The organism is Streptomyces sp. NPDC031100, from assembly GCF_055570785.1.
Genome location: NZ_JBVIGN010000002.1, coordinates 56,990 through 105,554, shown reverse-complemented (window position 1 = coordinate 105,554; position 48,565 = coordinate 56,990). Strand labels below are relative to the sequence as shown.

At 71.7% G+C, this 48,565-nt stretch carries 40 protein-coding genes and 3 pseudogenes (1 of these 43 only partly in view); 14 read left to right on the top strand and 29 right to left on the bottom strand.

The annotated features are described in order from the left end of the window. Positions 1–105: 105 nt before the first annotated feature. From ACZ5DS_RS04810 to ACZ5DS_RS04780, 7 genes are all read right to left on the bottom strand, one after another. Positions 106–2,082, bottom strand: a complete 1,977-nt coding sequence (locus ACZ5DS_RS04810) for an ATP-dependent DNA helicase (protein WP_468234130.1) — start codon at positions 2,080–2,082, stop codon at positions 106–108. Between the two features lie 741 nt (positions 2,083–2,823). Continuing rightward, positions 2,824–3,573 carry a GNAT family N-acetyltransferase gene (locus tag ACZ5DS_RS04805; protein ID WP_468234127.1) on the bottom strand — a complete coding sequence of 250 codons (750 nt, stop codon included), beginning with the start codon at positions 3,571–3,573 and terminating at the stop codon, positions 2,824–2,826. Between the two features lie 68 nt (positions 3,574–3,641). After that, complete coding sequence (locus ACZ5DS_RS04800; RefSeq protein ID WP_468234124.1) at positions 3,642–5,594, bottom strand: IucA/IucC family protein; 1,953 nt, start codon at positions 5,592–5,594, stop codon at positions 3,642–3,644. Between the two features lie 267 nt (positions 5,595–5,861). Next, entirely contained in the window at positions 5,862–7,355 is a 1,494-nt protein-coding gene (locus tag ACZ5DS_RS04795) for a diaminobutyrate--2-oxoglutarate transaminase family protein (protein ID WP_468234121.1), read from the bottom strand. 181 nt (positions 7,356–7,536) lie between these two features. After that, positions 7,537–10,200, bottom strand: a complete 2,664-nt coding sequence (gene lanKC / locus ACZ5DS_RS04790) for a class III lanthionine synthetase LanKC (RefSeq protein ID WP_468234119.1) — start codon at positions 10,198–10,200, stop codon at positions 7,537–7,539. A gap of 423 nt (positions 10,201–10,623) precedes the next feature. Further along, positions 10,624–13,254 (bottom strand): class III lanthionine synthetase LanKC, encoded by a 2,631-nt coding sequence (lanKC, locus tag ACZ5DS_RS04785; RefSeq protein ID WP_468234117.1) that lies wholly within the window; start codon positions 13,252–13,254, stop codon positions 10,624–10,626. Between the two features lie 19 nt (positions 13,255–13,273). After that, complete coding sequence (locus tag ACZ5DS_RS04780; RefSeq protein WP_468234115.1) at positions 13,274–14,398, bottom strand: radical SAM protein; 1,125 nt, start codon at positions 14,396–14,398, stop codon at positions 13,274–13,276. Between the two features lie 285 nt (positions 14,399–14,683). Here ACZ5DS_RS04780 and ACZ5DS_RS04775 point away from each other — a divergent pair, with 285 nt between their 5' ends. From ACZ5DS_RS04775 to ACZ5DS_RS04765, 3 genes are all read left to right on the top strand, one after another. Next, positions 14,684–15,484, top strand: coding sequence for a helix-turn-helix domain-containing protein (locus tag ACZ5DS_RS04775; protein ID WP_468234113.1), 801 nt, complete (start codon positions 14,684–14,686; stop codon positions 15,482–15,484). Positions 15,485–15,644: 160 nt separating this feature from the next. Then, positions 15,645–16,877 (top strand): trypsin-like serine peptidase, encoded by a 1,233-nt coding sequence (locus ACZ5DS_RS04770; protein ID WP_468234111.1) that lies wholly within the window; start codon positions 15,645–15,647, stop codon positions 16,875–16,877. Between the two features lie 134 nt (positions 16,878–17,011). Continuing rightward, complete coding sequence (locus tag ACZ5DS_RS04765) at positions 17,012–18,205, top strand: trypsin-like serine peptidase (RefSeq protein WP_468234108.1); 1,194 nt, start codon at positions 17,012–17,014, stop codon at positions 18,203–18,205. Between the two features lie 106 nt (positions 18,206–18,311). On the opposite strand, the gene hflX is transcribed toward ACZ5DS_RS04765, so the two are convergent. The 6 genes from hflX to miaA all read right to left on the bottom strand — a co-directional run bounded on the left by hflX (position 18,312) and on the right by miaA (position 26,717). Then, positions 18,312–19,802 carry a GTPase HflX gene (gene hflX, locus ACZ5DS_RS04760; RefSeq protein WP_468234106.1) on the bottom strand — a complete coding sequence of 497 codons (1,491 nt, stop codon included), beginning with the start codon at positions 19,800–19,802 and terminating at the stop codon, positions 18,312–18,314. Between the two features lie 145 nt (positions 19,803–19,947). Then, positions 19,948–21,489, bottom strand: a complete 1,542-nt coding sequence (locus tag ACZ5DS_RS04755) for a M1 family metallopeptidase (protein WP_468234104.1) — start codon at positions 21,487–21,489, stop codon at positions 19,948–19,950. Positions 21,490–21,585: 96 nt separating this feature from the next. Then, positions 21,586–23,805 (bottom strand): RelA/SpoT family protein, encoded by a 2,220-nt coding sequence (locus tag ACZ5DS_RS04750; protein ID WP_468234101.1) that lies wholly within the window; start codon positions 23,803–23,805, stop codon positions 21,586–21,588. A 282-nt stretch (positions 23,806–24,087) separates the two neighbouring features. Further along, positions 24,088–24,963, bottom strand: a complete 876-nt coding sequence (dapF, locus tag ACZ5DS_RS04745) for a diaminopimelate epimerase (protein ID WP_468234099.1) — start codon at positions 24,961–24,963, stop codon at positions 24,088–24,090. Positions 24,964–25,157: 194 nt separating this feature from the next. Continuing rightward, positions 25,158–25,670 carry a hypothetical protein gene (locus tag ACZ5DS_RS04740; protein ID WP_468235086.1) on the bottom strand — a complete coding sequence of 171 codons (513 nt, stop codon included), beginning with the start codon at positions 25,668–25,670 and terminating at the stop codon, positions 25,158–25,160. 108 nt (positions 25,671–25,778) lie between these two features. Next, entirely contained in the window at positions 25,779–26,717 is a 939-nt protein-coding gene (miaA, locus tag ACZ5DS_RS04735) for a tRNA (adenosine(37)-N6)-dimethylallyltransferase MiaA (RefSeq protein ID WP_468234097.1), read from the bottom strand. A gap of 178 nt (positions 26,718–26,895) precedes the next feature. Here miaA and ACZ5DS_RS04730 point away from each other — a divergent pair, with 178 nt between their 5' ends. Beyond that, entirely contained in the window at positions 26,896–27,171 is a 276-nt protein-coding gene (locus tag ACZ5DS_RS04730; protein ID WP_468234094.1) for a hypothetical protein, read from the top strand. A 25-nt stretch (positions 27,172–27,196) separates the two neighbouring features. After that, the gene (locus tag ACZ5DS_RS04725) at positions 27,197–27,469 is read left to right on the top strand and encodes an antitoxin (protein ID WP_468234090.1); all 273 of its coding nucleotides are present in this window, start codon (positions 27,197–27,199) and stop codon (positions 27,467–27,469) included. A gap of 111 nt (positions 27,470–27,580) precedes the next feature. On the opposite strand, the gene ACZ5DS_RS04720 is transcribed toward ACZ5DS_RS04725, so the two are convergent. From ACZ5DS_RS04720 to miaB, 3 genes are read right to left on the bottom strand one after another with little or no spacing between them, the layout of a single operon-like run. Continuing rightward, on the bottom strand, positions 27,581–28,294 hold the full coding sequence (locus ACZ5DS_RS04720; RefSeq protein ID WP_468234087.1) for a class III extradiol dioxygenase subunit B-like domain-containing protein: 714 nt from the start codon (positions 28,292–28,294) through the stop codon (positions 27,581–27,583). A gap of 32 nt (positions 28,295–28,326) precedes the next feature. After that, positions 28,327–28,596, bottom strand: coding sequence for a hypothetical protein (locus tag ACZ5DS_RS04715; RefSeq protein ID WP_468234085.1), 270 nt, complete (start codon positions 28,594–28,596; stop codon positions 28,327–28,329). A 35-nt stretch (positions 28,597–28,631) separates the two neighbouring features. Then, complete coding sequence (gene miaB, locus ACZ5DS_RS04710) at positions 28,632–30,158, bottom strand: tRNA (N6-isopentenyl adenosine(37)-C2)-methylthiotransferase MiaB (protein WP_468234082.1); 1,527 nt, start codon at positions 30,156–30,158, stop codon at positions 28,632–28,634. 631 nt (positions 30,159–30,789) lie between these two features. Here miaB and ACZ5DS_RS04705 point away from each other — a divergent pair. After that, positions 30,790–31,122: a hypothetical protein gene (locus ACZ5DS_RS04705; protein WP_468234080.1), complete on the top strand. Its 333-nt coding sequence runs from the start codon at positions 30,790–30,792 to the stop codon at positions 31,120–31,122. Positions 31,123–31,421: 299 nt separating this feature from the next. Next, positions 31,422–31,658, top strand: coding sequence for a hypothetical protein (locus ACZ5DS_RS04700; protein ID WP_468234078.1), 237 nt, complete (start codon positions 31,422–31,424; stop codon positions 31,656–31,658). Positions 31,659–31,712: 54 nt separating this feature from the next. Here the strand turns inward: ACZ5DS_RS04700 and ACZ5DS_RS04695 are convergent, their stop codons facing one another. The 6 genes from ACZ5DS_RS04695 to ACZ5DS_RS04670 all read right to left on the bottom strand — a co-directional run bounded on the left by ACZ5DS_RS04695 (position 31,713) and on the right by ACZ5DS_RS04670 (position 36,009). Further along, a complete protein-coding gene (locus ACZ5DS_RS04695; RefSeq protein ID WP_468234075.1) occupies positions 31,713–32,684 on the bottom strand; it encodes a glycosyltransferase in 972 nt (323 codons plus the stop codon). 250 nt (positions 32,685–32,934) lie between these two features. Beyond that, on the bottom strand, positions 32,935–33,117 hold the full coding sequence (locus ACZ5DS_RS04690; protein WP_468234072.1) for a hypothetical protein: 183 nt from the start codon (positions 33,115–33,117) through the stop codon (positions 32,935–32,937). A 5-nt stretch (positions 33,118–33,122) separates the two neighbouring features. Beyond that, entirely contained in the window at positions 33,123–33,767 is a 645-nt protein-coding gene (gene folE, locus ACZ5DS_RS04685) for a GTP cyclohydrolase I FolE (RefSeq protein WP_468234069.1), read from the bottom strand. Positions 33,768–33,887: 120 nt separating this feature from the next. Then, complete coding sequence (locus ACZ5DS_RS04680) at positions 33,888–34,763, bottom strand: phenylalanine 4-monooxygenase (RefSeq protein WP_468234067.1); 876 nt, start codon at positions 34,761–34,763, stop codon at positions 33,888–33,890. Between the two features lie 540 nt (positions 34,764–35,303). Beyond that, positions 35,304–35,621, bottom strand: a complete 318-nt coding sequence (locus ACZ5DS_RS04675; protein ID WP_468234064.1) for a hypothetical protein — start codon at positions 35,619–35,621, stop codon at positions 35,304–35,306. Between the two features lie 85 nt (positions 35,622–35,706). Further along, positions 35,707–36,009, bottom strand: coding sequence for a GNAT family N-acetyltransferase (locus ACZ5DS_RS04670; RefSeq protein WP_468234061.1), 303 nt, complete (start codon positions 36,007–36,009; stop codon positions 35,707–35,709). Between the two features lie 272 nt (positions 36,010–36,281). Here ACZ5DS_RS04670 and ACZ5DS_RS04665 point away from each other — a divergent pair, with 272 nt between their 5' ends. Beyond that, positions 36,282–36,908: a protein-L-isoaspartate O-methyltransferase family protein gene (locus tag ACZ5DS_RS04665; RefSeq protein ID WP_468234059.1), complete on the top strand. Its 627-nt coding sequence runs from the start codon at positions 36,282–36,284 to the stop codon at positions 36,906–36,908. 36 nt (positions 36,909–36,944) lie between these two features. On the opposite strand, the gene ACZ5DS_RS04660 is transcribed toward ACZ5DS_RS04665, so the two are convergent. The 4 genes and pseudogenes from ACZ5DS_RS04660 to ACZ5DS_RS04645 form a co-directional block, all read right to left on the bottom strand. Further along, complete coding sequence (locus ACZ5DS_RS04660) at positions 36,945–38,276, bottom strand: cytochrome P450 (protein WP_468234056.1); 1,332 nt, start codon at positions 38,274–38,276, stop codon at positions 36,945–36,947. Between the two features lie 336 nt (positions 38,277–38,612). Beyond that, a pseudogene (locus ACZ5DS_RS04655) lies at positions 38,613–38,717 on the bottom strand (3-oxoacyl-ACP reductase); the annotation flags it as partial. Beyond that, a pseudogene (locus ACZ5DS_RS04650) lies at positions 38,714–38,920 on the bottom strand (fumarylacetoacetate hydrolase family protein); the annotation flags it as partial. The pseudogenes ACZ5DS_RS04650 and ACZ5DS_RS04655, both read right to left, overlap by 4 nt. Before the next feature lie 410 nt (positions 38,921–39,330). Continuing rightward, positions 39,331–40,080 carry a PP2C family protein-serine/threonine phosphatase gene (locus ACZ5DS_RS04645; protein ID WP_468234054.1) on the bottom strand — a complete coding sequence of 250 codons (750 nt, stop codon included), beginning with the start codon at positions 40,078–40,080 and terminating at the stop codon, positions 39,331–39,333. Between the two features lie 726 nt (positions 40,081–40,806). Between ACZ5DS_RS04645 and ACZ5DS_RS04640 the strand changes: the two are divergent. From ACZ5DS_RS04640 to ACZ5DS_RS04625, 4 genes and pseudogenes are all read left to right on the top strand, one after another. Next, a pseudogene (locus ACZ5DS_RS04640) lies at positions 40,807–41,147 on the top strand (pyridine nucleotide-disulfide oxidoreductase); the annotation flags it as partial. A 137-nt stretch (positions 41,148–41,284) separates the two neighbouring features. Then, entirely contained in the window at positions 41,285–41,644 is a 360-nt protein-coding gene (locus tag ACZ5DS_RS04635; protein WP_468234051.1) for a DUF6204 family protein, read from the top strand. Between the two features lie 61 nt (positions 41,645–41,705). Beyond that, complete coding sequence (locus ACZ5DS_RS04630; protein ID WP_468234049.1) at positions 41,706–42,179, top strand: MarR family winged helix-turn-helix transcriptional regulator; 474 nt, start codon at positions 41,706–41,708, stop codon at positions 42,177–42,179. A gap of 238 nt (positions 42,180–42,417) precedes the next feature. Next, positions 42,418–43,848 (top strand): hypothetical protein, encoded by a 1,431-nt coding sequence (locus ACZ5DS_RS04625; protein WP_468234046.1) that lies wholly within the window; start codon positions 42,418–42,420, stop codon positions 43,846–43,848. Positions 43,849–43,895: 47 nt separating this feature from the next. On the opposite strand, the gene ACZ5DS_RS04620 is transcribed toward ACZ5DS_RS04625, so the two are convergent. Then, a complete protein-coding gene (locus ACZ5DS_RS04620; RefSeq protein ID WP_468234044.1) occupies positions 43,896–44,303 on the bottom strand; it encodes a pyrophosphohydrolase domain-containing protein in 408 nt (135 codons plus the stop codon). Between the two features lie 107 nt (positions 44,304–44,410). Between ACZ5DS_RS04620 and ACZ5DS_RS04615 the strand changes: the two genes are divergently transcribed. Then, complete coding sequence (locus ACZ5DS_RS04615; protein WP_468234041.1) at positions 44,411–45,409, top strand: TAXI family TRAP transporter solute-binding subunit; 999 nt, start codon at positions 44,411–44,413, stop codon at positions 45,407–45,409. Here ACZ5DS_RS04615 and ACZ5DS_RS04610 read toward each other — a convergent pair. Continuing rightward, entirely contained in the window at positions 45,388–46,812 is a 1,425-nt protein-coding gene (locus ACZ5DS_RS04610) for a sensor histidine kinase (protein ID WP_468234039.1), read from the bottom strand. The two genes, ACZ5DS_RS04615 and ACZ5DS_RS04610, sit on opposite strands and share 22 nt — an antisense overlap. A 9-nt stretch (positions 46,813–46,821) precedes the next feature. After that, the gene (locus ACZ5DS_RS04605; RefSeq protein ID WP_468234036.1) at positions 46,822–47,508 is read right to left on the bottom strand and encodes a response regulator transcription factor; all 687 of its coding nucleotides are present in this window, start codon (positions 47,506–47,508) and stop codon (positions 46,822–46,824) included. A gap of 295 nt (positions 47,509–47,803) precedes the next feature. Here ACZ5DS_RS04605 and ACZ5DS_RS04600 point away from each other — a divergent pair, with 295 nt between their 5' ends. Continuing rightward, positions 47,804–48,565: the 5' portion of an amino acid ABC transporter ATP-binding protein gene (locus tag ACZ5DS_RS04600; protein WP_468234033.1), read on the top strand. 15 nt of this gene lie beyond the right edge of the window; 762 of the gene's 777 nt are visible here — the first part of the coding sequence; it begins with the start codon at positions 47,804–47,806; the stop codon falls past the right edge of the window.

Genomic DNA, 48,565 nt, shown 5'->3' with positions numbered 1-48,565 from the left:
TGCTGGTTCCGGGGCCGGGTGTGGGATGGGGTCCTAAGCCTTGTGGGGTGCTCGGGAGGGTTGGGGGTGGGGGGTCTTGCCCCCCCCCCCCCCCCCCCCCCCCGATCACTGCGCCTCCGCCTGCTTCGCGGCCGCGTCGATCGCCGCGAGCGACCTGCGCACCTGGTTACGGTCCGTGGTGTACCAGAAGTCGGGCAGTGACGCCTTGAGGTACCCGCCGTACCGCGCGGTGGCGAGCCGCTGATCCAGTACGGCGACCACACCACGGTCCCCGGAAGCCCGTACGAGCCTGCCGGCGCCCTGGGCCATGAGCAGAGCGGCGTGGGTCGCGGCCACCGCCATGAAGCCGTTGCCACCCGCGTCCTCCACCGACTTCTGGCGGGCGCTCATCAGCGGGTCATCGGGGCGCGGGAACGGGATCTTGTCCATGACGACCAGCTGACAGCTGGGGCCCGGGACGTCGACGCCCTGCCACAGCGACAGCGTGCCGAAGAGGCAGGTCTTGGGGTCGGCCGCGAAGCTCTTGATCAGCTCGCCGAGCGTCTCCTCGCCCTGGAGAAGGATCGGGAACTCGGGGATGCGGGAGCGCAACTCCTCCGCAGCGAGCTGGGCGGCCCGCATCGACGAGAACAGCCCGAGGGTGCGGCCGCCGGCCGCCTGGATCAGCTCGGTCAGTTCATCGAGCATGTCGGTGCGCTCGCCGTCCCGCGCCGGGCGCGCGAGGTGCTTGGCGACGTACAGGATGCCCTGCTTGGGGTAGTCGAAGGGCGAGCCGACGTCGACGCCCTTCCACTGCGGCAGGTCATCGCCCTCCATACCCTCCGGTCCCAGCCCCAGCGAGGCGCCGACGCCGTTGAAGTCGCCGCCCAGCTTGAGGGTCGCCGAGGTGAGGACGACGCTGCGGTCTGCGAAGAGCTTCTCCCTGAGCAGCCCGGAGACCGACATGGGGGCGACGCACAGGGAGGCGCCGAAGCGGTCGTGGCGCTCGTACCAGACGACGTCCCACTCCGAGCCGTTCAGGACCCGCTCCGCCACGTCGTGCACCGTCTCCACCGAGGCCAGTGCCTGCTTGCGGACCGCGTCCTCGTCCTGGACGGACTTGTCGCGGGTCGCGCCGATCGCGGAGATGACCGTACGGGCGGCGTCCCGCAACGCCATCAGGGCGTAGCCGAGGTCTTCCGGGATCTCCTCCAGGCGGCCCGGCAGGGCCAGCTCCATCAGCCGCTCGAAGCCCTCGGCGGCGGCCTGGAGCTGGTCGGCTGCCTTCTCGTTGACGAGCTTGGCGGCCCGGCGCACGGCACGGTTGACCTGGCCGGGGGTGAGTTCGCCGGTGGCGACGCCGGTCACGCGCGAGACGAGTTCGTGCGCCTCGTCCACGATCAGCACCTCGTGCTGCGGCAGCACCGGAGCGCCCTCGATCGCGTCGATGGCGAGGAGCGCGTGGTTCGTGACGACGACTTCGGCGAGCTTGGCGCGCTCGCGGGCCATCTCGGCGAAGCATTCGGCGCCGTAGGCACACTTCGACGCGCCCAGGCACTCCCTCGAGGACACCGACACCTGCGCCCACGCGCGGTCGGAGACGCCCGGCGTGAGGTCGTCGCGGTCGCCGGTCTCGGTCTCGTCGGACCAGTCCCGCAGGCGCAGCAGGTCCTGACCCAATTTGCTGGTGGGCGCGGCGGCCTCGAACTGGTCGAAGAGTCCGTCCTCCTCGTCCTGCGGCATGCCCTCGTGCAGGCGGTGCAGACACAGGTAGTTCGACCTGCCCTTGAGCATCGCGAACTCCGGGCGCCGGCGCAGGAGCGGGTGGAGGGCGTCGACCGTGCGGGGCAGGTCGCGCTCCACGAGCTGGCGTTGCAGCGCGAGTGTGGCCGTGGCGACGACCACACGCTCCCCGTGCGCGAGCGCGGGCACGAGATAGCCCAGCGACTTTCCGGTGCCGGTGCCGGCCTGGACCAGCAGATGGGATCCGTCGTCGATCACCTCGGCGACCGATTCGGCCATGGTCACCTGGCCGGGGCGCTCCGTGCCGCCGACGGCTGCGACAGCGGCATGCAGGAGTTCGGGGAGAGAGGGCTTCGTCATAGCCCGACCACCCTACGGCCCGGCACTGACAAACGGGTGATCACGGCGGAGGCGAGGGGTGGGAACACTGCCGGGGCTCCTGGGCGGGACGGTGGAGATGGCTTGGGCTGGCCGGGGAGGCCGGGGTCGCTGAGGTCTGCGGATATTACGAGGGGGACGGGGCGGTGACGAATGGCTTCACCTGTCGGATCGGGGTGCGGGCGCCGCCGCCGCCTGCCTCTGGCTACGGGGACGGGCGGTGGGCGGTTGGGGCGTGGCGGCGGGCTGCGGTCGGTTGACGGGCGGGCAGGTCGGGCGCACGGACTCGGGCTGCCGCCGGTTGACCAGCAGGCGGGTCGGGGACACGGAATCGAACGGCAACCGACCGACAGCCGGGCAGGCTGGGAACACAGAATCGCCGGGCAGGCCGGGAACACAGAGTCGGACCGCAACCGACCGACAACCGGGCAGGTCGCGGACACAGAGCCGGGCTGCGGCTGGTTGGCGGGCGGCCGATTGGGTGGCTGCACGGTCGGACTGCAGCCGTTCCTGCTGCGCTCCGTCGCTCAGCTTCCGACTGCGGCCGGTCGCGTTGCGGCCAGCTGAGCCCCGTCTCGCTACGGCCAGTCCCACCCGATCGCGCCGCGGCCCGCTGACCGGTCCGTACGACCTGTGCCACAGGCTTCCGGAATTTGTTCTCGGCGAGTGGGAACGAACTCGCCCTGCGCTTCGTACTACATGTGTACGCGTCGTCACGTCGCGTTACATCAGACCGCGCAGGACTCGGTCCCGGATCATGAGGGCGGCCCGCTTGTCGGGCAGATCGACCTCTGCCGCGAACCGGAAGCCGGCGCTCAGGAAAGCGGCTACGGAGGGGGTGTTGCCAAGATCGGGCTCCGCGACGACCCGAGCGCAGGCGGGGCGGCGGTCGAGGACCAGGTCGGCCACGGCTCTGAGCAGGGCTGATCCCAGCCCCCGTCCTCGGTCGGCGGCAGCACCGATGAGGAAGTGGACGCCGGTGTCATGGGGGCGGGCCGGGTAGTGGCGGGCCAGTGGATCCAGGTCCGCTCGGTAGATCTCCCAGTAGCTCATGGGGGTGCCGTCCAGCACGCCGAGACACGGCACGCTGCGTCCGTCGCCGTCGAGCTGCGCGCGCAGATGGCTCTCCGTCTCGTTGTGGGACCCGGTCAGGTTCCAGAACGCGGCGACGGCGGGGTCCTTCATCCAGAGCTGGATGAGCGGCAGGTCCTGCTCGACGCACACCGGAACCAGCTGGAACCGGCCCACGGGTGTGACGGTCACCCCCCACGCGGGGACGTGGTCGAGCAGGTCGCCCATGAACTGGGCGACGAACTCGTCGGGCAGGCGCAGGTCCAGCGTGTCCTCGCCGTCCCCGAACGATGCGGTGTCCCTGGCGTCCCCGGTGTCCTCGATGTCGCGGGGGCCCGAACAGGCGAGGTGGACGGGGACGGAGCCGGGGCCGATACCGGCGCTCGCGTCGGTGGGAGGCACGGTGCGCTCCTCTCAGGAGACGAGGGGGGTCGTGGTCCTTGGGGACGACGGAAGACAGTGCGGTTCGTTCAGGAGTGAAGGGGGTTGGCGATGGTGACGTAGACGGACTGGGTGTCGACCGGGCCGACGAGTTCGTCGAGCCCGTGCAGCCGGGTCAGCAGGTTGGCCTTGCAGCGCAGGACGGGTGAGTCGAGCAGGACGCCGGGCAGCGAGGAGCGCAGGGCGACGGGCCCCGAGGAGACCTCGGTGAGGAAGCCGCGGAAGGCCGCAAGGAGGAGCCGCTCGTCGGCCAGGTGCTGGGAACCCAACGCGCCGATCAGGCCGAGCACATTGTTGATGGCGAGGTAGTAGGCGAAGCGTTCGTCGGTGACCTCGTCGGAGACGAACGTGTCGCTGTGCTCGCCGATGCCGGGCAGTCGCGCTTCGAGTTCGGCTCGCCGGGAGGCGCGGAAGTAGTAGCCCTGGTTGTCGCGGTAGCGGCCGCCGACGGGCCAGCCGTCGTGGTCGAGCAGGAGCAGCGTGTTCTGCTGGTGGGCCTCGAGGGCGATTCCGGCCTCGCTGTCCAGCCACAGCAGGGGGCGGACGACCTGTTCGAGGTAGCGCAGGAACCACTCCGCGGCGACGGCTCCGACCGGTCGGCCGGTGCGTGCGGCCAGCCGTGCGACGAGCTGGGCCAGACGGGACCGGTGGGGCGAGGCGCCGGGCCACGGCCAGGCATCGGTGCCGGGTTCGGCGAGCGGGCGGGGCGAGACAAGACCCGCGACGCAGCTGACGTCGTCGCCCGGCGCGAACGGATTGTGCCTGATCATGACGTCCAGGCCGGGCACGGGCCGGCCGTCCGGGTCGTCGACGGCGAGCCAGGCGGGGTCGCGGACGATGTCGAAGCCGGGGTGGACGGACTGCCACTGCTTGAACAGGCCGCTGCGCAGCAGCCGGTGCACCTCGACTCCGCGGTGGAGTTCCTTGCGCAGGTTCTCGCGGCGGGAGTTGGTGATGCGCAGGCCCAGCGACAGCTTGAGCATCGCGGGGGCGCCGGACCGGTGCACGGTCCGTACGGAGGAGGTGGGCTGCCAAGGAGAGCCGAGCGGGCCGAGGTCGCGGAGGGCTCCGGAGTCGAGCAGGGCGGCGACCGTCTCGCGGTGCCGGACTTCGCGTGCCTGCCAGGGGTGCAGGGGCAGGGCCGCGTAGCCGTCGGGCAGGGGCAGGGCGGTTTCGGCGAGTCGTCGGGTGAGGTGGTCCGCGGGGACGGGACGGCCGCGCTCGGTCCAGGCCGAGTCGGTCGCCAGCAGAGAGGGGGCGACAGCCATCCAGTGGAGGGGGAAGGAACCGCGCAACTCCGGTGAGTACAGCCGGGCTTCGGCCTCGGTCAGGCCCTCTCGGCTCTTGGGGGTCGGGTGCAGGGGGTGTCCGAGGAGGAGGGCCTGCTCGGCGCTGAGGAAGAGGTCGGGGCCGTCGGCCGGGTGTGCGCGCCGCTCGCGGATGAAGGTCGCGGTGCGGCGCAGGGAGTCGGCCACCCTGGCGACGAGGTCGCCGCCGTCACCGGCGGCGGGCGTGGGCTCACGCGTGCCGGTGGTGTCGTCCGCGATGCGGGGCGTCTCCCTGGCGAGCAGGGCCGCGAGGGTGACCGCGTCGACGGGTGGGGCCGTGGCAGGGGCACCGGCGAGACGGGCTGGGCCGAAGCGGTGCCAGCCCGCCGGGGACCAGTGGCGGACCGGTGCGATCAGGGCGGTGCCGCTGGCGGGCAGGGGGATGCGGAGGGTGCCGGTGGCGGGGGCGGCCAGGTTCGTCTCCCGTACCCAGCAGCGGAGGAGGTTCTCCACGGTGGCCGTCTGGGCGGCGATGCGCGGGTCGGGGTCGTCCAGCGGGTCGGTGCCGGGGGCTCCTGGACGGGTGGTGTCGGGGGTTCGCCTCTTCTGCTGGGGCACCGACTCCGCGAGCGGCACGGAAGAGGGCTGGGTGCCGGAGTCTCCCTGGTCGTCGGGGCTGCCGGAACGGCCGTCGGGTGTGGGGGTGGGGTTCAAGGCGGATCCTCGGGGGCTGTGGTGGTGCGGTTCTCGTGCGGTCGTGCGCTCGGTCGTGCGTCGTCCTGTCGTCGATGGGGCGTCCTGGTGGCGGCGGAGGAGCCGGGTCGGGCGGGACGTGCGAGCGCGGTCGGGATGTGTGTCGGGTAGTGCAGGAATGACGGTGTCGGACGGGAAGTCCTGGACGGAGGTGCAGTGGTCATGGGGTGGGGTGCAGGCCGGGGGGTGGCGGCCGGATTCGGCGGTTCGGCCGCCGGTGCGCGGGGTCTAGCCGGTGCTCTGGGCAGGGCGGTCGGTGGTCTGGGCAGGGCCGTCGTGATGTCGGCGGCTGCGGCCGTGGTCGTGGTGATGGCGGGCCGCCGCTGCCACCGCGTCGGCCAGACGGTCGATGACGGCCGCCGCCTGTTCGTCGCTGATGGTCAGCGGAGGAAGGAGCCGTACGACGCCCTCGTGGCGGCCGCCGAGTTCCACGATGAGGCCGCGGTGGAGGCACTCCCGCTGGACGGCCGCGGCGAGTTCGGGGGCGGCGGGGCGGGGGGCGCGGGTGGGCTCCAGCCCGTTCAGCTCAGCACGGTGGCCTCGGGAGGAGGGGCCCTCACCCGGCCCGGCCTCCTCGCCCTCCGGGTCCACCAGCTCGACCCCGATCATCAGTCCGCGCCCCCGGACGTCTCCCACGCACGGGAACTCCGCCTGGAGCTGCCGCAGTTGGGACAGCATCCGGGAGCCGAGAGCAGCGGCGCGCTCCGCGAGGCCGTTCTCACGGACGTGGGCGAGGGTGGCGGTGCCGGCGGCCATGGCGAGCTGGTTGCCCCGGAAGGTGCCTGCGTGGGCGCCGGGTTGCCAGACGTCGAGATCCTCGCGGTACACGACCACGGCCAGGGGGAGGCTGCCACCGATTGCCTTGGACAGGACCATGACGTCGGGCGTGACGCCACTGTGCCCGACGCCCCAGAAGGCGCCGGTCCGGCCGACGCCGGTCTGGATCTCGTCGGCGATCAGGGGAACGGACCGGTCGGCGGTGATCTGCCGCATCCGGCGCAGCCAGTCGTCCGGCGCCGGGACCACGCCGCCCTCGCCCTGGACAGGTTCCAGGATCATTCCGGCGGGCAGCGGTACGCCGGACTTGGGGTCGTCCAGGAGGGACTCGGTCCAGCGGGCGGCGAGTTCGGCGCCGCGCGGACCTCCGACGCCGAAGGGGCAGCGGTAGTCCTGTGGGTACGGCAGGCGGGCGACCCGTACGTCGCCGGCGCCGCCGGAGGCGGCCAGGGCCCCGGACGTCATTCCGTGGTAGGCGCCGGTGAAGGCGAGCATGCCGGTGCGCCCGGTCGCGGCCCGGACCAGTTTGAAGGCGGCCTCGACGGCGTCAGTGCCGGCCGGCCCGCAGAACTGGACGCGGGCACGGTCGGCGAGCCCGGGCGGCAGGGTGCGGAACAGCTCGGTGGTGAAGGCGTCCTTGACGGGAGTCGCCAGGTCGAGGACGGAGAGCGGGGCGCCGGAGTCGAGGACGCGGCGGATGGCTTCCAGGACGACTGGGTGGTTGTGGCCGAGGGCGAGGGTTCCGGCGCCGGAGAGGCAGTCCAGATATCGGCGGCCGTCGGCGCCTTCGATGGTCAGTCCCCGGGCTCGCACGGGCACGATGGGCAGGGCCCGTGCGTAGGTGCGCGCCGCGGATTCACGCGCCGACTGGCGCCTGAGGATCCCCTCGTGCACACCGCGCGCTCCCCCGTTCGCGCCTTCAGCCACCGACTCGGTCACGGCCACGGCTCGCTGTCCTCCCCGCTGTCCAGAGGCGATTTGATCCGCGGGGACCGGGCACAGGCAGCAGGCCCCGCACCGCTACCAACCTCGGACGGGCCTGCGGGTTACGGGTTGCCTCGAGATCCGTGCGCTGACAGGACCGTCGCCGTTCCGGTCCGTCCGAAGGCGGAGGCGCGAAGGCGCGTCAGAACAGGTCGGCTCGGCGAACCCAAGCGCGGCTCGGGTCAGGGCTGTGGGCGGGCAGGAGGAAGGACAACGACTCGTGGGATGGGCTGTTCAGGCCGGCCGTGCGGGCGACATGGGCTGCCAGGAGGATGCCGGCGGCTCCGGTGGCCAGGTCCATGGAGAGGTGCTGCAGGCTGTCGAGGGCGAAGGCGGTGGTGCCTTGATACGGGACGGCGTGGGGGGCGAGTCGATGCAGGTGCGCATGGGAGCCGGAGGGGTCGTCGAGGTGGGCGAGGGTGTACGCGTGTCCCGCATGGCCGGTGAACAGCCCGGGGGAGGGCAGGAGTTCGGTGTCGAGGCCGGCCCGGATGCGATCGCGGGCCGAGGCGAAGGCGGGGTGGCTCGCGAACCTGAGGTAGGCGTGGAGGGCGAGGGCGATGCCCGCGCTGCCGCGCTCCAGTCCGCCGAGCCGGACGCGACCGTCGGTCACCTGGAGATGTCCCTCTGGCGAGGCTGTGCACTGGTCCAGGTCGCGGGTGAGGGCGAGCCGGGCGAGGTCGAGGTGTCGCTCGTCCGCGTCGGTGGCGGCGTCGGCGAAGAGCCGGGTGAAGAGCAGGGCCGGGCCCGACCAGCCGTGCATGAGTCCGGCATGCCGGGCGGGCGCGGGGGACGGTCCCGTCAGGCGTCGGCCCAGCTCGTCGGCGATCCGGGCGGCCGCGTCGGATTCGCCGAAGTGCCGCAGGACGAGGGCGATGCCGGACAGCCCGCCGAACAGGCCGGGTCCGCAGCCGTCCAGGTCGATGGTGTGGAGGCGTTCGAGGGTGGCGCGGGCCTCGTCGGGCCTGCCGAGCGTCTTCAGGACCCAAGCGACGCCGGCGAGGCCGTCGTACAGGCCGGGGCGTGGGTGGCGCAGGCGGCTGACTCGGGTGACCAGCCACTCGGTCCACGCCTCGAACGCGGGGATGCCGGCGTGGTGTCCGGTGGTGTGCAGGGCGTGCAGAACACCGGCGGCACCGAAGGCGAGGGCGGCTCCCTGGCCGTCGAACTGGCGGACGTCACCGGGAAAGAGCCGGTCGGTGCGGTGCGGTGTGGCGCTGTGCACGATGCCGTCGCGCAGGGAGTCCAGGACGAGATCCCATGGCGCCGCCGGGTCGGCGCCCTCGGGCGCGTCACCGGTCGGCCAGGGCGCCACGGGCCTGGCGGGGCCGGTGGGCGCGGTGGGGGTGGTGGGGGTGTTCGTGGGCGGCGGTGGCGTGAGGGCTGTGCGGATGCGCTCGGTGACCTCCGGCGGCAGCGGGAAGCGTTTCCGGGCCCAGGTGAGGAGTTGGTCCGTCTTGGCCGGGTCGAAGCGCAGGAGGGGGGTGAGCGGGCAGAACAGCGCGAGGCCCAGGCAGCCCAGTGCGTAGGTGTCGGCGGCGAAGCCGGTGCGGGCCCAGGGAGCCGAGAACCCGGGGGTGGTCAGGGACACGGGGGCGGTGTCGGTGACGGCATGAGCGGTCTCGAAGTCGATGACGCAGATGCTGCCGTCCTCGCGGAGCAGGACGTTGGCGGGTTTGAGGTCGCCGAGGACGATGCCGGACGAGTGGAGCCGGGCGACAGCCTCCTCGACGCGGCCGAGCACGTCGAGGGCCCACCGGGTGTACGGGCCGACGGCGAGCGGGCCCGTGGTGCCGGGCGGTGCCGTACGGGCCGGATCGGCGGCCGGCCGCAGCAGCGGGTTGAGGCGGCCGATCGCCTCGTGCAGCGGCTCGCCGTCGACGTGTTCCCGGACCAGGAAGTGGTGCTCCCAATGAGTGGTCAGGGTGTGGACCCGCGGGACGCAGGCGAGGTGGGACAGGCGCTGGAGCACGGCGTGTTCGCGTCGCAGGCGCTGCACCGCGTCCGCGCCGTTGCGGTCCAGGCCCGCGTGCGGGCGGGCCTCGCGCAGGACGACCGTGCGGCCGGTGGCGTGCTCGACGGCCCGGTAGACACCGCCGCCGTTGGAGAAGTGCAGGGCCTTCTTCACCGTGTAGGGGAAGGGGTCCGCCCGGGTGCTGTCGCGCGTCGTCCGCAGCTGGTCGGCGAGGAAGGAGGGCATGGGGGCCCAGTCCGGGATGGTGAAGGACGGGCGGCGCCGATCGGGTACCGGCCGGCCGTCGGGCCGTGTCATGGCCGGCACCCAGTCCCCCTCGGGCGAGAAACAGTAGGCCGCCTCGAAGGCGCCGTAGCGGACGTAGAGCGGCCCCTCGCCCCAGCGCAGGTCGCTGAGGACGTACGGGCCCCGTACGTCCTTCAGGAGGGCGGTGAGTTCTTCGAGCGTGTGGTGCAGGACCAGGTCGCCCTCGGGGTAGAGCGTGAGGAGCTTGCCGCCGGCGGACCGGTCTGCCTGTTTGGCGTTCCGGTGGGTCAGCAGGGCGCCGCTGCGCAGGAACTTGAAGGGGATGACGCGTTCGACGCAGTACGTCCATGTGGTGTCGACGGTGCGGGAGGCGTCCTCGCTCCGGGCGGACACGTGCACCTTCCAGCCCTGTGCGGGTCGATGGCCCGAGGTGGGCAGCAGGTTGATCCAGCCACCGTGTTCGACTCGGCGCCAGCCTTCAGGGGTGTGCCGCAGGCCCGCCGGAAAGCGGCTGTCGGTGTCGGTCAGGTGGTCCGGCGCTTCGGTGAAGACCGGGCCGGTCGTGGTGTCAGGGGGTGGACGCACAGCATTGCCCTTCGGCTGTGGCACGAACGGGTTCTCGCGGGCGGGCCGGCGCGGGTGCCGGGGCCTTCACGACGCGTCCCGCTGCGGGCCGCAAGGGGCCCGCAGCGGTCTCAGCTCGACTTGTTGCGGCCCGGTCTCACTCCGCGCCGATGCTGCTGTGGGCGCTGTTGGCGCACGGCCATGCAGCGGGTGCCTCCTCTTCCAGCTCCTGGAGCTCGAGGATCTCCTGCATCGTCATCACCCCCTCTCCGTACCGCCGACGGGCCATGTGTGGGGACGATTCGGGCGTCCCGTCTCACAGGCCCGCGCGACGAGGCCGGTCTCACTCCGCGCCGCGTGCGCTCTCGTAGCTGTTGGCGCACGGCCATGCAGCGGGTGCCTCCTCTTCCAGCTCCTGGAGCTCGAGGATCTCCTGCATCGTCATCACCTCCTCTCGGTGTCGCCGACGGAGCGGGTGGGCCGCGTGTCGAGGAACGGCAGCGGGTGCTGCCCCCGTTTCTCGAACGCGGAGTCGAGGGCGAGCAGGACGCCGGCCGACCCCGTCGCCAGGTCGGCCGAGAGCCTGTTCTTGCGGTGGCCGGGGAAGGCCAGCCGGCCCCGGTGGCTTCGGGCGTGCCAGGCCAGGCGGCGGATCTGGGCCCGGATGACCGGCACGTCGGCGGGATCGTCGAGCGCGGCGAGTGTGGCGATCGTCCCCGCCCGGCCGCGCAGCAGTCCGCTGTTGCGGATGTGGACGCCGGCGGCGGTGCGCCGCAGTGCGGTCAGCAGCGCTGCCTTGTCGGGGTCGGAGCGCAGCCGGACCTGGTCGCGGACCACGGTGGCCAGGCCCAGGCTTCCTCCGTGCAGGTACGGCAGGTTGTGCCGGCCGGCGAGCACGACCGCGCCGTCGGGCAGGGTGGTGCAGCGGCCGATGTCGTGCGCGATGACGCGCTCGGACAGGGCGAGGAAGCGACTGTGGTCCCACCCCTCGATCTCGTGCAGGTCCCGCCCCTCCATCTCGTGAAGGTCCGCCCCCTCCATCTCGTGGAGGTGCAGGAACAGCAGGGCCACACCGGTCGGGCCGTGCAGCAGGCCTCGGGGATCCGGCCGTCCGGGGCGGGCGGAAGGGGGTTTCGGTACGTACGCCCGGGCCAGCACGTCGGCCATCCGCAGCGCCTCCGTGCGGTACGCCTCGGTGCCGGTGACGCGGGCGAAGTGCAGCAGTGTCAGTGCCGCGCCGGTGAGTCCCTCCGTCAGGTCGGGACTGTCCGGGTCGGGTGGCGGGCAGCGCTCCAGTACCGCGAGGGCGGCGTCGCGGTGGCCGAGCAGGTCGAGCGTGAGGGCTACGCCGTGCAGTCCGTCGTAGAGCCCCGGCCGGGCGACGGACGTGCGCTCGGCTGCCTCCTGCAACCAGGTGACGTACTCGGGCGGTACGGAAGCACCCACCCGGTGCAGGGCGTACAGGACGCCTGCGGCGCCGTATCCGAAGCCGTACCCGCCCAGCGCGGCGCGTCCGGTCGGCGTGGCGGGGAACAGCCTGTCGGGGCGGTCGGGCGTGGCCATGGCGTGGATGCCGTCGATGAGGGACTGCCGCACCACGGGCCAGTCCAGCCGGTCCAGGGCTGCCACGGCGGAGTCCTCCAGCCACGGCGGGGCGTCCCCGTCCCGTCGTGCGGTGAGCGCCGGCAGCAGCCCGGCGCAGCCGAACCGCTCCGGCACGGGGAACAGCTCCTCCACGGCCCTGACCAGCGAGGGTGCCGTCGCCGGGCCGGACCACGGCGCCAGGCAGAACAGGTGCAGCGTCAGCCGGGCGAGGAGATGGGCCATGGCCTCCTCCGGTCCGAGCCCGTCCGGGACGCCCGCGTCACGGTCACCGCTGCCGGCCGCGCGGCTGTCGTCGGCATCCGCCAAGGCCCGGATGCCGACGAGCGCGATCCCGCCCGAGTCCCGCACCACGATGTTCTTGGGGTCCAGGCCGGTCAGACGCACACCGCGATCGAGGCAGGACCGCAGCGCCCGCTCGACCTCCTCGACGGCTCCCAGGGCCCACGCCGTGTACGCGGCCGCCTCCGGACCGGTCCGCCGGTCCACGGTGAGCGGCATGCGTGCTCCGGCCGTCTCCTGCAACGACGGGCCCTCGATGTGGTCGACGGCGAGAAAGCGATGTTCCCCCCAGGTGCTCAGCTGCCGCAGCCCGGGCACGCACGAAAGCCCGGCCAGCCGCGTCAGCAGCTTGCCCGTCCGGTCGAGGCGGGTGACCGCGTCCTGCCCGTACCGGTCAACGCCCGCGTGCGGACGCGCTTCGCGCAGGACGACCTGCCTGCCGGTGTGCCGTTCGGTCGCCAGGTAGGTGCCACCGCCGTTGCGCATCGCCAGCGCCCGGCGCACCCGATAGGGGAACGTGCCGCCCGTCGTGTGGTGCAGGGCGTCCTGGTCGGGTTTCAGTGCCGCGGGCAGTTCCACCCAGTCCGGCAGGGCGAAGACGGTGCCTCGGGTGTCGGTCACGAGGGATCCGTCGGGCCGGGCGAGCGCGGTCAGCCCGTCGTCTGCGCTCCGGGGGCACGGGTGCGGGCGGGTGCTCGTGTAGCGCACATGCACGGGAGTTGTCCCGTGTCGAAGGGCGGGCAGGATCCGAGGTCCCTGCGCGCCCTCGAACAGGACCGACAGTTCGGACACGATGCCGGTCAGCCGGTCCTCGTCCTGCGGGTGCAGCATCGCCATGACGCCGCTGGTGAGCCGGTCGGCCTCCTCTGCGTTCAGCGCCTGCGCGGCGGCGGCACTTCGTACGATCGCGAACGGCAGCGAGCGGGCCACGCAGTAGTGCCAGACGGTCTCGGCCACCGACTCCGCCCCCGCGGGAGTCGAGGAGAGCTCGATCCGCCAGCCCTGCTCCGGTGGCCGCGTCCCCGGTGGCGTCCACCGCACCCACCAGCCGGCCGGGGACCGCGTCCACCCGGTCGGTGGCTCGCGCCGGGCGGCGGCGAACCAGCTCCCCGCGTCCGGCAGCCGTTCCGGAAACTCGTAGAAGTCCGGGTCCGCCAGGCAGAACCGGTCGTAGTCGCGCGGCGACAGCACGGCAGCCTCCCCCGGTCGCTCAGGCGGTGCGCTGCGGCAGGGACGGGCCGGGCAGGCCGACGAACTCGGGCGGATCGAGACGGACCGATCGCCGGGCGATCCGCGCGCGTACGTCGTCCGAGCCGAAGTGCAGATCGAGCGTGCGCACGGCCTCGCCCCACTCCCTCCGGGTGCGGACGCCCGTCAGCACCGACAGGACGAAGGGGTCGTCCCAGCGGGCGACCGAGCGCTGCCAGACCTCGGCGGGCGGCTCGTCCAGCAGGTTGCCGACGGTGCCTTCGTAGACGGGGATACCCCGCACCTCCCCGTCGGGTTCGAGCAGCATCAGCGGAATCCGCTCCCGGTGCGTCGGCTGGTCCGGCCGCATCATCAGATCCAGGTTGTCCAGGGTGAAGACCTGCACCGAGTCGGGCGCCAGCTCCCGCAGCCGCGCACGGGTGCGCTCGTCGGTCAGCTGAGCGGCCTGTGCCTCCTCCAGGAGTTCGTGCTCCGCGAACTCGCGGCGGCTGGCGAGTCCTTCGGGCACGACGGCGTTGAAGGACAGGAAGCACAGACGGGGGAACCGCGGCGCGATCTCGGTGGCGAACCGCTCCAGCTGCCCGAAGTTGGTCCGTACGACGACACAGTCCGTGCCGAACCACAGTCGCGGCCCTCCCCGGGCGGCTCGCTCGGCGGCGAGGTCGTCGAGCATTCCGAGCGTCTTCATGACGCGGGCGAAGGACCCCGCCCGCCCGCGGATCCGGTCGTGCACCTCCGCGGTGGCGCCGTCGAGGCTGACCAGCACCTCGTCGAAGGTTTCCGCGACCTCCCCGATCAGCCTCCGGTTCGTCACCCACCCACTGGTGTTGATCGACGTACGGATCCCGGCCTCCTTCAGCAGCCGCGCCGGCTCCGCGATGCGGGGCACGAGCATCGGCTCACCTCCGGAGAACGCCACGACCCGGGGCCCCAGCGAGACGAGCGCCTCCGCGAGCCGCAGCATGTCCGCGTGCCCGAGCTGCCGCGACGGCCGTCGCCCCGACTCGGAGTAGCAGTGCGAGCAGCGCAGGGGACACGCGTAGGTGAGATCCCACACGACGACTTCGGGCCCTGGAATGCGGCGCGTGGCCGTCGGCTCCTGCGTCTGCTGTCCGGTGACACTCATAGGCGGCTGCTCCTGACGGAAGGGCGGCTCAGGGCGTCTGGCCGGCGCGGACCGTGCCTGCGGAAGACCGTGGCACGGCCGGCTGCGAGCGGCCCAGCAACGGTCCGCTGAGCGGACCCGCACGGCGGCGGGGCGGACCGGCCCGGTGGCGGGGCGGACCGGCCCGGTGGCGGGGAGATCTCCGTAATTGCCGACACAGCCCAATTGACGTTCACTACAATGGAATTGACCGATATGCGGAACTGACCACTCCGCCGGACGGACAGCAGCGACGGGGGAACAGCCATGCCCGATGGCCCTCAGCCCGCACCGGAACCAGCGCACTGCCCGCACCGTCACCGCACCACACCCACCTCAGCCGGACGCGGCGTCCTGGAGGGCGCCTTCCTCCTCCTGGAGGAACTGACCCGGTCCGGCGAATCAGGACTGACCCAACTGGCCTCGCGCACCGACCTGCCCAAGGCCACCGCCCACCGGCTCCTCGACCAGCTCGTCGCGCTCGGCGCGGTCCACCGTCACGCGGGCCGCTACCGCATGGGCGCGCGGACCTTCCGCTTCGGCCAGGCGTGGCAGCCCGCTCCCCTGCTGCGCTCGGCCGCCGCCCAGCCCCTGCGCGGGCTCGCAGCGGCCTGCCGGGGCAGCGTGAGCATGGCGGCGCGGGAGTCGGACAACGTCCTCGTCGTCGGCGGTATGCAGGGCGAGGCCGACGAGGTCTTCCCCCTCCGCGCCGGCGTGGTCCTGCCGCCCGCCAGCGCGGCCGAGATCGCCCTCAACGGCACCCACCAGGGCGAGGTGGCGTACGACTACGAAGCAGCCTGTGCCCCGTTGTGCTGTGTGGCAGCGCCCGTCCGCACCCCCGCGGGAGCGGTCGTCGCCGCCGTGGCCGTCGTCGTGCTCACCGAGAACCGCCACCTGCTCCCTTCCCTGGCCGAAGCCACCCGCCGCACCGCGGACCTCGTCAGCTCCAACCTCGCGCGCGTACCGGCGGCCCACCGCACCCTGCACTCCCTGACGGTGCGTCACCCAGGACGGGAGGAAGCCGATATCAGCCGTCGGACGTCGATGGCCAGGGCGGACAGCTCGTAGCGAAACCGTTGCCGTCCCGTCGGAACTCCCCCACGGCGACCGCATAGTGTGTGGTCCCGTTCTCAGAGGTCCGTGAGACCGCCATGAACTCCCCATGAGTTCATGGCCGGTGTCGGGGACCCAAGCGCCTAGTTCCTTCACAGCAGGGGGAGTCACGAGCATGCGATCCATACGGCCGTCGTTCACCGTTCGCCGAGGGAGGGGTGCGTCCCGCAGAACCTCCCCCGTGCTGGCGACGGTCGCCCTCGTCTCGGCGCTGGCCCTGACCGCCACCGCCTGCAACGGCGACGGTGACGACAACGCCAACGGCCGGCCGACCGCCAGCGCGACGGCGGACGGGCCCGGAGACGGAAAGATCCAGATCCCGGACGACATCAAGGACAAGCTCAAAGAGCACGGGATCGACATCGACAAGTGGAAGAACGGCGCCTGGAAGAACTGGAACAAGGACGACTGGCTGCGCGAGGCCAACGACTTCATCAACCCGATCATCAAGGGCCTGTGGGACCCGGGCCGGATGCGGGACGCCAACGACCCGGACAAGGGTGTCGACGACAACGACATCTCCGGTGACCAGGGGGTGACCGACCCGACACCGGCGCCGGTGAAGGCGCAGGCGGTCAAGGCGCCGTACCACACCAACGCGGCCACCTCGGGCAAGCTGCTCTTCGACTCGCCCGAGGGCCACATGGTCTGCTCGGCGACGGTCGTGGCGGACCCGGCGCACCCGGGCAAGTCCAACCTCGTCTGGACGGCGGGCCACTGTGTGCACGCCGGCAAGAGCGGCGGCTGGTACCGCAACCTCGCCTTCGTGCCGTCGTACAACAACGCGGGCAAGTCGGTCGACCAGCTGCAGAACGCCACCCGGGACGAGATCGCGCCGTACGGCGTCTGGTGGGCCGACGCGGCGAAGACGTCCCAGCAGTGGATCGACCAGGGCGGTGAGACCGGCGGCAACGGAGCCTCGTACGACTTCGCCGTGATCCATGTGACGCCGGAGCAGGGCAACGTCGGCAAGTCGCTGGAGGAGACGGTCGGCGGCGCGCTGCCGGTGAACTTCAACGCCCCGGCCGTGCCGAAGGTCAAGAGCATCACGGCGACCGGCTACCCGGCGGCACCCCCGTACGACGGTCAGCTGGCGTACCAGTGCCAGGACAAGCCGGGACGGCTGTCGATCGAGAAGTCGGACCCGACGATGTACCGGATCGGCTGCACGATGACCGGTGGCTCCTCCGGCGGCGGCTGGGTGGAGACGGGCCCGGACGGCAAGCCGGCGCTGGTCTCCAACACGTCCATCGGCCCGGTGACATCGGGCTGGCTGGCGGGCCCGCGCCTGGGTGAGGTGGCCAAGGGCGTGTACGAGTCGGTCAGCAAGAAGTTCGCCGGGCAGTAGCGGCCGCCCGGACAGCCCGCGCACGGACGGCGGCGAGATCTCTCACGGGAACCTTCACCCTCTCGCCGCCGTCCGTCCCCAATCGCCCGGGCATAGTGGGGTGTCACCAGTGGTTCAACGGGGGTAATCGCACCATGCGTTCCGCACGTACGTCCTCGACGCGCCGGCGTCGTACCGTCCTCGCCGCGGCCGGGCTCGTCGCCGCCCTGGCGCTCACCGCCACGGCCTGCAATGGTTCCGACGAGAAGGCGGACGGCCAGGCCGGCGCCGGTGCTTCGCAGTCCGCCGGCGACGGCGACAAGATCGAGATCCCGGCCGACATCGCGAACCGGCTCAAGAAGCACGGTATCGATGTCGACCAGTGGAAGAACGGCGGCTGGAAGAACTGGGACAAGGACAAGTGGCTCAGTGAGGCCAAGGACTTCGTCAACCCGGTGATCCAGGGTCTGTGGAAGCCGGAGCGGATGAAGTCCGCCAAGGAGGCCAACAAGACGCTGACCACCAAGGACGCCGCCGACCAGGGCGTCAGCGATCCGGAGCCGCGGCCCGTGCAGGCCGAGGCGGAGAAGACGCCGTACCACCGGAACGCGGCCCCCGTGGGCAAGGTCTTCTTCGACTCGCCCGAGGGTTCGATGGTCTGCTCCGGCACGGTGATCAAGGACGTCAACCACCCGGGCAAGTCCAACCTGGTGTGGACGGCGGGCCACTGCGTGCACGCCGGCGAGAACGGCGGCTGGTACCGCAACATCGCCTTCGTGCCGTCGTACAACGACCTCGGCAAGCCGGAGTCGGAGCTGGCGAACGCGACGGCCTCGCAGGTCGCCCCGTACGGCACCTGGTGGGCGGACTGGGCCTCGACCTCGAACGAGTGGATCCAGGGCGGCTCCGAGACGGGCGGTGCGGGGGCGGCGTACGACTACGCGGTGCTGCACGTGAAGCCCGAGAACGGGGCGAAGTCGCTGGAGGAGACCGTCGGGGCGGCCCTCGACGTCGACTTCTCGGCGCCGTCCGCGACCGAGGTGGCGAGCATGGGCGCCTGGGGGTACCCGGCGGCGCCGCCCTACAACGGGCTGAAGATGTTCAAGTGCCTCGACCGGCCCGGCCGGCTGTCGCTGAACTCGTCGCTGCCGACGATGTACCGCATCGGCTGCACGATGACCGGCGGCTCCTCCGGTGGCGGCTGGTTCCGCGTGGTCGACGGCAAGACCGAGCTGGTGTCGAACACCTCCATCGGTCCGACCGACAACACCTGGCTGGCCGGCCCGCAGCTGGGCAAGGAGGCCGAGGCGCTCTACCAGAACATGAGCACGACCTACGGCGGTCGGTGACACCCACCGGGTGACAGCCACCGAATGACACCGAGCCGGCCCCGGCATGACGCATGACGAAGGCCCGCCGCCCCGACGGGGTGGCGGGCCTTTGCTCTGCAGAGGGTCAGGCCGCGGGCGCCGGCGCGTAGGGCGCCAGGTCCGCCGCGAGTTCCTCGTGCACCCGGACCTTGAGCAGGGTGCCCTCCGCGGTGTGCTCCTCGGAGATCACCTCGCCCTCGGTGTGGGCGCGGGCGACCAGCTTGCCGTGGGTGTACGGCACTAGCGCCTCGATCTCGACCGACGGCCGCGGCAGGTCGCGGTCGATCAGCGCGAGCAGCTCCTCGATGCCCTTGCCGGTGCGGGCCGAGACGGCGATGGAGCGCTTCTCGATCCGCAGCAGCCGCTGGAGCACCAGCGGGTCGGCCGCGTCGGCCTTGTTGATCACGACGATCTCGGGCACGTCGGTGGCGCCGACGTCCCGGATCACCTCGCGCACGGCGGCGAGCTGCTCCTCCGGCGCCGGGTGCGAGCCGTCCACCACGTGCAGGATCAGGTCGGAGTCGCCGACCTCCTCCATGGTGGAGCGGAACGCCTCGACCAGGTGGTGCGGCAGGTGCCGGACGAAGCCGACGGTGTCGGCCAGGGTGTACAGCCGGCCGCTCGGGGTCTCCGCGCGGCGGACGGTCGGGTCCAGGGTCGCGAACAGGGCGTTCTCGACCAGGACGCCTGCGCCCGTGAGGCGGTTGAGCAGGGAGGACTTGCCGGCGTTGGTGTAGCCCGCGATGGCGACGGACGGCACCTTGTGACGCCGGCGCTCCTGGCGCTTGATCTCGCGGCCGGTCTTCATGTCCGCGATCTCCCGGCGCATCTTCGCCATCTTCTCGCGGATCCGGCGCCGGTCTGTCTCGATCTTGGTCTCACCGGGACCACGCGTGGCCAGGCCGCCGCGACCGCCACCCATCTGGCGGGACAGCGACTGACCCCAGCCTCGGAGCCTCGGCAGCATGTACTGCATCTGCGCGAGCGCGACCTGCGCCTTGCCCTCTCGGGACTTGGCGTGCTGGGCGAAGATGTCCAGGATCAGGGCCGTACGGTCGATGACCTTGACCTTAACGACGTCCTCCAGCTGGATCAGCTGGCCCGGGCTCAGCTCACCGTCGCAGATGACGGTGTCCGCGCCCGTTTCGAGGACGATGTCGCGCAGCTCCAGCGCCTTGCCGGAGCCGATGTAGGTGGCCGCGTCGGGCTTGTCACGGCGCTGGATCACGCCGTCCAGCACGAGCGCGCCCGCGGTCTCCGCGAGGGCGGCCAGCTCCGCGAGGGAGTTGTCCGCGTCCTGGGCGGTTCCCGTGGTCCACACCCCGACGAGCACGACCCGCTCCAGGCGGAGCTGTCGGTACTCGACCTCGGTGACGTCCTCCAGCTCGGTGGAGAGACCCGCCACACGGCGCAGGGCCGCGCGCTCGGAGCGGTCGAACTGGTCGCCGTCCCGATCGCCGTCGATCTCGTAGCTCCAGGCGACGTCCTCTTCCATCAGGGCATCGGCCCGAAGACCCTCGGGATAGTCGTGCGCGAGGCGCTTGGTGTCCTGGGAAGGGGAAGAAGAGGAGGTCATTGGATCCTTACGTCGATGAGAGTGCCGTGACGGCGCCGATACGGCGGTCATCGGGAACAACGCACGAGTACCCCGGGAGATTCCCGTGTCCCGTGCCGCGCCGACCTGAAGATGGTCGCACGGCACGGCCCGTCTCGTCACCGCCTTATTTCCGGGCCCGCGCCGGGCTCCGGCCCTTGGCTCCCTTGGCTCCCTTGGCTCCCTTGGCTTCCTTGGGCGCTGCCGTGGGCTTCCAGTCCGGGTGGCCGGGCATCGGCGGGGTCTTCGCGCCGTACAGCCAGTCCTTGAAGAAGCCGTTCAGATCGCGTCCGGCGACATTCGAGGCGAGGCGGACGAAGTCGGCGGTGCCGGCGGTGGAGTCCCGGTGCTCCCGGACCCACGTCCGCTCCAGGCGCTCGAACGCCGACCGGCCGATCTCCTGACGCAGGGCGTACAGCACCAGTGCCGCGCCGTCGTAGATGTTGGGGCGGAAGATGCTGATCTTCTGGCCGGGTGCGGGCACCTTGGGCAGGGCGGGCGGCCCGCCGGCCTCACGCCAGCGGTCGGAGGCGCCGTAGGCGGACTTCATCCGGTCCTCCAGGGGCTTGTGCGCCTTCTCCTCCACGTAGAGAGCCTCGTACCAGGTGGCGTGCCCCTCGTTCAGCCAGACGTCGGACCAGGTGCGGGGGCTGACGCTGTCGCCGAACCACTGGTGGGACAGCTCGTGCACCATGATCGAATCGATGTACCACGCGGGATAGGCGGGCTCGCTGAACACGCCCTTCTCGAAGAGCGAGAGGGTCTGCGTCTCCAGTTCGAATCCGGTGGAGGCCTGGGCCATGAGCACGCCGTACGTCTCGAACGGGAACCGGCCGACCTTGCTCTCCATCCACGCGATCTGGTCGGGCGTCTTGGCGAGCCAGGGTTCGAGCGCCTTGCGGTCGCCGCTGGGCACGACGTCCCGGACCGGCAGTCCGTGCGGCCCCTCGCGGTGGACGACGGCGGAGCGGCCGATGGACACCTGGGCGAGTTCGGTGGCCATCGGGTGCTGGGTGCGGTAGGTCCAGGTGGTGGAGCCGCCGACCTTGTCCACCCCGGTCGGCACGCCGTTGGCGACGGCGGTGTAGGCGTTCGGGGCGGTGATCCGGAAGGTGAACATCGCCTTGTCGGACGGGTGGTCGTTGGACGGGAAGACCAGGTGGGCGGCGTCGGCCTGGTTCGCCATGGCAAGGCCGTCGGAGGTGCGCACCCAGCCGCCGTCCTGGTCCTTGCCGGGGACGGGCTCGCTGGTGTGCTGCACGGTGATCCGTGTCCAGCTGCCCTCGGGCAGGCGGCTCTCCGGCGTGATCACCAGGTCCTCGCCCGCGCTGGTGAAGGCGGCGGGGCGGCCATCAACCTGGACGGACCGGACGGTGCCGTGCGCGAAGTCGAGATTGATGCGGTCCAGGTCGGCGGTGGTCCAGGCGTTGATGGTCGTGACGGCCTGCAACGGCTTGTCGTTGCTGCCGGGATAGGTGAAGGACAGGTCGTACGACGCCACGTCGTATCCCGGGTTGCCCAGGTACGGGAAGAGCCGGTCGCCGACGCCCAGGGGCTCGGCCGCGCCGGTCGCGGCGAGGAGGCAGACGGAGACGGCGGAGGCGAGCAGGGCCGCCTTCCGGTGCCGGAGGATCCTGGGTCTGGGCCTGGGGCGGGAGTTGAGCACCATGCCCCACCGCTACCAGTACGCGGATGCGCCAGGGCGGCGACTCGCGCCCGGCCCACCCGAACGGGTCGGCCCGGGCGGCCTTCCGGACGGGATGCCTCAAGGTGCCGGCGCCTGGTGCTGGGCCCGGCTCACGTCGTACACGCCGGGCACGTCGCGCATGGCGCGCATGAGCGCCGGAAGGTGGGCCGCGTCGGGCAGTTGGAGGGTGTAGGTGTGGCGGACGCGCTGCTGGCTGGGCGGTTCGACGGTGGCGGAGACGATCTCGGCGCCCTGCAGGGCGATCGCCTCGGTGAGGTCGGCGAGCAGATGCGGGCGGCCGAACGATTCAGCGACCAGCGTGACCCGGCACTCGGTGGTGTCCCCCCAGCGCACGCCGATCTCCGCGCGCCCCCGGCTCTTCATGTGCGCCACCGCGGCACACTCCACGCGGTGCACGGTCACCACTCCCCCGCGTACGGCGAAGCCCGTGATCTCGTCGGGCGGTACGGGCGTACAGCACCCGGCGAGGCGTACGGCGGCCCCGGGCGGGTCCACCAGGACGTCGGCGCCGCGGGGGCGGGCGGCGGGGCCGGGGTGGGCGCCGTCGGTCCGGGCGGACCGGAGGGCCGCGCCGCTCGCCCCGGGCATGCCGTCGACCGCGCCCGCGCCGCTCCCCCCGGCCCTGCCGCTGTCCGTGCCGGCCGCGCTCCCGTCCGCGCCGTCGGTCCCGCTCTCCTCGCCTCCGCCCGGATGCGTCGCCAGCCACCGCTGGATGGCGATGCGGGCGGCCGGGGTGTGGGCGTGCTCCAGCCACTCGCGGGAGGGCTCGGAGGCCGGGTCCTGGCCCATGAGGAGCTGGACGGTGTCGCCGTCCCGAAGGACCGTGCTGAGGGTCGCCAGACGGCCGTTGACGCGCGCGCCGATGCAGGCGTGGGCGTCCTCGCCGTACTGCGCGTAGGCGGCGTCCACACAGGTCGCCCCCTCGGGCAGGCCCAGGGTGCCGCCGTCGGGCCGGAAGACGGTGATCTCGCGGTCCTGGGCGAGGTCCTCGCGCAGGGTGGACCAGAAGGTGTCGGGATCGGGCGCGGCCTCCTGCCAGTCCAGGAGGCGGGAGAGCCAGCCGGGGCGGGTGGGGTCGGCACGCTCGCCGTCGGCCGGGTCGTCGGAGCCGGGCGCGTACGGGTTGCCGAGGGCGACCACGCCGGCCTCGGCGACCTTGTGCATCTGGTGGGTGCGGATGAGGACTTCGGCGACCTGGCCGTCCGCGCGGGCGACGGCGGTGTGCAGCGACTGGTAGAGATTGAACTTCGGTACGGCGATGAAGTCCTTGAACTCCGAGACGACCGGCGTCAGACAGGTGTGCAGTTCGCCGAGGACGGCGTAGCAGTCCGCGTCCTCGTTCACCAGCACCAGGAGGCGGCCGAAGTCGGCGCCGCGCAGTTCGCCGCGCTTGCGGGCCACCCGGTGGACGGAGACGAAGTGGCGGGGGCGGATGAGGACTTCTGCCGGGATGTCGGCCTCGCGCAGCACCCCGCGCACCTCGTCGGCGATCTCCGCGAGGGGGTCGTCGGACCGGGCCGCGTTGGCGGCGATCAGTTCCCGGGTGTGTGCGTACTCCTCGGGATGGAGGATGGCGAAGACGAGGTCTTCCAGTTCGGTCTTCAGGGCCTGCACGCCGAGGCGTTCGGCGAGCGGGATGAGGACGTCGCGGGTGACCTTGGCGATCCGCGCCTGCTTCTCGGGGCGCATCACGCCGAGGGTGCGCATGTTGTGCAGGCGGTCGGCGAGTTTGATCGACATCACGCGCACGTCGCTGCCCGTGGCGACGAGCATCTTGCGGAAGGTCTCGGGCTCGGCGGCCGCGCCGTAGTCGACCTTCTCCAGTTTCGTGACGCCGTCGACCAGGTAACGCACCTCCTCGCCGAACTGTTCCCGCACCTGATCCAGCGTCACGTCGGTGTCCTCGACGGTGTCGTGGAGCAGAGAGGCCGTCAAGGTGGTGGTCTCCGCGCCGAGTTCGGCGAGGATCAGGGTCACGGCGAGCGGGTGGGTGATGTACGGCTCGCCGCTCTTGCGCATCTGGCCGCGGTGCGAGGACTCGGCCAGGACGTAGGCGCGGCGCAGGGGTTCGAGGTCCGCGTCGGAGTGGTGGGCGCGGTGCGCCTCGACGACATGGCTGATCGCGTCGGGCAGGCGGCCGCGGGCGGCCGGACCGAGCAGCGCGGCCCGGCCGAGCCGGCGCAGGTCGATCCGGGCCCGGGACTTCCTGCGGGCCGCTGCGGGCGCCGTGGGCGCTACCGGGCCAGGGGTCGCAGGGTTCGTGGCCTCCGCACTCATGGGCACCTCCGGCTCGTCAACCGGCGGACGGAGCCCAGGGCATGCGCGGCTCAGGGATGGCGACGTTCCCCCGTCCGTGCCGGTGCTTGATGCTACCGAGCCCACCACGCGCGACTGACCGCCTCTCGCCGAGCGTGAAACGGATCACCCATTCGAGCGATGACGAGGAGGTTTAGAGTTTGCGCCACCTGCCCTGCAGTCGGCCGCGATTTCGAACGGTCCCGGCCGCCGGAAAGCGCCGAACCCGGCGTCCGGAACCGCTCTTTGCACGCTTTCCCCAGGTCAGCGGAGGGCGTTTTCCAGCCACTCGGCGTCGATCTCGCCCTCGGCGACGATCACGGCGGGTCCGGTCATCTCGATCTCGCCGTCGGGCCGCTCGGTGATGACCAGGCGCCCGCCGGGCACGTCCACGGTGTACGTCGCCGGCGTGCCGGTGACGGCCGGGTCGGCGCCGTCGCGCCGGGCGGTGGCCACGGCGACCGCGCACGCGCCCGTGCCGCACGAGCGGGTCTCGCCGGAGCCGCGCTCGTGCACACGCATCGCGACGTGGCGGGGGCCGCGGTCGACCACGAACTCGACGTTCACCCCGTCCGGGTAGGCGGTCACGGGGCTGACCGGCGGCGCGCTGAACAGGGTGCCGGCGTGCGCGAGGTCCTCGACGAAGGCGACGGCGTGCGGATTGCCCATGTTCACGTTGCGCGCGGGCCAGCTGCGCTCGTCGACGCTCACCGTGACGTCCCCTTCGGGCAGGCGGGCGCGGCCCATGCCGATGGTGACGTCCCCGTCCTTCGCGATGTGGACGGTCTTCACGCCCGCGCGCGTGGCGATCGCAAGGTCCCCGGCGACCACGTGTCCGGCGTGCTGGAGGTAGCGGGCGAACACACGGGTGCCGTTGCCGCACATCTCCGCGATCGAGCCGTCGCCGTTGCGGTAGTCCATGAACCACTCCGCGTCGGCGGCCATCTCCCTGGCCTCCGGGTGCGCTGCGGACCGCACGACGTGCAGCACCCCGTCGCCGCCGATGCCGGCACGGCGGTCGCACAGGGCGGCGACGGCGGCCGGCGTGAGGTCGAGGGCGTTCTCGGGGTCCGGAAGGATCACGAAGTCGTTCTCGGTGCCGTGACCCTTGAGGAAGGGGATGCGCGTGCGCGTGCTCATTCCTCGATCGTAAGGGAACGCTCCGCCGGGGGGCCGATGTGAGGTGCCGGTGCTGGAGGGCCGATGTGAGGTGCTGGTCGGTGGTGCCGGTCGGTGGAACGGTGCGGGTCGAAGGGACGCTGGTCGCGCCCATGCGGCGGAGCCGCATATCGATACGGACCCGCGCCCCTTTGGGCGCTCCAGCTCGAGGTGCGTCAGCGCAGGCGGGCTACCCGCCAGATGGCCAGAACGACCACCACGGCCACCAGCAGCACGTACCCGAGCACCACCCGCCAGTCCGGGCGGCGGCCCGAGCCGCGTGCGGGCAGGCCCGGCCAGGTGTAGCCCACGCGGCGGGCGGCCATCATGCCCCAGCCCGCGGCACAGGAGCAGATCAGCAGGCCCAGCATGGCGATCACCGCTCCGCTGTCGCCGAAGTCGAAGGCGAGCGGGAAGGCGAACATCAGAGAGCCGCCGGCGGCCAGGGCCACGATGGGCGCGAGCTGCCAGATGCGCAGCCGCCGCTGCGGGCGCAGCTCGACCTCGACCTCCGGACCGCCCGTGTACATCTCCTCGGGCGTCGGCCCGTCGGCGGTCACGCCGTCCACGGTCTCGTCGGGCCCGTCGTCGGTCAGGGCGGTCAGACGGTCCTCACCCTGTTCCGTTTCGGCACCGTCGCTGGTGACGTGCTCGGCACTTTGTGCGGTGTCGCGAGGGCCGGCCTCCATCGCCACGCGCCCTCCCAACTAGGACTCCACTTGGTCGATCGAAGCTCGATGATGGCACGGCACCGGAGGCCGCGTTGACCGGCGGCGCATCCCGATGCCATGACGTGATCAGGCTGTGACCGGTCGTTCGACCAACGCCAGAGCCAGCCGCGGAAGTTCCGCGCGGTCCGCCACGGCCCCGCTCAGCCAGTGCACGCGGGGGTCGCGCCGGAACCATGAATCCTGGCGGCGCGCGAAGCGCTTGGTGGCCCGCACGGTCTCGGCCCGCGCTTCCGCTTCGGTGCATTCCCCGGCGAGCGCGGCGAGCACCTGCTGGTAGCCCAGCGCACGCGACGCCGTGCGCCCCTCGCGCAGCCCCTGCGCCTCCAGGGCGCGCACCTCGTCCACGAGCCCCGCCTCCCACATCCGGTCGACGCGGCGCGCGATGCGCTCGTCCAGCTCGGGGCGGGCGACGTCGACACCGATCTGGACGGTGTCGTACACGGAGTCGTGGCCTGGAAGGTTGGCGGTGAAGGGCTGCCCGGTGATCTCGATCACTTCCAGGGCGCGGACGATACGGCGGCCGTTGCTGGGCAGGATCGCACGGGCGGCCTCGGGGTCGGCGGCGGCCAGGCGGGCGTGCAGCGCGCCGGAGCCGCGCAGTGCCAGCTCCTCCTCCAGGCGGGCCCGGACCTCGGGGTCGGTGCCGGGGAACTCCAGGTTGTCGACGGCTCCGCGGATGTACAGGCCGGAGCCGCCGACCAGGATCGGCCAGCGGCCCTCGGCGAGCAGGGCGTCGATCCGGGCGCGGGCCAGTTTCTGGTACTCGGCGACGGAGGCGGTGACCGTGACGTCCCAGATGTCCAGCAGGTGGTGCGGGACGCCGGCGCGCTCCTCGGGCGTCAGCTTGGCGGTGCCGATGTCCATCCCTCGGTAGAGCTGCATGGAGTCGGCGTTGACGACCTCGCCACCGAGTCGTTGGGCCAGGAAGACGCCTAGATCGGACTTTCCGGCCGCTGTGGGTCCGACGACGGCGATGACACGGGGGGCGAGGGGTGCACTGCTCACCGCACCAGTCTCGCAAACCTCCCGGCCACGCCTCGAACGAGTTACGTGACGGCGCGCATTCCGGGTCGTTGCACCGAGGTGCCGCCCGCCGGTTGCCGGAGGCGCTGACCCGGGTGGCGCAAACGGACGCACCGTTCGGCGCGGGATTTCGCTCGCACGAGTAACGTATGGAGTGGATATGGGCGTTTTTGCACGGCTCCTCGGTAGGTCGAAGGCGACGCAGGAGGAGGCGGCGGCCGCCGCACCGCAGTCCGACACCGAGTCGGCAGCGGCCGAGGCGGCGGAAGCGGCTGAGGCAGCGGAGGCCAAGGGGACGGTCGAGGACGGGCGCGAAGGTACGGCGACGGAGTCGGAGACCGCCGGGACCGACGCGGCCGAGGGCGCCGAGATCCCCAAGCAGCAGTCCGCGGACGAAGCCGCGGACAGCGAGGCCGGTGAGGGCGCCCGCACGTGACTGTCCCCGTGAGGGAAGGTGGATCATGGGTCTCTTGGACAATGTGAAGGCCAAGCTCGCTCCGGCCAAGGACAAGGTGTCGGACCTCGCGCAGAAGCACGGCGACAAGGTCCAGCACGGCATCGACAAGGCCGCCAAGGCGGTGGACGAGCGGACCAAGGGCAAGTACAGCGACAAGATCCACGCCGGTACGGACAAGGCGAAGGGGGCGATGGATCGCCTCGCGCACAAGGAGGGTCCGCGGGCCGACGACGCCACGACCCCCACCCGGCCGGAGGACCCGCCGCCGGCTTCCTGAACGGCACGCAGATCGGCGGACGGCCGCGGAGCACCAGGGCTCCCGGCCGTCCGCCGTTTCCCGTCCGGCCGCGCTTCACTGCCGTGGCCGCACCAGCCGTTGCGGCTCCGGCTAGGACCACGTGGCGACCAGGTAGCCGACGCCGTACGGGGCGTCGTCGTAGAGCAGTGCGCCGCTCAGGCCCGCGCCCTCGGCCGCCCCGGCGAGGACCTGCCAGGAGGCGCGGCCGGAGGCCTTCAGCTCGTACGCCAGGTCGGCGTCCAGCGCCTCGACGGCCGCCACGTCCGCCGCCCCCAGCGCACGCGCGACCTCGGCGTCGAAGGGCGCCGCCCGCTCGTCCAGGTAGCCGGGCGCCTTGAGCGTGCGGCACGCGCTGGCGTCGCCCATCACCAGCAACGCGACCCGCCCGGCCCGCGCGCCGATCTCCCTTCCGGCTTCGATGCACCGCTCGGGCGCGAGCGGTTCCCCGACTCCGAGTCCCTCGATCGGGGCATCCGCCCAGCCGGTGCGCTCCAGCAGCCAGGCGCCGACGGCCAGTGACGGAGGCAGTTCGCGCTCGGGGACGGCGTCCGTGGCGGGTCCCAGCCGTACGTCCAGGTCGACACCGAAGCCGCGGAAGGAGCCCGGGGTGCCCTGCGGGTAGCGGCCGCCCCCGCTCTGCCCGGCGGGCCCGACGACCACCAGCACGTCGGGGCGGGCGGCGGCGAGCACGCCGAGCGCGTCGGTGCACGCCGCGCGCGCGGCGTCCATTTCGGGTGCGGCACCCGCGGCGACCTCGGGGACGAGCAGTGGAGGGCAGGGGCAGACTGCGGCGGCGACAAGCATGATCGGCAGCGTAACGCCGTACGCAGGCCGAGTCAGTCCTCGATGAGCACGTCCGTCAGATCGATCAACGTGAGGACGAGGATGACCAGCGTGCCGTCGCTGATCACGTACTCGATGAAGAGGTTGCGTGACAGAGCGATCGCACGCGTGGCCTCGTCGCCGCGGACGGGGTGGGAGAGCTTGTGCCGCGGGTCGGTCACCAGTATGGCCAGGCCGCGCTCCAGCACGTCACGCCGGTCGGCGGGCAGGCTGTCTCGGACCTGGGCGGCCTCTTCGGTGAACGCGACTCGGTACGGCAACATGCAAAGCTCCTTTCCACCCGCATTGCGGCAGGCCCTCAGTCGCAGCCGCAGGCGCTTCCCGTCGCGGCCGGCAGCGGGGCCGGTACGCCGATCTTCGGCAGGCCCAGCATCACGCCCGCCGGCTTGGCGGCCTCCGCCGCGTTGCGCTTCTCCCAGGCGTCACCCGCGGGGGTGCGGCGCACGTCGAGGACGGAGCCCTCGGCGAGGAGGTGGTGCGGGGCGGCGTAGGTGATCTCGACGGTCACCACATCGCCGGGGCGGACCTCCTGCTCCGGCTTGGTGAAGTGGACGAGCCGGTTGTCGGGGGCACGGCCGGAGAGGCGGTGGGTGGCGCCGTCCTTGCGTCCCTCGCCCTCGGCAACCATCAGCTCGAGCGTGCGGCCGACCTGCTTCTTGTTCTCCTCCCAGGAGATCTCCTCCTGGAGGGCGACGAGACGCTCGTAGCGCGCCTGGACGACCTCCTTGGGGATCTGGTTCTCCATGGTGGCGGCCGGGGTGCCGGGTCGCTTGGAGTACTGGAAGGTGAAGGCCTGCGCGAACCGTGCCTCACGGACGACGTGGAGGGTCTCCTCGAAGTCCTCCTCCGTCTCGCCCGGGAAGCCCACGATGATGTCGGTGGTGATCGCGGCGTGCGGGATGGCGGCCCGCACCTTCTCGATGATCCCGAGGTAGCGCTCCTGCCGGTACGACCGGCGCATCGCCTTCAGGACCGTGTCCGAGCCGGACTGCAGCGGCATGTGCAGCTGCGGCATGACGTTCGGCGTCTCGGCCATGGCGGCGATGACGTCGTCGGTGAAGTCACGGGGATGCGGGGACGTGAACCGCACCCGCTCCAGGCCCTCGATGTTCCCGCAGGCGCGCAGCAGCTTGCTGAAGGCCTCACGGTCGCCGATGTCGGAGCCGTAGGCGTTGACGTTCTGCCCGAGCAGCGTGATCTCGGAGACGCCCTCGTCGACCAGCGCCTCGACCTCGGCGAGGATGTCGCCGGGGCGGCGGTCCTTCTCCTTGCCGCGCAGGGCCGGGACGATGCAGAAGGTGCACGTGTTGTTGCAGCCGACGGAGATCGACACCCAGGCCGCGTAGGCGCTCTCGCGCCGCGTCGGCAGGGTGGACGGGAACGCCTCCAGTGACTCGGCGATCTCGACCTGAGCCTCTTCCTGCACGCGGGCGCGTTCCAGCAGGACCGGCAGCTTGCCGATGTTGTGCGTGCCGAAGACGACGTCCACCCAGGGCGCCTTCTTCACGATGGTGTCGCGGTCCTTCTGCGCGAGGCAGCCGCCGACCGCGATCTGCATACCGGGGCGGCTCGCCTTCCTCGGGGCGAGCCGGCCGAGGTTGCCGTAGAGCCGGTTGTCGGCGTTCTCACGCACCGCGCAGGTGTTGAACACGACGACGTCGGCGTCCCCGTCGGACCCCTCGGGCGCCCGCACGTACCCGGCCTCTTCGAGCAGCCCGGACAATCGCTCGGAGTCGTGGACGTTCATCTGGCACCCGTAGGTGCGCACTTCGTAGGTCTTGGGTGCTTGAACGTCCACTGCGGGGCTCCGGTCGCTGCTGGTCATGCGTCCAGAGTAGGCGGTTCCCGAGGAACGCAGGTCCAGCCCACTTCGCCGGCAGCCCGCCACCCGAGACCCCGCGGTGCACCGCCCGACCGCCGGTATCCGGTATCTGGTATCTGGGTATCCGACGCTGTTTGTGATGCCTTCCGCCGATGCCATCACGGGAGGCTTCAGTGCTTTCGCCGCGTGGCTGCCAACACGTGCATTCATCAGGGTGAGCCGATTAATACACTTCCGAGGGCGACATTCAGATGTCACCAAGTAGATCACCGGACAGACCTGCCGAGCGAAACTCGAACCGGCGACAGATAAGTCGCCGGCGGCATGAAGGGGACCGTGGACCGACACCTGGAAGCGCGGTGAAGAACATGGTGAAATTCACCCCCCGTCGGCCGAGCATCGAGTGGATGACGGGCCTGCCCTTCACCGACCGCGCTGGGGCGGAGCGAAGTCCTGCAAGACCTCCTGGCGCGGCACCTGCGCCGCCTGCGACTTCGCCGCGATCTGCCGGGACCGGCCCAGCGCCCCACAGCGCTTCCCAGCCACATCAGCCCGTTGGGGCGCGGTGTTCTGCCGTACCAGCGCCACGACCCCACCTCCACACCACCGACCCGGCCGGCAAGGTCTGTCCCGCATGACCTCAGCGAGACGCCCCATCGTGGAGTGCGCGACTCACGGAAAGACGGATTCATCGGCGCCGGACCGGAAAAAGACGCTGGACTATTTCGTCTCCGCGCTCGGTTTCACGGAGAAAGCCAGCGCGGAGGACACCGACCGCCACTCGTCGCTCCTGCGGCAGGCGGAAGTGACGGTGGTGGTCACCGACGGCCCGATCACCGAGCAATTCTGTGCCACGCACGGCGATGGCGTGGCAGACATAGGCTTCGGCTGCACCGACCCCGCCGCGGCCCTGGAGTCGGCGTTACGAGCGGCGCCAGCCCGGTGGCAGGCCATGCGGACAGTGTGACGGTGCCCGGCGTCGGCAGCGTGCGCCACACCCCGTGGCCGACGGCGAGGAGGGGGAGATCCACCTGGCCGGTGCTATCGCGGAGGGCTGTCTGGGGGCGCCGGAGCAGACGGCCGCCCGGTTCGCCCGCGGCGCCGACGGACGTGTCTGGTACGCCACAGGGGACCTCGCCGTGCGGGACGCCGACGAGACGCCGTGGTTCCGGGGCAGGGACGACGGTCAGGTGAAACTCCGCGGGATGCGGATCGAACTGGGCGAGATAGAAGCGCGGCTGCACGCGGCCCCTGAATCCGGAGGAAATGCAACTCGGACACGGCGAGACGGCCGCAGACACCGCCCGCGTCCTGTCGTCCTACCTCGACGCCATCACCGTACGGACTTTCGACCACGCCGCAGTGGAGCACATGGCCGACGCCGCGACGATCCCGGTCGTCAACGCCCTCACCAACACCCACCACCCGTGCCAGTCGCTGGCCGACCTTCTCGCTCTGCGCGAGCGGACCGCGTGCACCAGCGCCCCTCCTGTCGCCCGCTGAATCCCGCCCATCCTCTCGGTGCCGAACCGGTCGGCGGATGCCGATCGCTCGGCGTCACCTCGGGCGGCGCCCTCGTTCGCGCCGGGCCCATCCCGGCAGGCTGCTCAGAGGCGGTAGCTCGGCGGTACGGGCGGGACGTTGGACGATCTCTCCTGCTCGCGAGCCGGGGGTCACCACCATGTCTCCCCAGCGCTCGGGCAGCGGCCGGCCCTCGGTGCGGAATTCGGAGCGCAGGGCGGCGTGCAGTATCTCGAAGGCCTGGAGCGAGATGTGCGCCCAGTCGCCACTTGGGTGCTCCTTGTAGTGCAGTTCGGCCTGCCCGATGGCGGCCGGGCCGTAGCGGCGGCTGATCTGGTCGAGGAGATGGAACTCGATGGCCCAGCCCACCGGGAAGGCCAGCTCGGCCAGGGTGGACCGCCACGTCGCGTGCTCACCGCTGAGCGGCTGGCGGATGTCGGCCAGCTCGGGACGCAACAGGGAGAGCACCGGACGGGCCATGGCCTCCGTGGTCCGGCCGCCGGTGTAGTCGTCGTAGAAGCCCAGCACGTGGTGCAGGCCGGGATCGACCAGCAGGGGAGCGACCAGCCGGCAGACCTTGGTGGAGTCAAAACGCAGGTGGTCGCCGTCTATGAAGACCACGATGTCGCCGTCGCTCGCCCAGGTCCCCTTCCACATCACCGAGCCCTTGCCGGAATCGGGAATGTCGACGATCGGCTCAGCGGTTGCGAAGTCGATCACTCGTGCGCCGGCCCGCTGGGCCAACTTGGCCGTCTCGTCCGAGGATTCATGGTCGACGACCACCACCTCGTCAACCGCGCCGACCGAGACGAGGTCATCGACGATCGGTGCCACTACCCCTTCGATGGTGGTCCCGCAGTCACGGGCAGGAATGACGACGGAGATCCGGACCTGGCCACTCCGCTCGGTGTCCCCGTTCCATCGTGGATTGGCGGCCGCAACTCGCCTGGCAGCTGCGAGTGCCCGGGGGTGGTCCAGGTCGGTACCGAGGAAGGTTCTGATCGTCACTCTGTCGTCTCCTCTGGTCGTGATCCACGGTGAAGGGGAGCCGCACAGCCCGCAACCGGGGCACGGACCGGAGCCGCCGACCCGCTCGCAGCTCACCCGTGGTCGACATGCGCCGCCTCGCGGACAACCGAGTAAGGGTGCCGGCCCGTCGCACCGCTCCATGCGACCCTGCGTCACGAGCTGGAGACCTGCGGCATCCCCGACCGCGCACCGCGACCACCTGCTCGGGCGCGGCGGGTCTGTAGGAAGCTCAAGGGGCCTGTCCGTGGTGTTCGTCAACCTGCCGTTCGATGTCGGCGGCGGTGCGCACGACGGCGTCCATGGCGCGCTGGATGCGCAGCCGGTTGGCCGGTGACCACGGCGGTGTCGCGACGGAATCCACGGGTTCCGCGAGGAACCGGGCGTCGGCGGAGGCCGGGAGCTCAGCTGCCATGGTGCTCACCCAGGGGTGCCGACCAGGGACAGGAACTCGCTGCGCGAGCGGGCGTTGTCGCGGACTTGGCCCAGGAGGGCGGAGGTGACCGTAGTGCTGCCGAGGGACTGCACACCGCGCAGCGTCATGCAGGTGTGCTCTGCCTCGATGACCACGCCGACGCCCTTCGGGTGAAGCTGTTCGTCGAGCCATTGCGCGACCTGCATGGTCAGTCGCTCCTGCACCTGCGGTCGGCAGGCGAAGTGTTCCACCACTCGGGCCAGTTTGGACAGGCCGAGGATGCGCCGGTCGGGGAGGTAGCCCACATGAGCGTGCCCGACGAAGGGCAGCAGATGGTGCTCGCACACCGAGCGCATGGTGATCGACCGCGCGAGCACCAGTTGGTCGTAGCCTTCGTCGTTGGGAAAGGTGGTCGGCCGGAACGGACGCGGGCTGAACAGTTCGGCGTAGGCCCGGGCCATCCGCCCGGGGGTCTCGGCCAAGCCCTCGCTGTCCGTTCGTACCCCGAGCGCGGCCAGGAAGTCCTTTGCGGCCTTCTCGGCACCGGCGAGATCGATCTGGTCGGACGAGGGCAGGACTGCCGGGTCGTCGTCGGTCAGGAGGTCGTCGGTCGGCGAAGCCGGACTCCGGTCCATCGTGCCCTCCTCCATGCTCGTTCCTCTGCTCGTGGAGCCACAGCGTCAGAAAGCCACAGGTCACTGCACCTCGCACGCTGGGAGGCGTCTGCGTGTACGCGCCGTAACGTCGGCAGCCTTGCCGCGGCACAGCACTCAGGACGCCGCGGCTCGTCCGAAGCGCGGCGCACTCTCGTCGTCGAGCGCCGAAAGGAAGCCGCCCAGAGTGTCGGTGACCTCGTCCAGGCTGCGGGCGCTGAAGAGCACCGGCTGGTACCCGGAGATGTCGTACTCGGTGGCGATCATCGTGCGGATGTCCAGCGGACGGATCCGGGCCTGCCGCAGGCGGCAGATCTCCCCGTACGAGGAGAGCAGGGCCGCCCCGTATGCCTTGGGTGCCCCGCCCTCGTCGAGGACCCCGTACTCCAGGGTGAACCAGTACACATCGCTGATCATCTGGAGGACGTCCTCGCGCTCGACCCGCATCGCCGCATCCCCGATCAGCCGGTAGACGTTGGCAAAGGCCGGCGAGGCCAGGTGGATCCCGTGGCCGAAGACGTCATGGATGATGTCCGGCTCGGGGGTGAACATCGGTACGGCCGGGTGGCGGACGAACTGCACGGCGTGGAAGTAGCCGTCGGCCATCGACCCCAGGAACCGCTTGTTCCCGACCACACCCCCCGCGAGGGTGAAGTCGAAGCCCGTCAACCTCCGCAGGTGCTGCCCGACCTCGGCATGCTGCGGGATGTGGTCCGCTGGGATGGGGGCCTGTTCACGGGCGTCGAGGGCGGCACGGCAGGCATGCTCGCGTTGGGCGGTCCACAGCGCCTGGTGAACGGTCCGCCAAGTCCGCTCCTCGGCCTCGCTGTAGTCCACTCGCGGTGAAGGGTCGCCAACCCGGTGTCCGCAGGCCAGCGAGGCGATGGCCCGACGCCGCAGCAGGTAGCGGGGATCACTGAGCCCCGGGTGCTCGAGGGCCGCGCCCAGTCGGCCATCGGCCGCGATCGGAGTACGCACCTGAATATTGCTCACGAACCGATTGTTTCCGTGGGCACGGAACGGCGCACCCGGGCGCACTTGCCCCCAGCGGTGCGTCGTTCACGCCCCGGGTGGGAGTTGCCGCGACATCAGCCGCCAGCCGTCCTGTTCGCCCCGGACAACCCATAGGCGACCTGCAGCTGGGCGAGACACGGCGTCCTGACCGGCGCGGACGCGGATTCGGCACCGCTCGGGTGTCACCCGTGCGGCGTAATTCGCCTGTTCGGTCGGCGTCAGTCGGCCAATAGCGGGAAGCGTGGCTCGGGGCTCATCGATCGCCCGGTCGCGGCTGGGCAAGGGATGGGGCAGCGTCTCGGTGCCCCCGGCGGCCCGTACGACCTGCGGGAACTCCGCAACGAGCACGGCGAGAGGATCAGCGGCGACGTCTCCTCAACCCGGTTGATGAGGTTTTCTGAATTCAGGTCTGGCGGTGTCGGTTCGCCCCTACGTTGTCGAGGCCGCTTCCAGCATCGCCCCCGACCCGGGGGCTCCACCTGCCTCCAGCTGCCTCCAGCTGCCTCCAGCTTCAACCGGTCACGGCGATGACCAGCGACGGGTTCCTCCTCCCGCCGTATTCTCAGCGCCTCGTGGCGCACCGGTGTCGTCCACGTCTGTGCAGACGACCTTGCCGTCGAGGGTCACCACCGACGTCAGGTCCAGGTCCATGAAGGGGTGCCCCCAGGTGCGCCGCAACCAGTCCTCGTAGGTCGTGGCGTCCGCCGGAACGTCACTCGGTTCGTCGGCAGCGGCCCCGGCTTCCGCCGCGTACAGCGCCCGCGGATCGGCGGCCAGGTCCGTGCCGGTCTGCAGCCGGACGCCGGTCGGCAGCGGGGAGGGCAGCGGCGGCAGCATGGCCGTCGTGAGATCGAGCCGGAGGATACGGCCCGCGCGGGTACGGCGGTAGCCGTGGCGCTCCGCGAACGGGTGCGTCCCGGGTTCATCGTTGGCCCAGGCGTAGACGGGTCGCGCCGACTGCGGCGAGGTGCTCCTCGGCCGAGGCCGGCAGGGCGTGCCCGACGCCGTGGCCCCGGTGGTCCGGATGGACATGCGGGGTCGCCTCCGCCTGGCCCGGGACGCTGCTGTCGTGCAGCAGCGACGCCCGTACAGCGCCGACGACCCGGTCGTCCCGCTCGGCGACGAACAGCCGCCGGGACTGCGCCGCGGAGGCGGTGGAGATCTCCCAGGCGACGCCCTGCGGAGTGGAGAGCAGATGGGGCACGGCGAGCCGTCGCAACGACACCAGGGCAGATGTGGTGCCTGCAGGCGGAGCTGCCGGCGGCGCTGTTCGTGCTGGGGGTGGGCACCGCCGCCGGCACCGGTGCGGCTACTGCGTCCACTGCGGGGCTCCGGTCGCTGCTGAAGGTCATGCCACGTGGGTAGGCGTTCCCTGGAAGGCTCTCCCCGGTGCTCCCGGAGCGGGCGCCTCGGGGAAGCTCGCAGCCCAGCGGCTGCCCGGCCTGGTGGTGTGGTGACCTGCCCATGACCTCCGTACTCAGGGATCCCGAAGATCTCGTGCGAGCCCTCAGAGCCGCCGGGATCAGGGACGAGCGACTGCTCGAGGCCGTACGAACGACACCCCGGGCGGGTTTCGTTCCGGCCGGTCAGGAAGTCGCCGCCTACCGGGACGTGCCCGTTGCCATCGGGCAGGGACAGGTCACCACACAGCCGTCGCTGTCCGCCATGATGATCGAGAGCCTTGATCTGGACGGGAGCGAACACGTCCTCGAGGTCGGTACCGGCCTCGGCTTCCAGACCGCGCTGCTGGCCCGGCTGGCCGCCGACGTGGTCAGCATCGAATTGCGGCCGGACCTCGCCCGCATGGCGCGCGCAAACCTCGCTCGGCAGGGCGTACGGAACGTGGACCTGCGGATCGGCGACGGCAGCGGCGGCGTACCGGATCGCGCTCCCTACGACGCGGTCCTCGTCTCGGCCGCGTTCCCCGAGGTGCCCGCTCCGCTGGTCGCGCAGGTGCGTCCGAGCGGCCGCCTGGTCCAGCCGATCGGGCCGGGCGGGCACGAGCAGGTGGTGTGCTTCGAGCACACCGCGTCGGGGCTGGAGCAGGTGCGGGTGGTGACGGCGGCCTGCTTCGTCCGACTGCAGGGACGGTACGGATTCCCGCCGGACGAGACGGACTGGTAGCGGGTGTTCTCCGCTGTGATGGGTTCCGAGTAGTGCTCAGGTGAGTGACGGTTCCAGGGACGCGGGGGTGGGGCCGGCGGGGCGGACGGTGATGCCGTACTCCGCCTTCGTGGGGGTGGAGTGGAAGGCCGGGGTATGGACCGGCAGGAGGTGTTCGAGCAGGGCGGTCGTTTCGCGGAGTGCGAATTGCAGACCCAGGCAGGCGCGGGGACCGACGCCGAAGGGGAAGTAGGCGCCGGGCTGGGTGGGTCGGCCGTCCGGGGTGATGAAGCGCCGGGGGTCGAAGTGCTCCGGGTCCGGCCACAGTTCGGGATCGCGGTGCGTGAGGTACGGGCAGACCAGGAGGTCGGAGCCCGCCTCGACGGTGTACCCGGCGATGGTGTCGTCCTCGGTGGCGTGACGGGGCAGGATCCAGGCGGACGGGTAGAGCCGCAGCGTCTCGTGGACCAGAGCCTGGATGGCCTGGCGGCGTTGCGCCGAGCCTTCGCCGCCCGCCGCGAGGGCTTCTTCGCGGGCGCCGGGGTACCGGTCGAGGAGCAGGTAGAGCCAGGTCAGGGTGGTGGCGGTGGTCTCGTGCCCGGCCATGAGCAGCGTGACCAGTTCGTCGCGGATCAGCCCGTCGGTGTACTCGGGGCGCTCGGTGGCGGCGTCGATCAGGACGTGCAGCAGGCCGGGGCCGTCGGGGCCGGCCGCCCCGCTGCGGGCGGTGTCGATGGCGTGCCGGGCGACCGCGTCGATCCGGGCGAGATCGGCGGCGACGGCGTCCTGGGCGTCGGTGACATCGGCGGGGAGAGTCGGCAGGGCGGCTGCCACGGAGGCCACGGCGGCGAGTTCGCGCTCGGTCCCGTCATCGAGCGGGTGCCCGGTGAGAGAACGCCAGATGGCGTCCAGGGCGAAGCGGCGCATCTCCTGCCCGACATCAAAGGTCTGCCCGGTACGGGCGTACTCGGCCCAGCGTCCGGCGGCGGTTCGGGCAGCCTCGGTGATCCGCTGTTCGTAGCGGCGCATCCCGGTGCCGGTGAACTGGGACTGCAGCAAGCGGCGTTGCCGTTTCCAGGCCGCACCGGTGGCGGAGAGTACGCCATCGCCGATCAACACACGGGCACGGTGGGAGCGCTTGACGTACCGCTCCGGGTGCCGGGCGAGTACGTGCTGGACCGCCTGCGGGTCGGTGATGAGAACGGTGAGGGCAGGCCCGAGGCGGAACGCGGCGATGCCGCCGATCCGCTCCCGCACCTCGGCCAGCAGCTCGACCAGCTCGCCTCCCGCCGAACTCCACCGCTCCACAAGTCCGGGCTCGGCTTCGGGGACCGGCTGCCCCGTTCCGGGAACCTGCGGAAGGGAGCCGGGGCTGGCTTCGGTGTCCATGATTCCTCTCCTGGTCAACCGCTGAGCTTCAGCACGGACTGTACGGGAGCAGGCGCAACCGGTGACAACCCCCTTCTCGGCCTCGCCATGGCCAACGCGGGGTCGGGCACCCCGTGTTCAGAATGTCCCGGGCGTGCGGCCCAAGGTGCCCGCGGGGGTCAGCGGGGTGCCTGCCTTGTGCGGGGCTCGCGTGAAGCTTGCCGCCCTCGGCCCGGGCCTGCCGGTAGAGGGCCCTGAGCCGGTCCTGTTCGATCGCGTCAGCGACGGTTCCGGTACGGCCGGGCGGTGTCGCGCTGCGGCCCGCGTGGGTGACCAGGCCGTGCACCTGCCCGTACGTCCCGCGCGGGTCACTGCCTCGGCCTCCGCCGCGCCCTGGCCTCGGGCCGCGCCCGTGACCACGACGGCCTTGCCCCGCAGCCTCTCGGGGCGGAGGTCGGTCACGGCCGCTCCCGCGGACGGCGACGGGCGACCGGCACCGGATCGGGGCCGGGCACCACGGTGTTGGAGACGCTGCCGATGCCCTCGACGGTGAGCGCGACCGTGTCGCCGGGCTGCAGCGGCGCCGTGTCCCGCCGGCCTCGTACGCCCCACAGCGCGGCGAGGCAGCCGCCGTTGCCGCAGGTGCCCGAGCCGAGGACGTCACCATCCGACGACCGGTGCAGAAGTCGCCGATCAGCGTGGTGCAGCACGTCGTGATCGTGGTCTCGGTGACGCCGACCAGGACTCCTCGGCCGGCGCCCGACCGCACCCTGGGGACGTCCGGGCTCTCCGAGCAGCTGAAGTTCACCCGCAGCCGCCTCACCCGCGCGGTGATCCGACGGGAGGAGTCCAGCTACGTCCGCCGCTGGGACGACCCGGCCGATCGACGGGGGCAACTCGCCGAACTCACCGACCAGGGAATGGAGTTGCGGAGCAAGGGCGCTCCCGGCCATGTGGCCGCCGTCCACCGCGCGGTGTTCGACGCCCTCGGACCCGACCAGGTGAAGCACCTACCCGCCGGATCCAGACCTCGCCGACTCGATCGCCGGCTGTCGGCCAGGGGGGAGGGCGGCGGCTACTCGTCCACAACCCGTACGACGGCCAGCGTGATGTTGTCCGGGCCGCCCGCCGCGATCGCGGTCTTCCACAGCTCGAACGCCGCCCGGTTGTCGTCGTGCTCCCGCAGCACCTCGTCCAGGACCTCCGGCGGCACCGGATCGGTCAGGCCGTCGGTGCAGACGAGGAAGCGGTCGCCGGGCGACAGCGGCGCGGCTGTCACATGGGCGCGGACGGGACGGTAGGTGGGGCTGCCGCCCAGGCACTGGGTGACGATCGAGGTGGTGCGCTGCCCCGGCTCGAGCGGCGGGCTGTCGTCCACGCTCAGCTGGCGCAGCCCGTCCGGGGCGGCGGCGAAGGCTCGGCTGTCGCCCACGTTGAACACCAGCGCCGTGTCGGTCTGTACGACGATGCCGGCGATCGTGGTTCCCATGGCGGCCAGCTCGCTTCCGGCGTCGCCGCCGGCGGCCTGGTACACGGCGCGGTTGCAGGCGTTCAGCGCGTCACGGACGGCGTCCTCGCTGCTCAGGGCCGGTCCGACCGCGGCGATCCGGCGGACGACCAGCGCACTGGCCACGTCGCCTCCGGGATGGCCGCCGAGCCCGTCGGCGACGGCGACGACGAGGGGTGTGCCGATCGGGAAGAACAGGGTCTGCGGGCTCTCGGTCACGGTGGCGCACAGGGTCCAGGGTCCGACCACGAGGCTGTCCTCGTTGCGCTCGCGGAGCAGCCCTGGATGGCTCAGCGCGGTCACCGCCACGTACGGCATGGAACGCCACCGCCTTCCCGTACCGGACACACTGCCGGAGGCAGGGCTCCCCTCAAGTCTAGTGGCCTCTCACCTGGCCCAAAGGGAGCGCTTATGGCCGCTCTTCGCCGAGCGTATGGCCCGGGGGCGATGACCCGCGCGGACCTCCGGGTTACATGACCCAAACTCCGACTCGGCGGCGAATGCTCGTACTGGCGGCGAATGCTCGTACTGGGCCTGTGTGCCCAGCAAGGCGCTGCTGCGGCCGGTGATCGCGGTCGCCGACGCCCGCCCGCGTGGACGGCGCCCGGCAGGCCGTCACGGGGCCGCTCGACACCGGCGGCGAGGTCGACCGAGGACCTGGCCGGGGTCGGCCGTCTGGTCCGGGTGGACCAGAGGCCGTCTTCGCGCGCCGCAACCGCTACGTCACCGACTGGGACGACTCCGGACAGGCGCAGTGGGTCAAGTCCATCGGCGCCGATCTCTTCCGCGGCCACGGCCGCCTGGACGGCCCCGCCGCGTCACCATCACCCGGGACGACGGCGTGCGCCGGACGTTCACGGCCCGGCGCACGCGGTGGCCGTCGCCACCGGCAGCCTGCCGGTGCTGCCGGACATCCCGGGCATGGCGGAGGCCCGGGCATGGCGGAGGCCCGGCCCTGGACGAACCGGCGCGGCACCGACTCCAGCAGCGTCCCCGCCCGGCTCGCCGTCATCGGGTCTTCTTCACCGACCCGGAGGCGGCGGCACCGACCCGGAGGCCGCGGCCATGGGCCTGAGCGCCGAGCAGGCGGCCTCGGCCGGCCACCGGGTCCGGGGACGGTCGACCTCGACTTCAACGCCGCGCAGGGCGCCAACCTCCACGCCGACTGCTATCTGGGCCACGCGCGTCTGGTCATCGATCTGGACCGGGAGGTCCTGCTCGGAGCGACCTTCGTCGGCCCGGGCGTCAGCGAGCTGCTGCACTCGGCGACCGTGGCCGTCGCGGGCCAAGTGCCGCTCGAACGGCTCGGGCACGCGGTCACCTGCTTCCCCACCGTGAGCGAGATCTGGCTCTTCCTCCTCGCCGCCTACCAGCGCGGACGGTAGGCGCCGGCAGCGCCGCCCTCACCGGGTCCGCTCGAACCCGACCCGGCTGCCGAAGCCGGAGTCCGCCTCCTGCTGAGCGGCCTGGCGGGCCGGAAACTCGGTGGAGGCACGCCGCCCGCTGCGCCTAGGGTCGCCGGATGAGCAACCGGACTTTCCGTATCACCGTGCGCGGCGCCTTCGACGGACTCAGCGAGGCCCAGCGGGCCGACCTGCTCGCCGACGCCGCCCAGCACGACGTGCTGCACGCCGCCTTCACACCCGAGGGCCATCTCAGCTACGACATCGCCGCCCGACCCGCCTTCGTCTTCCGCTTCTCGGACACCGGTGAGGAAGAGGAGGACATCCTGGAGGCGACCGAGCGGGCCGAGGAGGCGGCGAAGGCGTGGCTGTCGGAGCGCGGCTACGGCTTCAAGAACCTCAGGTCCAGCGCGGAGGACCTGTCCCAGGCGCCCCTGGGGAAGCGGCAGCGACGCGCGGCACGTTCGAGCGGGGCATGAGGCAGCGCCTTCGAGCAACGCATAAACTTGAGTAGTCAAGGAGTTCGCAAGGAGGTCCTAAATGACCGGCAGCGATGCCCTGGACGCCGCGCTGCGGCTGGTGCGGGCGCAGACGGCGCTCGTGCGGCGCTTCGACGCCCGGCTGGGCGGGCTGCACGGGGTGAGCCTGGCCGACTTCACGATGCTGCTGCGTCTCGGGCAGGCACCCGGCGGCCGGATGCGCCGGGTCGACCTGGCCGAGACCCTGGGGCTGACCGCCTCCGGGGTGACCCGCGGGCTGGCTCCCCTGGAGCGGATCGGGCTCGTGACCCGCGAGCCGGACGCCCGTGACGCGCGCGTGGCCTACGCATCGCTGACCCGCACCGGCCGGCAGCACCTGAAGGAGATGCTGGCCACGGCGGAGGAGACCGCGACCGAGATCTTCGCCGGCCCTGCGGGGAGCACGGAGCACACCGGCTCCGCGTGGCGCAAGGAGGACATCGGCCTGCTCGCCACCCTGCTGACCCGGCTGGGCGGCACGGGGCTCCCGGGCTGACCCTTCCCGCCGTGAGCAGGTCGGTGGATCTGCCCGGCAGACTGGGATCCAGCCAGCACGCGGCCTGAACTCACCGTGTTTCACGTCACGTTGAGATGTGGGTGGTTTGTGAGGGACCGGTGCGTGCAGCCGTGGCATGCTCATGGCTCACCACCGAGTTACCAGCCGGTTCTACCTATGGGTAGCCGGCTGTCGGTGCTGCCTTTCTCGAAACCCCCCACCTCACACAGGACCGACCTTGCGCAGACGCATGGGGCACCGCCGTGCCCTCCTGCCCGCCTTCACCGTGACCGCCCTCTTCCTCGCCGCCGGCTGTTCCTCGCCCGCGCCGCACGCCGAGCAGTCGGCGGCGGCCCGCGGCCAGGAGGTCCGGGTCGACGACGGCCCCGCCGACGGCACGGACCACTCGCTCACCGTCGCCGCGGCCCCCTCCGCCACCGCGACCGCTACGGCCGGCCCGTCCGGTTCGGACCGGCGGGCGCACAAGACCTCCCTCACCGTCAGCTCGTACGACAGCCGGACCCGGCGCGCCGTCATCGCCAAGGCGCCGGCGGGCAAGGGGCGTTCGCAGTCACCTGCGACCCCCTCCCCCACCTCCTCGGCGACACCGCACAAGGCCGCCGTGGGTGACGTCATCGCCAGCGCCCCGGCGCCCGGCGCCCCGCACGGTCTGCTCGCCAAGGTCACCAAGGTGCTCGGCGAGACCGACCGGGGCACCGAGGTGCAGACCGAACCGGCGGCGCTCAACGCGCTGTTGGGCGACGACACGGCGAAGGGCACCGTGCCGGTCGACCCGTCCTCCTTCTCCGTCGACAAGCTGCTGCCCGATGTGAAGGTCTCCTGGTCCAAGGCCGGTGATGTGCACGTCGGCCCCAAGGGCGGGACCGTGCCGCTCGGCAGCCTCCGGCTCGACGTCGGCGCGAAGGTGCCGACGGCTCAGGGCGGCCCGGTCTCGGCCGAGGCCTCGGTGTCCGGGTTCGTCCAGGTGGCCCCGCAGGTCGACTTCCGCTACGGCGGCACGGGCACCGACGCGGCGCCCGGCTCGGCGTACCTGGGCGTCTCCGGCGACTGGTCCTCCGGGTGGGCCGTCAAGGGCCGGGCCGCCGCGGCCACCGGCACCCCGCTGCGGATCCCGTTCGCCAAGCTGCACGCCGACCCCGTCCTGCAGGTCGGCCCGGTGCCCGTCGTCGTCAACCTCGACCTGACCTGTTACGTCCAGATCAGCGCCGACGGACACGTCACCGTCGACGTCGAGCAGAGCCTCAAGGGCGACTTCAAGGCGGGCGGCACCTTCGCGCCGGCCAAGGGGTGGACACCGGTCAGCTCCGCGAACATGACGAGCACGCCGGTGAAGGCCGCCCTGACCACCGCCGGAAGCCTGAAGACGGCCCTCGGCGCCGAGGCGTCCGTCGGCCTCTACGGCACCGTCGGCGTCACCGCCGACCTGGCGCCGTACCTGCGCGGCGAGGCCTCCGGGACGGTCACCGCCTCCTCCGACACCCCCGGGGTGAAGGCCGAGGGCGTCTGGGCGGTCTACGGCGGTGTCGACCTGTCGGGCACCCTGCGGCTCCAGCTGTCCATCTTCGGCACGCCGGTGTTCCAGCGGAGCGTCCCGCTGGGGTCGCTGCACCGCGAGTGGAAGCTGGCGGGCGGGTCCCTGTCGTCGTAGACGTCAGGCTGCACGTCGTAGGCGTCAGGCTGCGCGAATCGTAGACGTCAGGCTGCGCCGCCGGGTGTCCAGCCCTGGCGGCGCAGGACGGCCGTGACGTCCGGCGCCCGGTAGTGCTCGCCCTTGAGGACCTTGCCGTCGGCGCGGCGGGCGACCTCGCCGTCGGGGCCCAGCTTGCTCATGTTGGCGCGGTGGATCTCGGCGATCACCTCGTCGAGATCGATCCCGTGGACCAGGGCCGTGCCGTACGCCACGTAGACCACGTCCGCCAGCTCGTGCGCGAGTCTGTCCAGCGGGCCCTCGACCGACACCTCGGCCACCTCCGCCACCTCCTCGGCCAGCAGTTCCCCGCGGTGCGCGGCCAGTTCGGGTGCCACCTCGGTCGGACTGGTGCGGGCGTCGAGGCCGAAGGCCCGGTGGAATTCGTGGACGAGACGGGCGGGCGAAGAACTCATACGGCGACTCTAACGGCCGCCACTGACAGCCCCACCGCGCTGCACCGGACGCCCGGAGTGACCTCGGCCCTGGTCAGCCCCGCACAACGCCTGGCAGGATCGCCCGCATGTCCAAGGTGTTCCCCCGAATCAGCAGGCGCCGTGCGCTCCAGGGCGCGACCGCCGGCGCGCTGGCCCTCGGCCTGCTGCTGTGGTGGCTGCTGCCGCTGGGCGAGAAGCCGCCGAGCGGGACGATCGTCTTCAGCACCGGCACACCGCGCGGGGTCTACCAGGAGTACGGCGAGCGGCTGCGCACCGAGCTGGGCAGGGACATGCCCAACCTGAAGGTGAAGCTGCTGAACAGCGCCGGTTCGCAGGAGAACGTCCAGCGGGTGGCGACCGGCCGGGCCGACTTCACGATCGCGGCGGCCGACGCGGTGGAGACGTACGCGCTGCGGCACGGCAGCGGCGCGGACCGGCTGCGCGGGGTGGCCCGGCTCTACGACGACTACGTGCAGCTCATCGTGCCGCGGGACTCCAAGGTCAACAGCATCGCGGACCTGCGGCACAAGCGGGTGGCCACCGGGCTGCCCGACTCCGGGGTACGGCTGATCGCGAACCGCCTGCTGCGCGCCGCCGGCATCGACCCGCAGAAGGACATCACGCCGGTGGCGGACGGCATAGACACCGGGCCGGCCCATCTGAAGCGGGGCCGCATCGACGCCTTCTTCTGGTCGGGCGGGCTGCCCACGAACGGGCTGGAGGAGCTGGCCAGCACGTCCGACTTCAAGTTCGTGCCGATCGACGGCGACCTCGTCACCAGGCTGCACACCGGCGGGGAGGCCGCCCGCTACTACCGGGCCACCAGCATCCCCGAGTCGGCATACAAGTCCGTGCAGCGCGGCGTCTCGGTCCCGACGATCGCGGTCTCCAACCTGCTGATGACCCGCAAGGACATGGATCCCCGGCTGACCGAGTGGGTGACCCGCACGGTGATCAAGAGCCGCGACGGCATCGGCGCCCACGTCCACTCCGCCCAGCTCGTCGACCTGCGCACCGCGATCTACACCGACCCCCTGCCCCTGCAGGAGGGCGCCCGGCGCTACTACCGGTCGGTCAAGCCCTGAGGGGTGTCCGGGTCCCTCGGCACCGTCACCGTCACGCGCAGCCCCTGCGGTTCGTGGTGGGCGTAGGTGATCGAGCCGCCGCCCGCCGCGAGCAGGGCGCGGGTGATGGACAGGCCCAGCCCCGAGCCCTTGACGTTCTGGTGGCGGCCGCTGCGCCAGAAACGGTCGCCCACGCGCGCGAGTTCCTCCTCGGTGAGGCCGGGGCCGGTGTCGGTGACCACGACCGTCGAGGAGGCGCCGTTGGAGGAGACGGCGACCTCGACCGTGCCTGCCTCGGGGGTGAACTTCACGGCGTTGTCGATCACCGCGTCCAGAGCGCTGGACAGGGTGATCGGATCGGCCCAGCCGGTGGTGGGCGGGCAGTCGCCGACGAGCCGTACGCCCTGCGCGCGGGCGGCCGGTGACCAGGCGGCCACCCGCTCCTCGGCCAGGGCGCCGACGTCGGTCAGCCTGAGGTCGGCCTCGGCGTGCTCGGCCAGTGCCAGGTCGAGCAGGTCGTCCAGGACCTGCGCGAGGCGCTTGCCCTCGGTGCGGACCGAGGCGATCTCCTCGTTGCCCTCCGGGAGTTCGAGGGCGAGCAGTTCGATGCGCAGCAGCAGCGCCGAGAGCGGGTTGCGCAGCTGGTGCGAGGCGTCGGCGACGAAGGCGCGCTGCTGCTCCAGCACGTCCTCGACGTTGTCGGCCATTTCGTTGAACGACCGGGCCAGCCGTCTGAGTTCCGGCGGACCGCCGGCGGCCGCGACGCGGGACTTGAGCCGCCCGGTGGCGATGTCGTGGGTGGTGGCGTCCAGGATCCGTACCGGCCTGAGCACCCAGCCGGTCAGCCGCAGCGCGGCGCCGACGGCGAGCAGCATCGCGGCGATCTCGCCGGCCCCGATGAACAGCCAGCCGCGCAGGATCCGCGAACGCATCTGCCCGGTGGGCGAGTCGGTGACCACGACCGCCACGACGTCCCCGTCCCGGATCACCGGCGAGGCGACGATCAGCCGGCTGCGCTGCCAGGGCCACACCTGCCGGGGGTCGTGGCTGCGGCGGCTCAGCAGCGCCTCGCCGAACGCCTCCTGGACCTCCCCCGTCGGGGGGACGTACCAGTCGTCAGGGGCGTTGGCCATGGGCGAGCCGTTGCGGTAGAAGACACCGGCACGAATGCCGTAGACGCCGTAGTAGCTGTCCAGTTCGCGGCGGAGCGTCTCCAGGCGCTCGTCCGGGGCGGTACGGCGGGATCCGCTGGGCCCGTCGGTGACGAACTGGGCGAGGGCGGCGAAGCGCGCGGTGTCGTCGATCCGGTCGACGACCACCCGCTGCTGCTGGGCAGCGGCCACGCTGACGGCGAGCGGGACGCCGAGGGCGAGAAGTACGGCCGCCAGCAGGACGATCAGCAGCGGCAGGAGCCGTGTGCGCACCCGACCCCGCTACGCAGCCGGGGCGACGAGGCGGTAGCCGACGCCGCGTACGGTCTCGATCAGCGCGGGCATGCGCAGCTTGGCGCGCAGGGAGGCGACGTGCACCTCCAGGGTGCGGCCCGTGCCCTCCCAGCTGGTGCGCCACACCTCGCTGATGATCTGCTCCCGCCGGAAGACGACCCCGGGCCGCTGGGCGAGCAGGGCGAGCAGATCGAACTCCTTGCGGGTCAGTTGGACGACCGAACCGTCCACGCTGACCTGGCGGGTGGGCAGCTCGATGTGCACGGACCCCAGCCGCAGCGCGGTCTCGGCGCCCGGTGCGGTGTCCTCGTGGACGGTGCGCCGGCTGACGGCATGGATGCGGGCGAGCAGTTCCCCGGTGTCGTACGGCTTCACCACGTAGTCGTCGGCGCCCAGGTTGAGCCCGTGGATGCGGGAGCGGACGTCGGAGCGCGCGGTGACCATGATCACCGGGGTGCTGGTGCGCTTGCGGATCTTGCCGCAGACCTCGTAGCCGTCCTGGTCGGGCAGGCCCAGGTCGAGCAGCACCACACCGAATCCGGCGCCCTCGGGCACGAGTGCCTGGAGCGCCTCCTCGCCGCTGCGTGCGTGGGTGACGTCGAAGCCGTGCCGCGCGAGGACCGCGGACAAGGCGGCGGCGACATGGTTGTCGTCCTCGACGAGCAGCAGTCTCATACCGGCCCCCTCCGGTTCAGCGGTCATACGGTCGCGGTTTTCGTTCAGCTTGTAGATCACACGCACGCGCGCGTGCACCATGGAAGTCACGCCGATGGACAAGGACGGCGTCAAGAGGGTTCCGGTTGCCGGACGCTTCCGTTACCCCCCCGATATGCGCACAGGCCTCAAGTGCTACGACACGTGTCCGATTGCTATCGGATCGTGATGCTCAGATTCCCCTCAGATGTGATGACGCTGGTCACCGGCCATCACTACTGTCCACCGAAACCGAGGAGGACGGAGCCTGAGAGCGATGACCGATGTATCGGTGGCCAAGGTGGATGTGGCCACGCCCGGTGAACTGGTCGTCCTGAAGAGCGTCAACAAGCACTTCGGCGCGTTGCACGTACTCCAGGACATCGACCTGACGATCGCCCGCGGCGAGGTCGTCGTGGTCATCGGGCCCTCCGGGTCCGGAAAGTCGACCCTGTGCCGCACCATCAACCGCCTGGAGACGATCGACTCGGGCACCATCACGATCGACGGAAAGCCGCTGCCCCCCGAGGGCAGGGAGCTGGCCCGGCTGCGCGCCGACGTCGGGATGGTCTTCCAGTCCTTCAACCTCTTCGCGCACAAGACCGTGCTCGAGAACGTGATGCTGGGCCAGATCAAGGTCCGCAAGGCGGACAGGAAGCAGGCCGAGGAGAAGGCCCGTGCCCTGCTCGACCGGGTCGGTGTGGGCACCCAGGCCGACAAGTACCCGGCGCAGCTGTCCGGCGGCCAGCAGCAGCGTGTCGCCATCGCCCGGGCGCTGGCGATGGGCCCGAAGGTCATGCTCTTCGACGAGCCGACCTCGGCCCTCGACCCCGAGATGATCAACGAGGTCCTGGAGGTCATGCAGCAGCTCGCCCGCGAGGGCATGACGATGATCGTCGTCACCCACGAGATGGGCTTCGCACGATCGGCTGCCAACCGGGTGGTCTTCATGGCGGACGGCCGCATCGTCGAGGAGTCTGCACCCGACCAGTTCTTCAGCAATCCGCGCAGCGACCGGGCCAAGGACTTCCTGTCGAAG

Excerpts from the sequence above, each read along its gene's own strand:
- ACZ5DS_RS04810 (WP_468234130.1), bottom strand. The coding sequence starts at position 2,082 with ATGACGAAGCCCTCTCTCCCCGAACTCCTGCATGCCGCTGTCGCAGCC.
- ACZ5DS_RS04780 (WP_468234115.1), bottom strand. The coding sequence starts at position 14,398 with ATGAGTGTCACCGGACAGCAGACGCAGGAGCCGACGGCCACGCGCCGC.
- ACZ5DS_RS04775 (WP_468234113.1), top strand. The coding sequence starts at position 14,684 with ATGCCCGATGGCCCTCAGCCCGCACCGGAACCAGCGCACTGCCCGCAC.
- ACZ5DS_RS04770 (WP_468234111.1), top strand. The coding sequence starts at position 15,645 with ATGCGATCCATACGGCCGTCGTTCACCGTTCGCCGAGGGAGGGGTGCG.
- ACZ5DS_RS04765 (WP_468234108.1), top strand. The coding sequence starts at position 17,012 with ATGCGTTCCGCACGTACGTCCTCGACGCGCCGGCGTCGTACCGTCCTC.
- hflX (WP_468234106.1), bottom strand. The coding sequence starts at position 19,802 with ATGACCTCCTCTTCTTCCCCTTCCCAGGACACCAAGCGCCTCGCGCAC.
- ACZ5DS_RS04755 (WP_468234104.1), bottom strand. The coding sequence starts at position 21,489 with ATGGTGCTCAACTCCCGCCCCAGGCCCAGACCCAGGATCCTCCGGCAC.
- ACZ5DS_RS04750 (WP_468234101.1), bottom strand. The coding sequence starts at position 23,805 with ATGAGTGCGGAGGCCACGAACCCTGCGACCCCTGGCCCGGTAGCGCCC.
- dapF (WP_468234099.1), bottom strand. The coding sequence starts at position 24,963 with ATGAGCACGCGCACGCGCATCCCCTTCCTCAAGGGTCACGGCACCGAG.
- ACZ5DS_RS04740 (WP_468235086.1), bottom strand. The coding sequence starts at position 25,670 with ATGGAGGCCGGCCCTCGCGACACCGCACAAAGTGCCGAGCACGTCACC.
- ACZ5DS_RS04730 (WP_468234094.1), top strand. The coding sequence starts at position 26,896 with ATGGGCGTTTTTGCACGGCTCCTCGGTAGGTCGAAGGCGACGCAGGAG.
- ACZ5DS_RS04725 (WP_468234090.1), top strand. The coding sequence starts at position 27,197 with ATGGGTCTCTTGGACAATGTGAAGGCCAAGCTCGCTCCGGCCAAGGAC.
- ACZ5DS_RS04720 (WP_468234087.1), bottom strand. The coding sequence starts at position 28,294 with ATGCTTGTCGCCGCCGCAGTCTGCCCCTGCCCTCCACTGCTCGTCCCC.
- ACZ5DS_RS04715 (WP_468234085.1), bottom strand. The coding sequence starts at position 28,596 with ATGTTGCCGTACCGAGTCGCGTTCACCGAAGAGGCCGCCCAGGTCCGA.
- miaB (WP_468234082.1), bottom strand. The coding sequence starts at position 30,158 with ATGACCAGCAGCGACCGGAGCCCCGCAGTGGACGTTCAAGCACCCAAG.
- ACZ5DS_RS04705 (WP_468234080.1), top strand. The coding sequence starts at position 30,790 with ATGACCTCAGCGAGACGCCCCATCGTGGAGTGCGCGACTCACGGAAAG.
- ACZ5DS_RS04700 (WP_468234078.1), top strand. The coding sequence starts at position 31,422 with ATGCAACTCGGACACGGCGAGACGGCCGCAGACACCGCCCGCGTCCTG.
- ACZ5DS_RS04690 (WP_468234072.1), bottom strand. The coding sequence starts at position 33,117 with ATGGCAGCTGAGCTCCCGGCCTCCGCCGACGCCCGGTTCCTCGCGGAA.
- folE (WP_468234069.1), bottom strand. The coding sequence starts at position 33,767 with ATGGAGGAGGGCACGATGGACCGGAGTCCGGCTTCGCCGACCGACGAC.
- ACZ5DS_RS04675 (WP_468234064.1), bottom strand. The coding sequence starts at position 35,621 with ATGCTGCCGCCGCTGCCCTCCCCGCTGCCGACCGGCGTCCGGCTGCAG.
- ACZ5DS_RS04660 (WP_468234056.1), bottom strand. The coding sequence starts at position 38,276 with ATGGACACCGAAGCCAGCCCCGGCTCCCTTCCGCAGGTTCCCGGAACG.
- ACZ5DS_RS04645 (WP_468234054.1), bottom strand. The coding sequence starts at position 40,080 with ATGCCGTACGTGGCGGTGACCGCGCTGAGCCATCCAGGGCTGCTCCGC.
- ACZ5DS_RS04635 (WP_468234051.1), top strand. The coding sequence starts at position 41,285 with ATGAGCAACCGGACTTTCCGTATCACCGTGCGCGGCGCCTTCGACGGA.
- ACZ5DS_RS04630 (WP_468234049.1), top strand. The coding sequence starts at position 41,706 with ATGACCGGCAGCGATGCCCTGGACGCCGCGCTGCGGCTGGTGCGGGCG.
- ACZ5DS_RS04620 (WP_468234044.1), bottom strand. The coding sequence starts at position 44,303 with ATGAGTTCTTCGCCCGCCCGTCTCGTCCACGAATTCCACCGGGCCTTC.
- ACZ5DS_RS04615 (WP_468234041.1), top strand. The coding sequence starts at position 44,411 with ATGTCCAAGGTGTTCCCCCGAATCAGCAGGCGCCGTGCGCTCCAGGGC.
- ACZ5DS_RS04605 (WP_468234036.1), bottom strand. The coding sequence starts at position 47,508 with ATGAGACTGCTGCTCGTCGAGGACGACAACCATGTCGCCGCCGCCTTG.